Annotated in this window: 52 protein-coding genes and 8 pseudogenes (1 of these 60 only partly in view); 37 read left to right on the top strand and 23 right to left on the bottom strand. The window is 60.4% G+C overall.

The window, feature by feature from the left end; all coding sequences use genetic code 11:
• From NKH43_RS25475 to NKH43_RS25445, 7 genes and pseudogenes are all read right to left on the bottom strand, one after another.
• Positions 1-1,204: the 5' portion of a cytochrome P450 gene (locus NKH43_RS25475; protein ID WP_352860356.1), read on the bottom strand. Its footprint begins 140 nt before the window's first position; only the first 1,204 of its 1,344 coding nucleotides appear in the window; it begins with the start codon at positions 1,202-1,204; the stop codon falls past the left edge of the window.
• A complete protein-coding gene (locus NKH43_RS25470) occupies positions 1,204-2,046 on the bottom strand; it encodes an SDR family oxidoreductase (protein WP_352491518.1) in 843 nt (280 codons plus the stop codon). Before NKH43_RS25470 ends, NKH43_RS25475 begins: the two co-directional genes overlap by 1 nt.
• Before the next feature lie 168 nt (positions 2,047-2,214).
• Positions 2,215-2,340, bottom strand: a pseudogene (locus tag NKH43_RS25465) (ferredoxin); the annotation flags it as partial.
• A 1-nt stretch (position 2,341) separates the two neighbouring features.
• Positions 2,342-3,631 carry a cytochrome P450 gene (locus tag NKH43_RS25460; RefSeq protein ID WP_352860354.1) on the bottom strand — a complete coding sequence of 430 codons (1,290 nt, stop codon included), beginning with the start codon at positions 3,629-3,631 and terminating at the stop codon, positions 2,342-2,344.
• 93 nt (positions 3,632-3,724) lie between these two features.
• Complete coding sequence (locus NKH43_RS25455; RefSeq protein ID WP_352860353.1) at positions 3,725-4,927, bottom strand: cytochrome P450; 1,203 nt, start codon at positions 4,925-4,927, stop codon at positions 3,725-3,727.
• A 153-nt stretch (positions 4,928-5,080) separates the two neighbouring features.
• A pseudogene (gene nifH / locus NKH43_RS25450) lies at positions 5,081-5,300 on the bottom strand (nitrogenase reductase); the annotation flags it as partial.
• Positions 5,301-5,704: 404 nt separating this feature from the next.
• On the bottom strand, positions 5,705-5,869 hold the full coding sequence (locus tag NKH43_RS25445) for a hypothetical protein (protein WP_156937376.1): 165 nt from the start codon (positions 5,867-5,869) through the stop codon (positions 5,705-5,707).
• Between the two features lie 714 nt (positions 5,870-6,583).
• On the opposite strand from NKH43_RS25445, the gene NKH43_RS25440 reads away from it, so the two are divergent.
• The 4 genes from NKH43_RS25440 to NKH43_RS25425 all read left to right on the top strand — a co-directional run bounded on the left by NKH43_RS25440 (position 6,584) and on the right by NKH43_RS25425 (position 10,373).
• On the top strand, positions 6,584-7,117 hold the full coding sequence (locus tag NKH43_RS25440; protein WP_352456996.1) for a peroxiredoxin: 534 nt from the start codon (positions 6,584-6,586) through the stop codon (positions 7,115-7,117).
• A 69-nt stretch (positions 7,118-7,186) separates the two neighbouring features.
• Positions 7,187-8,623, top strand: coding sequence for an RNA polymerase factor sigma-54 (rpoN, locus tag NKH43_RS25435; RefSeq protein ID WP_352860351.1), 1,437 nt, complete (start codon positions 7,187-7,189; stop codon positions 8,621-8,623).
• Between the two features lie 57 nt (positions 8,624-8,680).
• Positions 8,681-9,898: an MFS transporter gene (locus tag NKH43_RS25430; RefSeq protein ID WP_352860350.1), complete on the top strand. Its 1,218-nt coding sequence runs from the start codon at positions 8,681-8,683 to the stop codon at positions 9,896-9,898.
• A gap of 217 nt (positions 9,899-10,115) precedes the next feature.
• The gene (locus tag NKH43_RS25425) at positions 10,116-10,373 is read left to right on the top strand and encodes a hypothetical protein (RefSeq protein WP_352860348.1); all 258 of its coding nucleotides are present in this window, start codon (positions 10,116-10,118) and stop codon (positions 10,371-10,373) included.
• On the opposite strand, the gene NKH43_RS25420 is transcribed toward NKH43_RS25425, so the two are convergent.
• The 3 genes and pseudogenes from NKH43_RS25420 to NKH43_RS25410 all read right to left on the bottom strand — a co-directional run.
• Positions 10,314-10,892, bottom strand: coding sequence for an ABC transporter permease subunit (locus tag NKH43_RS25420; RefSeq protein WP_352860347.1), 579 nt, complete (start codon positions 10,890-10,892; stop codon positions 10,314-10,316). The two genes, NKH43_RS25425 and NKH43_RS25420, sit on opposite strands and share 60 nt — an antisense overlap.
• Before the next feature lie 146 nt (positions 10,893-11,038).
• On the bottom strand, positions 11,039-11,659 hold the full coding sequence (locus tag NKH43_RS25415; protein WP_352637393.1) for a nitrogen fixation protein NifQ: 621 nt from the start codon (positions 11,657-11,659) through the stop codon (positions 11,039-11,041).
• A gap of 370 nt (positions 11,660-12,029) precedes the next feature.
• Positions 12,030-12,363: pseudogene (locus tag NKH43_RS25410) on the bottom strand (hypothetical protein); the annotation flags it as partial.
• 210 nt (positions 12,364-12,573) lie between these two features.
• Between NKH43_RS25410 and NKH43_RS25405 the strand changes: the two are divergent.
• Positions 12,574-12,708, top strand: a complete 135-nt coding sequence (locus NKH43_RS25405) for a hypothetical protein (protein WP_352860345.1) — start codon at positions 12,574-12,576, stop codon at positions 12,706-12,708.
• A 44-nt stretch (positions 12,709-12,752) separates the two neighbouring features.
• Here the strand turns inward: NKH43_RS25405 and NKH43_RS25400 are convergent, their stop codons facing one another.
• From NKH43_RS25400 to hemP, 7 genes and pseudogenes are all read right to left on the bottom strand, one after another.
• Positions 12,753-13,904: a porin gene (locus NKH43_RS25400; RefSeq protein ID WP_352860411.1), complete on the bottom strand. Its 1,152-nt coding sequence runs from the start codon at positions 13,902-13,904 to the stop codon at positions 12,753-12,755.
• A gap of 315 nt (positions 13,905-14,219) precedes the next feature.
• Positions 14,220-14,876 carry an antitoxin Xre/MbcA/ParS-like domain-containing protein gene (locus tag NKH43_RS25395; protein WP_352596149.1) on the bottom strand — a complete coding sequence of 219 codons (657 nt, stop codon included), beginning with the start codon at positions 14,874-14,876 and terminating at the stop codon, positions 14,220-14,222.
• A gap of 1,493 nt (positions 14,877-16,369) precedes the next feature.
• Positions 16,370-17,010, bottom strand: a pseudogene (locus NKH43_RS25390) (nuclear transport factor 2 family protein).
• A 222-nt stretch (positions 17,011-17,232) separates the two neighbouring features.
• The gene (locus NKH43_RS25385; RefSeq protein ID WP_352798048.1) at positions 17,233-17,424 is read right to left on the bottom strand and encodes a ferredoxin; all 192 of its coding nucleotides are present in this window, start codon (positions 17,422-17,424) and stop codon (positions 17,233-17,235) included.
• Positions 17,425-17,464: 40 nt separating this feature from the next.
• A complete protein-coding gene (locus NKH43_RS25380) occupies positions 17,465-18,682 on the bottom strand; it encodes a cytochrome P450 (RefSeq protein ID WP_352860342.1) in 1,218 nt (405 codons plus the stop codon).
• 849 nt (positions 18,683-19,531) lie between these two features.
• Complete coding sequence (locus tag NKH43_RS25375) at positions 19,532-20,599, bottom strand: hemin-degrading factor (protein ID WP_352480502.1); 1,068 nt, start codon at positions 20,597-20,599, stop codon at positions 19,532-19,534.
• A gap of 32 nt (positions 20,600-20,631) precedes the next feature.
• Positions 20,632-20,736, bottom strand: coding sequence for a hemin uptake protein HemP (hemP, locus tag NKH43_RS25370; RefSeq protein WP_023678236.1), 105 nt, complete (start codon positions 20,734-20,736; stop codon positions 20,632-20,634).
• Between the two features lie 588 nt (positions 20,737-21,324).
• Between hemP and NKH43_RS25365 the strand changes: the two genes are divergently transcribed.
• Positions 21,325-21,645: a HesB/IscA family protein gene (locus NKH43_RS25365; protein WP_023678237.1), complete on the top strand. Its 321-nt coding sequence runs from the start codon at positions 21,325-21,327 to the stop codon at positions 21,643-21,645.
• A 69-nt stretch (positions 21,646-21,714) separates the two neighbouring features.
• Here the strand turns inward: NKH43_RS25365 and NKH43_RS25360 are convergent, their stop codons facing one another.
• Positions 21,715-22,092, bottom strand: coding sequence for a hypothetical protein (locus NKH43_RS25360; protein ID WP_352860340.1), 378 nt, complete (start codon positions 22,090-22,092; stop codon positions 21,715-21,717).
• Positions 22,093-22,105: 13 nt separating this feature from the next.
• Here NKH43_RS25360 and nifS point away from each other — a divergent pair, with 13 nt between their 5' ends.
• The 16 genes from nifS to NKH43_RS25280 all read left to right on the top strand — a co-directional run bounded on the left by nifS (position 22,106) and on the right by NKH43_RS25280 (position 38,343).
• On the top strand, positions 22,106-23,323 hold the full coding sequence (gene nifS, locus NKH43_RS25355; protein WP_352860338.1) for a cysteine desulfurase NifS: 1,218 nt from the start codon (positions 22,106-22,108) through the stop codon (positions 23,321-23,323).
• Positions 23,320-24,528: a homocitrate synthase gene (nifV, locus tag NKH43_RS25350; protein WP_352860337.1), complete on the top strand. Its 1,209-nt coding sequence runs from the start codon at positions 23,320-23,322 to the stop codon at positions 24,526-24,528. The genes nifS and nifV overlap by 4 nt, the downstream gene beginning before the upstream one ends.
• Positions 24,525-24,905 carry a nitrogenase stabilizing/protective protein NifW gene (nifW, locus tag NKH43_RS25345; RefSeq protein ID WP_352860336.1) on the top strand — a complete coding sequence of 127 codons (381 nt, stop codon included), beginning with the start codon at positions 24,525-24,527 and terminating at the stop codon, positions 24,903-24,905. Before nifV ends, nifW begins: the two co-directional genes overlap by 4 nt.
• A gap of 187 nt (positions 24,906-25,092) precedes the next feature.
• The gene (locus tag NKH43_RS25340; RefSeq protein WP_352466656.1) at positions 25,093-25,944 is read left to right on the top strand and encodes an electron transfer flavoprotein subunit beta/FixA family protein; all 852 of its coding nucleotides are present in this window, start codon (positions 25,093-25,095) and stop codon (positions 25,942-25,944) included.
• An 18-nt stretch (positions 25,945-25,962) separates the two neighbouring features.
• Entirely contained in the window at positions 25,963-27,072 is a 1,110-nt protein-coding gene (locus tag NKH43_RS25335; RefSeq protein WP_352860335.1) for an electron transfer flavoprotein subunit alpha/FixB family protein, read from the top strand.
• Positions 27,073-27,081: 9 nt separating this feature from the next.
• Positions 27,082-28,389, top strand: a complete 1,308-nt coding sequence (locus tag NKH43_RS25330; protein ID WP_352860409.1) for an FAD-binding protein — start codon at positions 27,082-27,084, stop codon at positions 28,387-28,389.
• 11 nt (positions 28,390-28,400) lie between these two features.
• On the top strand, positions 28,401-28,700 hold the full coding sequence (locus NKH43_RS25325) for a ferredoxin family protein (RefSeq protein WP_352480510.1): 300 nt from the start codon (positions 28,401-28,403) through the stop codon (positions 28,698-28,700).
• Between the two features lie 176 nt (positions 28,701-28,876).
• Positions 28,877-30,640, top strand: a complete 1,764-nt coding sequence (nifA, locus tag NKH43_RS25320; protein ID WP_352860334.1) for a nif-specific transcriptional activator NifA — start codon at positions 28,877-28,879, stop codon at positions 30,638-30,640.
• A 238-nt stretch (positions 30,641-30,878) separates the two neighbouring features.
• Positions 30,879-32,357, top strand: coding sequence for a nitrogenase cofactor biosynthesis protein NifB (gene nifB / locus NKH43_RS25315; RefSeq protein WP_352860333.1), 1,479 nt, complete (start codon positions 30,879-30,881; stop codon positions 32,355-32,357).
• 31 nt (positions 32,358-32,388) lie between these two features.
• The gene (locus NKH43_RS25310; protein WP_352457023.1) at positions 32,389-32,583 is read left to right on the top strand and encodes a 4Fe-4S dicluster domain-containing protein; all 195 of its coding nucleotides are present in this window, start codon (positions 32,389-32,391) and stop codon (positions 32,581-32,583) included.
• Between the two features lie 99 nt (positions 32,584-32,682).
• The gene (locus NKH43_RS25305; protein ID WP_031256099.1) at positions 32,683-33,003 is read left to right on the top strand and encodes a nitrogen fixation protein NifZ; all 321 of its coding nucleotides are present in this window, start codon (positions 32,683-32,685) and stop codon (positions 33,001-33,003) included.
• The gene (nifT, locus tag NKH43_RS25300; protein WP_352623411.1) at positions 33,000-33,212 is read left to right on the top strand and encodes a putative nitrogen fixation protein NifT; all 213 of its coding nucleotides are present in this window, start codon (positions 33,000-33,002) and stop codon (positions 33,210-33,212) included. Before NKH43_RS25305 ends, nifT begins: the two co-directional genes overlap by 4 nt.
• A 36-nt stretch (positions 33,213-33,248) precedes the next feature.
• On the top strand, positions 33,249-34,154 hold the full coding sequence (locus NKH43_RS25295; protein WP_352860332.1) for an SIR2 family NAD-dependent protein deacylase: 906 nt from the start codon (positions 33,249-33,251) through the stop codon (positions 34,152-34,154).
• Positions 34,155-34,227: 73 nt separating this feature from the next.
• Positions 34,228-36,096, top strand: coding sequence for an ABC transporter ATP-binding protein (locus NKH43_RS25290; protein WP_352860330.1), 1,869 nt, complete (start codon positions 34,228-34,230; stop codon positions 36,094-36,096).
• Positions 36,096-37,991, top strand: a complete 1,896-nt coding sequence (locus tag NKH43_RS25285; protein WP_352860328.1) for an ABC transporter ATP-binding protein — start codon at positions 36,096-36,098, stop codon at positions 37,989-37,991. Before NKH43_RS25290 ends, NKH43_RS25285 begins: the two co-directional genes overlap by 1 nt.
• 148 nt (positions 37,992-38,139) lie before the next feature.
• A complete protein-coding gene (locus NKH43_RS25280) occupies positions 38,140-38,343 on the top strand; it encodes a hypothetical protein (RefSeq protein WP_352860326.1) in 204 nt (67 codons plus the stop codon).
• A 245-nt stretch (positions 38,344-38,588) separates the two neighbouring features.
• On the opposite strand, the gene NKH43_RS25275 is transcribed toward NKH43_RS25280, so the two are convergent.
• The 3 genes from NKH43_RS25275 to nifA (NKH43_RS25265) all read right to left on the bottom strand — a co-directional run bounded on the left by NKH43_RS25275 (position 38,589) and on the right by nifA (NKH43_RS25265) (position 42,867).
• The gene (locus tag NKH43_RS25275) at positions 38,589-39,629 is read right to left on the bottom strand and encodes an LLM class flavin-dependent oxidoreductase (protein WP_352860324.1); all 1,041 of its coding nucleotides are present in this window, start codon (positions 39,627-39,629) and stop codon (positions 38,589-38,591) included.
• Between the two features lie 89 nt (positions 39,630-39,718).
• Entirely contained in the window at positions 39,719-40,858 is a 1,140-nt protein-coding gene (hisC, locus tag NKH43_RS25270; RefSeq protein ID WP_352860322.1) for a histidinol-phosphate transaminase, read from the bottom strand.
• 236 nt (positions 40,859-41,094) lie between these two features.
• Complete coding sequence (gene nifA, locus NKH43_RS25265; protein WP_352860321.1) at positions 41,095-42,867, bottom strand: nif-specific transcriptional activator NifA; 1,773 nt, start codon at positions 42,865-42,867, stop codon at positions 41,095-41,097.
• Between the two features lie 734 nt (positions 42,868-43,601).
• Between nifA (NKH43_RS25265) and NKH43_RS25260 the strand changes: the two genes are divergently transcribed.
• The 4 genes and pseudogenes from NKH43_RS25260 to NKH43_RS35365 all read left to right on the top strand — a co-directional run.
• Positions 43,602-43,811 (top strand): hypothetical protein, encoded by a 210-nt coding sequence (locus NKH43_RS25260; RefSeq protein ID WP_352860319.1) that lies wholly within the window; start codon positions 43,602-43,604, stop codon positions 43,809-43,811.
• A gap of 50 nt (positions 43,812-43,861) precedes the next feature.
• Positions 43,862-45,190, top strand: a complete 1,329-nt coding sequence (locus NKH43_RS25255) for a dicarboxylate/amino acid:cation symporter (RefSeq protein WP_023678259.1) — start codon at positions 43,862-43,864, stop codon at positions 45,188-45,190.
• Between the two features lie 302 nt (positions 45,191-45,492).
• Positions 45,493-46,524 carry a LacI family DNA-binding transcriptional regulator gene (locus tag NKH43_RS25250; RefSeq protein WP_352860317.1) on the top strand — a complete coding sequence of 344 codons (1,032 nt, stop codon included), beginning with the start codon at positions 45,493-45,495 and terminating at the stop codon, positions 46,522-46,524.
• A 414-nt stretch (positions 46,525-46,938) separates the two neighbouring features.
• Positions 46,939-47,183, top strand: a pseudogene (locus NKH43_RS35365) (IS1634 family transposase); the annotation flags it as partial.
• Between the two features lie 93 nt (positions 47,184-47,276).
• Here NKH43_RS35365 and NKH43_RS25245 read toward each other — a convergent pair.
• Positions 47,277-48,299, bottom strand: a complete 1,023-nt coding sequence (locus NKH43_RS25245) for a LysR family transcriptional regulator (RefSeq protein ID WP_352639926.1) — start codon at positions 48,297-48,299, stop codon at positions 47,277-47,279.
• A 270-nt stretch (positions 48,300-48,569) separates the two neighbouring features.
• Between NKH43_RS25245 and NKH43_RS25240 the strand changes: the two genes are divergently transcribed.
• The 9 genes and pseudogenes from NKH43_RS25240 to NKH43_RS25200 all read left to right on the top strand — a co-directional run.
• On the top strand, positions 48,570-49,163 hold the full coding sequence (locus NKH43_RS25240; protein ID WP_023678262.1) for a NodA family N-acyltransferase: 594 nt from the start codon (positions 48,570-48,572) through the stop codon (positions 49,161-49,163).
• Positions 49,160-49,819, top strand: a complete 660-nt coding sequence (nodB, locus tag NKH43_RS25235) for a chitooligosaccharide deacetylase NodB (protein ID WP_023678263.1) — start codon at positions 49,160-49,162, stop codon at positions 49,817-49,819. Before NKH43_RS25240 ends, nodB begins: the two co-directional genes overlap by 4 nt.
• Before the next feature lie 14 nt (positions 49,820-49,833).
• Positions 49,834-51,192, top strand: coding sequence for a chitooligosaccharide synthase NodC (nodC, locus tag NKH43_RS25230; protein ID WP_352571047.1), 1,359 nt, complete (start codon positions 49,834-49,836; stop codon positions 51,190-51,192).
• 48 nt (positions 51,193-51,240) lie between these two features.
• Positions 51,241-51,837, top strand: coding sequence for a nodulation methyltransferase NodS (gene nodS, locus NKH43_RS25225; RefSeq protein ID WP_352450799.1), 597 nt, complete (start codon positions 51,241-51,243; stop codon positions 51,835-51,837).
• Between the two features lie 35 nt (positions 51,838-51,872).
• A pseudogene (locus tag NKH43_RS25220) lies at positions 51,873-52,121 on the top strand (carbamoyltransferase N-terminal domain-containing protein); the annotation flags it as partial.
• Positions 52,122-52,159: 38 nt separating this feature from the next.
• Positions 52,160-53,071, top strand: coding sequence for a nodulation factor ABC transporter ATP-binding protein NodI (gene nodI / locus NKH43_RS25215; protein WP_352466668.1), 912 nt, complete (start codon positions 52,160-52,162; stop codon positions 53,069-53,071).
• Positions 53,072-53,074: 3 nt separating this feature from the next.
• The gene (locus tag NKH43_RS25210) at positions 53,075-53,863 is read left to right on the top strand and encodes an ABC transporter permease (RefSeq protein WP_352450738.1); all 789 of its coding nucleotides are present in this window, start codon (positions 53,075-53,077) and stop codon (positions 53,861-53,863) included.
• 67 nt (positions 53,864-53,930) lie between these two features.
• Complete coding sequence (locus NKH43_RS25205) at positions 53,931-54,893, top strand: LysR family transcriptional regulator (protein WP_023678269.1); 963 nt, start codon at positions 53,931-53,933, stop codon at positions 54,891-54,893.
• 21 nt (positions 54,894-54,914) lie between these two features.
• Positions 54,915-55,117: pseudogene (locus NKH43_RS25200) on the top strand (IS21 family transposase); the annotation flags it as partial.
• Positions 55,118-55,146: 29 nt separating this feature from the next.
• On the opposite strand, the pseudogene NKH43_RS25195 reads toward NKH43_RS25200, so the two are convergent.
• A pseudogene (locus NKH43_RS25195) lies at positions 55,147-55,305 on the bottom strand (IS66 family transposase); the annotation flags it as partial.
• Positions 55,306-55,337: 32 nt separating this feature from the next.
• On the opposite strand from NKH43_RS25195, the gene NKH43_RS25190 reads away from it, so the two are divergent.
• Complete coding sequence (locus NKH43_RS25190) at positions 55,338-55,547, top strand: hypothetical protein (RefSeq protein ID WP_023678271.1); 210 nt, start codon at positions 55,338-55,340, stop codon at positions 55,545-55,547.
• 464 nt (positions 55,548-56,011) lie between these two features.
• The coding region (locus NKH43_RS25185) for a calcium-binding protein (protein WP_502906508.1) at positions 56,012-56,493 on the top strand (482 nt) is incomplete at its 3' end.

The raw sequence follows: 56,493 nt of genomic DNA, 5'->3' as shown, positions 1-56,493 counted from the left end.
TTTCCAGCCATACCAGGTGGTAGCCGATGCAGACGTGTGGGCCGGTACCGAACTGCAGCATGTCCACCGGCCGGATCGGCTCCGTGCGTTGCAGCCACCGCGCCAGGCGGAACTGATCAGGCGCCTCGTGCAGCAGCGCCGAGGTCGAGAAATGCAGCAGCGGGATGCACAAATGGGTGCCCGCGGGAATGCGCCGTTGGCCGAGTTGCAATTCCTGCAGGGCGCGACGCGGCAGGAGCGTGGTCGCCGGATGCAGGCGCAGCGTCTCGCGAAACAGCGCCTCGGCGACCGGACACTGCGCCAGGTCCGCGTGCCGGGTCGGCACCGCGCCCACGCGTTGCGCCTCCTCGACCAGGGCGTCCCACAGCACAGGCTGCCGCGCCAGCTCGATCACCATCCAGGCCATCGTCGAGGCAGTGGTGTCGTGACCGGCAAGCAGCAGCAAGCGGATATTGGCGACCAGAACGTCATCGGAGAGCCCATCGTCGCTGCGGTCGAAGACGCTCACCATGTCGTTGATCAACCCGGTGCGCGCAGCATGCGCGCGCGCGTCGCGAACGAACTGGCGCAACTGCGCGTCGATCCAGTCGCGGGCGGCGCGGCCGCGCCGCAAGGGCAGTCCGGGCAGGTCAACCGGGGGCGCGACGATCAACTGCAGCAATTGCCGGTACTTGCGATGCCACCCCGGCAGGTCCTGCGCGGGGATTCCCATGAGGCTGAAGATGAGCTTGAGCATCAGGTCGCCGGTTTCGCGCAGGATGGTTACGTCGCCGCGGTCGCGCCACGCCTGCACCCGCGCCCAGATGACGGGCGCGAACAGGTCGCCGATGCCGGCCTGGGTCAGCCCCTTGGGCAGGAACGCCGCCTTGATCGCATCGCGCGCCTGCCGGTGCACGCCGCCGTCCTGGGCAACCAACGTTCCGCCAAGCAATTCGGGCGCGATCTCTTCGATCAGCGCCGAGGACACGTCCTTGTGCCGGAGCAGTGCGAACGCTTCCGGATCCACGCAGGTCATCAGGTGTCCGGCAGGGCCGAAATCCAGCCAGAAGTGGCTGCCCAGCGTCCGTTCTGCGCGCTGCAGCAGGCGCGGCAGGTCGCAGACAATGGCGGGAAGATGCCCGACCAGGGGGAAAGCGCCAGGCATGACCGGGATGTCGCATCGCAGCCGGTGCCGACGGTTGAGCGGGTTGAGCAGCATGTCCATCAGCAGCGCGCCGCCGCCGCCGATTCGGTGTGGCCGGCAGGGCGCGCGGCGCAGCTGTTGCCACCGTCGGCGTATGTCGGCACATGCGCCAGCATGCCGCCATCGATGCACACGACCTGACCGGTGATGAACGCAGCATCGTCGGAGAGCAGGAACGCCACCAGCGCGGCCACGTCCTCGGGGCGGCCGACGCGCTGCAGGAGCTGGTGACGGCGCAGATGCCGTTGCATGCACTCGTCCAGCTTGGCGAGGAGACGCTCGGTCATGACGAGACCCGGCGCAACGGCGTTGCAGCGGATCTGCGCATGACCGTATTGGGTGGCGAGCGAAGCCGAGAGCATGTTCATCGCCGCCTTCGACGCGGCGTAGGACGTCTGCGCGGTGTCCCCGCTGAGCCCCTGGCACGACGACATGTTGACGATCGCGCCACCGCCGCGGGCGATCATCCGTGGGATGGCCTGCCGGCAGCAGAGCAGCGTGCCGCGCAGATTGGTCGCCATGGTCTGGTCCCAGACTGCCAGGTCCAGGTCGAGGATCGCGCGGTCGCGCGGGGTCAGATGCATGGCGCTCGCATTGTTCACCAGCAGGTCGACCCCACCGAAGTGCCGCTCCGCCGTCTCGAACAGCGCTGCCACCGCCTGCGCATCGGCGATATCCATGGCTATGGGCAGCGCGTGGCCTGCTTCGGCCGCGATCTGCGCGGTGCAGGCGATGGCCGCCGAGCCATCAATGTCGGCCACCACCACTCTGCCGCCCCCGCGCGCGATGGCGAGAGCGCATGCCTTGCCGATGCCGGCGCCGGCGCCGGTCACCACGGCCACCTTGCCTTCAAACCGTCCCATCGTGTCTCCTGAATTGTATTGGTCTTTCGCAGCATGCCGCTCGGCCTCCGCCGGAGAAGGCGCAGGGTCGGCGCTGGCGCGCTCGTCATGGCCAGCGTCGCTTTCGATGACCCGAATGGCGGCGACCGGGCACTGGTTGGCCGCAAGCCGCACGGCGGCGTGCAGCGCCTGCGGGACCGTCGCCACGCACACTTCGGCCACGCCGTCCGGTTCGCGCTGGCGAAAGGTGCCCGGCAGCGTCAGCACGCACTGCCCGGTAGTTCCGCACAGATCCTGATCGACCAGGACGCGCATCTCAGCCCTCCTGCCCATGCAGCCGCACCGGCAGCGCGCGGAACGTCCTAAGGAACGCGGAGGGCTCCCGGGTCGGCCGCTCGGCCAATGCCAGCGTGGGGAACCGCGCCTGGATCCGCGGCAGGCTTTCGGCCAACTGCACCCGGGCCAGTTGCGCACCAAGGCAGAAGTGGATGCCGTGGCCGAAGGTCAGCATGATCTTCCCGTCGATCGACATGCCAGGACTGGTGCCGTAGAACCGCACGGGATCGAAGCGATCGGGATCGGCGAAGGCGTCCGGGTCGCGATTGCCGGCCGCGATCAGCACGCGCACGTCCGCGTTCTTCGGGATCACCACGCCGCCCAGTTCGATGTCGTGCTGGGCGATACGCGGAATGGAGCTGAACATGGCGGGCGGGTCGTAGCGCAGGGCTTCTTCGACGAATGCCTTCACCCCCACGGCATCTCCCTTCAGCCAGTGCCGCTGTTCGGGATACGCCAGCATCGCCAGGACCGCATGGCCTATGGCCGCGGCAGTGGTGGCGAAGCCGCCCAGCAGCATGCCCCAGAGCATGCTGATCAATTCCGCATCCGACAGCGTCTCGGCATCGTCGTCGTGTGCGCCGACCAGCATTGACACGATGTCGTGGCGGCAATCGGTGCGCTTGCGCTGTATGAGGTCGCCGAAGTAGGCCTGCACCCTAGCGCTGGCCGCGTCCCCCGCGGCGAGTTGGGGATCGCTGGCGTGCGGGCTCAGCCCTTCCAGAATGGCGCTGATGCCGGTGACGAGCCCGAGAATGTCGTCCGGGGGCATGCCGAACAGTTCGCCGAAAACCAGCATGGGCAAGGCCAGCGCGAATTCCTGATGCAGGTCCACTGCCTCCCCGCCCTCCAGTGCGGGCGCCATGCCGTCCAGGCGCGCTGCGACAATGCGAGCGATGGTCGGCCTCAGCTTGTCGATCTGGCCGATGGTGAAATCGCGCGAGATCAGCCGGCGCAGACGCGTATGCGCTGGAGGTTCCTTCATCGCTAAAGTGGACGCCAGCAAACTTAGCGACAGGCTGGTCGCCGCACGAGGGAAATAGCGCGCCAGTTCGCCTGGTGCCGGCCCCCGAAAAGCATCGCCCGTGGCCTTGAGCGCCCAGTAGATGTCGGCGTGGCGGCTCAACAGAAAGAGGCCCGACGCCGCGCGATGTACCGGATCGTGCTCGCGCAACCACCGCATGAATGGGTACGGGTCCTGAATGCACGCTGGCGACGCCAGTTCGGCGAAGGCGTCCCGGCATGCTGCCGTGGTTTCTTGCACGTCCATCTTGGTTACCTGTTGGCTGGCTGATCTGACCGGCGCGCGCCAGGCGCGCCGGCAATTGCGGAGAAGATCGCGATTCCCGGCGGCGTCCGCGCATCACCAGAGCACCGGGAACTCCTCGAACCCGCCAGTGATGATCTCCTTGCGCAACTTCAGTTCTTCGGGCGCCACGGCCAGGCGCAGCGAGGGAAAGCGCTGGAAGATCGAACCGAACACCACCTTGAGTTCCAGCCTGGCCAGCGCCGCGCCGATGCAGTAGTGCGGCCCATGGGAGAACGCCAGGTGCGGGTTTTCGTCGCGTCCGATGTCGAAGATTTCCGGGTCGTCGAAATGGCGCGCATCGAACGACGTCGCCGGCAGGCCGACAAGCACCTTGCTCTCCGCAGGAATATCCACGCCCGCGATGGTCACGTCGGTCCTCGGATAGCGCATGATGCCGTCCCAGCCCGCGCCCGGCGGGTACATGCGCAGGATTTCCTCCACCGCCTTGTCCACCAGGGATGGATCGCCGACCAGGCGTTCGCGCTGTTGCGGATGGCGGAACATGGCCAGCAGGCCGAATTCGATCTGCGCGACGGTGCTCTCGTGCCCCGCCACCAGCATGCCCGTCGCCAGGCCGATCGCCTCTTCCTCGGTCGCCTTGCCCTGGTCGACCGCCGCGAGCAGATCCGTCAGCAGGTTGTCGCCAGGATCCTGGCGCTTGTCCCGCATCTTGCCGCGAATGTAGGCGCGCAGTTCTTCCCAGGCCAAGCGCGACGCGCTGCGCGGGCCGCTTTCATGCTGGTGCGTCATCACCTCGTCGGACAGCCCGGCGAAAAAGGCGTGATCCTCGTAGAGCACGCCCATCAGCGCGCTGATGACCATGGCCGGAAGTGGAAAGGAGAGGTGGCGCCGCAGGTCGGCGGGCTGGGGCTGGGCCGCCAGTGTCTCGAACAACTGCGCGGCGATCACCTCGACTTGCTGCGCGAGCAGCTTCACCCTGCGGTTGCTGAAGGCCGGCGCCACGATCGTGCGTAACCGGGCATGCTCGCCCCCCTCGTGCGAGACCAACCACCCCGGCGATCCGAGAATCACCGAATCCGGGGTGAATGCCGCCGGCGGCATTCCCGAGGGCCGGAACGCCGCGTCGGACAGCACCGCCTTGGCTTCATCGTAGCCTGTCACCCACCAGCCTTCGTGCCCGGACGGGAAGCGCACGCGGTGGATCGGACCGTTGGCGCGTTGCGCCAACATCTCGGGCGAGGGCTCGATGTGATCGACGCGCCACATCGGCAGCGTCGGCAAGGGTTGTTCGGACATGGTGGCACTTGATCTCTAAGCGATGGAAGGGCGGGAGGTGACCGGCAGGCGCTGCGGGCAGCGAATGGCTTAGGAAGGCATGTAGACGACGTCCTCCGCAGCGTAGCCCGATTGGATTATCAAGGTCGGCCAACGTGTAACTGCCTAGGCATACCGCGCGGCGAGATGCAGAACGTTATCCTGCGCCTTCGAGTTCAGGATAAGGCGAGTGTGGCGGGCCTTTGAGTCGCAGCCGGCCATCAAGATTTCCTGCGCAAGGGTCGACAAGGGCGGCGAGCCTGTTTGGTAGGGGGCGGTTTCGCCGAGGCCCCTTCCCATAGAAGGCATCTGATGCGGATTTGACATTTTGCTTTTCTTTCTTCGTTCCATCGATCGCGGTGCCATCCACGAAATGAAGGTCGGTCGGTGGCTCCCGGCCCGCAACGAAGGAGCTTCAAAACTCGTGCCAATTTGGCCGGCCCAGCAGAAGAAAAAAATTGTGATTGCTTTTCATTGGGTTAGCCTGAGGCCAGACAAGAGCTCGGCGAAATAGGCCGGTGCCGCGGGCCAACAAAGGCGACAGAACAGTGTCGGATAGTACGCCTCGGCGACCTTTCGGTCGGGCTTGCGACATTCTGGTCCAGTTTCGAACATAAGAGGGTGGCAAATAGACACGATTGGGGAATTCGATCCTCACGGAGTCAGGCGCTTGCCGAAGCGCGCGCTCATGGTTGCTGCGACAGGCGCATGTTCGCGAAAGCCGAGCCTGCGCACGCAAGAACACGTTTGCGGCAGACGCTACGAAATCGCTGCAGTGCCCGCCGGTGTGAGGTAGGGCATCGGCTCGGCTTTCGGTTCGTCTTTGTCCAGCCGGTGCGGAAGCGCCGCATATCCGCACCATACAGCACCCTTGTCGAGCGTGCTGACGAGGCGGTTATAGGGCGCGCCCGGTCTTGAAGACACGGTCCTCCCAAGAAAAAGGATCGCTCCAAAAGCATCTCTATTTGAAATGGCACGCCGCTTGCTGCTCCTGGTCAGAGCCCATCAAAACACGATGAAAGCGACTTGCGCCATGCCCGACACGCGAAGCTCTAGACCGTGGCCTGAGGAGACGGTGCCTGTTCCCGCTGAACATCGGTACATCATCTCCTCCGGAGGTCCCTCCTCGGCAGCCGCTTTGCGCACGGCTGGTCCGATGGCGGCACGCCAACACATGGCGCTCGCGCAATTGCCGTCTACCGGTTCTGATCAGCATGTGAGTGCCCAACAGCCCCATCAAAGAGCCACCGAAGCCAAGGTCGTGTCACTGGCAAACTTCGACAATACGCCGAACCAGCTCAGTAACGCGGGTCTCTTGCGTGAAGTCACATTTCAGGCCCCCACATGCTTGCGATATTGGCTACTTCCGGCCGCTATCCCTTTTCCAAACGCACGATCGCGAGTGACCGATCCCGCTTCCGGCGCCATAGCCGTGGGAACCAAGCGGCTCGACGGTGTCCAGCTCGCTCAGATCGATTGCGTTCGGGTGGCCAAGACCAGCCGCCAAGACGTTCCCATACGTCGGGAGGGAAAAAGGAGGTTGCGAGCCGCGAGGTCCTCATTCCGTGCCGGGCATACGAGTATTGCGCCAGCCTCTGCCAGAATTCAGCGCCAGTTTTCTTCTTTAGGAGCAACTTGATGACAGTTCAAAAGAAAGTTCCCTTCGTCACCTTTCTCACGCGTGTTCACGACAAGTCAGTCCAGGGGCCAAATCCATATCGCTGGCAAGAAAAGACATCGGACGACTACTTTGCCGGCAAGCGGGTCATCCTGTTCTCGCTGCCTGGCGCCTTCACGCCGACCTGCTCGACCTACCAATTGCCCCAGTTCGAAGAGCTCTATGATGAGTTTGAGAAGGAGGGAATTGACGCGATTTACTGCCTCTCAGTCAACGACGCCTTCGTCATGAATGCGTGGGGGAAGTCCTTGGGCCTGAAGCAGGTCGAGCTCATCCCCGATGGCTCAGGCGAGTTCACACGCAAAATGGGCATGCTGGTCGCCAAGGACAATCTCGGCTTCGGGATGCGCTCCTGGCGCTACGCCGCCCTGATCAACAATGGCGTGGTGGAGCACTGGTTCGAGGAGGAAGGTTTCTCCGACAACTGCGAGGCCGACCCCTATGGCGTCTCGTCCCCGCAAAACGTTCTCGAAACGCTGAAAGCCGCCGCATGACCTAGAATACGTCTCAGTGGTGCCATTGCCGGCTCCAAGAGGCTCCTCGACAGGATTTTCGCGCTCACCATGCAATCCTCAGCAAGCCTGCTTCAGCGCCAGAAGCAATCCATGGTCGCATCGCCTCAACTCATTGAGTCGATTCGCCTGCTGCAACTGGCGCATACTGAACTGCATCAGTTCGTGGAGCGGGAAATCGAGAAGAACCCGCTTTTGGAATCTGCATCAAACGATGGCGGGCCTTTTGACGATGTTTCGATTTCGGGAGCGGATCAACCCATCGGCCCTGGCGCAAACGCCGTTGAAGGACCGACCGGGCCAGGGTCGCCTGAACGGCTCGGGCAATGGAAATCACTTCGCAACACGACCAACAACCCGCCGGCCAATGGCCCTTCCCTCGACGAGTTTGCCACCCTCGCCGAAACATTGCACGACCATGTCGCTCGTCAGATCGCCCTCACTGCGTTCACACCACAGGAGCGGCTGATCGCTGGCCAGCTTGCCGCCGATCTGGAAGACACTGGCTATGTTCGGGCAAACCTTTTGGAGCTGGCTGAGAGCCTGAATGTCCGTGAGGCTGTTGTGGAACGGGTTCTCGGAACCTTGCAGCAATTTGATCCACCGGGAGTTTTTGCGCGAAGTCTCAGAGAATGCCTCGAGATCCAGTTGCGCCAGCGTAACCGGCTCGACCCGGCAATGGCAGCTTTGGTTGCCCATCTTGAAATGCTTGCGCGGCGCGATTTTGAGGCACTGAAGCAGCATTGCGGAGTCGATGAAGAAGACCTTCTCGACATGATGCATGAGATTCGGGCGCTCGATCCCAAGCCTGGGAACCGATTCCAATCCGGTGCGTCTGAATCAATTATACCCGACATCTGGGTCACGCCCTCACCGCAAGGGGGGTGGCAGATCGAACTCGATCCCGCCACGCTGCCAAAGCTGCTGATCAACCAAAGCTACTATGCCGAAGTCTCGCGTCAAACTGCCCAAAGTGCGAACGATAAAGCATTTCTCGACGAATGCTTGCAAAACGCGAACTGGCTAATCCGCAGCCTCGATCAGCGCGCCAAGACCATCGTTAAGGTTGCGGCTGAAATCGTGCGTCAGCAGGATGCCTTTTTGGAACATGGCGTCGCCCACCTGCGGCCTCTCAATCTCAGAACCGTCGCTGACGCGATCGGCGTGCACGAGTCGACGGTAAGCCGGGTGACCTCGAACAAGTACATGCTTACCCCGCGCGGCGTCTTTGAACTGAAGTATTTTTTCACCGTCGCAATCGCGTCCTGCCAAGGCGGCGATGCGCACTCCGCCGAAGCTGTCCGCCATCGGATCAAAGCGATGATTGCCGCAGAATCTCACGGTGACGTGCTTTCCGACGAGGACATCGCTGCCCGGCTGAAGGAAACCGGCATCGATGTTGCGCGCCGCACCGTCACAAAATATCGCGAAGCAATGAACATCCCCTCCTCCGTGCAACGCCGCCGGGAAATGCGCTTGTGTTTTTAAATTTGGGTCAAGTCAGCCAACATCAGGTTGCATTGCATCAAAGTGGAGACTTCGTTCATGACCCAATCCGCGGCAGGCGTCGTGGACGCTGTTCTGCACGACCCAGAAAAGCCAGTCCCACCGTCTGGTCCCGCATGGGGTGCGGTCATTTCGCTTTCCTTGGGCACCTTCGGGCTGGTGACCGCAGAGTTTCTGCCTGTTAGCCTGCTCACGCCGCTCGCACATGACCTCGGCATCACCGAGGGAGCGGCTGGACAGGCGATGACGGCGACCGCTATCGTCGGGGCGATCTCGGCGCCGACGGTGGCTATCATCACAAAGCGCCTGGACCGCAGGATCGTCATGTGGGCGATGACGCTGCTGCTGATCCTATCGGACGTTCTGGCGGCCGGCGCGTGGTCGCTGGCGGTTCTCCTGACTGCACGCGTCGTGCTCGGCATAGCGCTCGGAGGCTTCTGGTCGATGTCGGCATCACTGGCGATGCGGCTCGTTCCAAGCCACCTCCTGCCGCGCGCGATGTCGATCATCCTCACCGGCGTTTCCGTCGCTACCGTTTGCGCAGCTCCAATCGGCGCTTATGTCGGCGATATTTGGGGATGGCGAAGCGCCTTCATGCTCGCCGCAGCCTTCGGCGCCGCTACACTGCTGGTGCAACTCATAACCATTCCGAGGCTGCCTCCGGTCGGAGTGGCTAGCTTCCGCAGCCTGCTGGATGTGGCCAAGATTCCGATGGTCAAGGTCGCGCTTTTGGTCGTCCTGCTGGTCGCTTCCGGCCACTTCGCCGGAATCACCTATATCCGCGCCTTCCTCGAGAAGGTTCCCGCGCTGGATGTCGACACGATCTCGCTTGTGTTGCTTGCTTTTGGCATCGGCGGATTCTTCGGCAATTTGGCCGGCGGGCTTCTGGCCGAGTACAGTCTCAAGGCAGCCGCGGCCCTTGCCCCGCTGCTCATAGCGATAGCCGCTGTTTCGCTGCTGACGGCGGGAGCATCGGCCTCGGGCTCGGCGATTGCGGTTGCCGCGTGGGGCTTTGCCTTCGGCGCGGTGCCAGTGGGATTGCAGACGTGGATGGTGCGGCGCGCCGTTCCCGAGCAGGCCGAAAGCGCCGGTGTGCTGATGGTCGTAGCGTTCCAAGTGGCAATCGCAGCCGGCGCGATTTTCGGCGGACTATTGGTGGACAATGCCGGGATTGCCAGTGCCATTGCCTACAGTGCTGTTGCCACGTTCCTCGCCGCCCTGACAGTGTTCCTGCTCGGCCCGAAGCGCGAAACCTAGACCGCCTGACAAAAGAGGCCTCAGCAGCGCAGCGGGACGAGAGATGCAATGGCATGCACGGCGCGGCGCGATCCTCCGCATGATGACTTTGGCGGTTACAGGCTTCGTTTCGCCGAGCGTATAGGCCGACTGGATCGCCGCCGCGGCAGCCTGTTCCGTGTCGGCTCCGATCTCGCATGGACCAGCGTCAGCGCCTCGCCGGCTTCACCTCCGGGCCATGGCGACCTTCGCCGCCAGACAGGCGAACCTCGCCGGCACCGGTTTCCATCTGGCGACGATGAGCGCTGCCAGCGCGATGGAACCCTTGCTGGCGGTCATATCCTTCACGAAGCCGGCATTCTGGGCGAGCGACAGCTACGCGCCGGCCATGCCCGTCAGAACGCCGGTGAAGATGCCGCACGACAGCGCAGCCAAATCACCGAAATACCAAGTAATCAACGGCGGCCGGATTTTCGCCGACCGCGCGAAGCCCTAGGCCGAAGCGGGTGCTAAACAGCACCAACCAGGTAGATGGCACCATCAGGGACGCAACATAGACCAGCAGCGAATGGTCGGATAGACCGGCCCGAGCACCGGCACGCTGCGCACTGCTTCGGCGCTGGGCACAACGATCGAATCGCGAGTCTTCAGAGAGCGCCGGCGCGCGCCCTGCCGGAACCAGGCCTGGACGAGAATGATGGTGGAGCGCGGCAGCGATGAAACTGATGACGCCGAAGACGATCTGGTCGCCGCGATGGGTGATCGAGGCGAAACCGTGCACCAGCGCGAAAAACACGGGGGTGGCTACGGCGGCGCCCAGGCCGAGCCGAGCCGAGCCTGTAACCGCGGCCGCCGACGCGCCGGCAAAGGTGCCGGCCAGCATCTTGCCCTCGAGCCCGGTGTCGAAGACGCCGGCCCGCTCCGAATAGAGCCCGGCCAGGCAGGCGAGCAGCAACGGCACGGAGAACACCAGTTGCTCGGCGGCGATGGTGCGGGTCGGGTCCTGCTCCGCCATGATGACGGCGACCGCCGAAGCGAGCATAGGCGCAACCGGACAGCAGGCACAGCATTCAAATCCTCGAAGGCGAAAGTTCGACATTCGACAAGAGACATATGGTGCGGCGCGAGCCCTGGCGCTTGTACGAGTGACGAAAGCGGCTCTTAATCCAAGGCCATGCCGTTCTTGATCCGTGTGAGGCGGCTTTCGCCTTCCTCCGGGCCGAAGCAGCTTTCGAAATCATTGCATTCCCGGCAACTGGGCGCGCTGCACAGCGAAAAACCTTCGGCCTCGCAGAGCTTGCGGTAAAAGTACTTCTTCCATTTCATATTTTGGGTGTTGCCGGCCGCCAGCGTCGGAAAATGCGAGGCGAGCAGGCGGCCGAGCTCGGTCCGATTAAAAAGGCCGAGGTCCTGCCAGAGATGGTCATTGCGCATGGCACGCCGGGCGATGATCTTTGCGAAGCGGGCGCTCGCCTTGTCGCCCGGCCGGGCATGCTCCAGCAGCAGCCCACGCAGAAGTTCTTCCTCCAGATCCGGCTCGGGCTCGCTCACCTCTTCCAAGGCAAACGCGTTGATTGGAATAGCAGGGAAACTGCGGGCCAGGACATCGCGCAGCTCGGCGCGCGAAAGGCCGGTTGCCTCCGTCGCCGTCGCCTCGCCGGCCTCGATCTCCTCGAGCGCACTTGAAAGCACACAGGCAAGCACATGCTGGTCGAACCTCCTCTCCAGCTCGATCTGCGGCCATTGGCCAGTGCTGAGCCGGGCATAGTGTTGGGCAAACATGTGCCGTTCTCCTGGTTTGTCCTATCAAGTCATGCAGCGACCGGGCGGCCGCAACATGGGTCGGGCAGTTCTTCGGGCAGAAGCGGGCGCCAGGCTCCGCAGCCAATGCAAAGGTCGGCAATGGTCGAGAACCATGATCATGCGATCGAGCTCGCCGTCGAAATCGTATCCTCGCCGCCGCAGACGCTGAGGATTTCACCGAGCGGGCGCAGCCGATCCAGGTCCTGCCATCGATAGCGGTCAGATATTGCGCATCCGTCTGAAGCCCTCACAAGTGACGAAAGGGGGTGTCATCATGAATTCTCCAACGCAAGCGAGCTATTGCAGCTGCTGAGCGCACGCATGCCAGCGCCATGCTGAAGCTGCATCCTCACTGTGCGACAGCAAGGTGAACGCTGCGCTCCGGCCGGAGGCCATCGGAACAGCGATTAAAGCCGGGGCAAGGCATGTCTGATCGAATGTTCGTCTTCGCCTGTCCGGCGACCGTCTTGATCCATCCGAACCGCCTCCTCAATGCGCTTGCGGATGCGCTGGCTGACCGCATAGTCGCTGTGCCGCATCGTGCGACCGTCGATCGCCGAACGGCGCCCCGTTGGTGTTCAGCGCCACGTGCGGCGTCACCTTCATCAAGCGTAACTCGTAAAGTCCTGCGCATCGTAGGCCTTGTCGGTGGCACTGGACGTGGCGCCCACCCTGCTGGCGCGACTCCCCATCAGGTCGTCGGGGTTTCGCTGGCGAAAAAACTTCCCCGTGTCTCTGCGCGATTCATCCCGCTTGCGCGTGCCTAGTCAACCAAAAAACTGACCATCTGCAGGATCAGGATCAGCAAAAAAAAGCCAAAGGCAGACGCCAAAACAGCTGCCTGCAGGACGATGCGTTGTTTCTTACCCACAGTTCCCCCGGGAGAGAGTCTGATGATAACCCTCAAAAAGGGCGCCCGGGAACAGGGCGCCCTTCTCATCGACGAAATGCTCGGACTGGAGGTCCGTGATCAAGCAATTCGCCGAAACCTCTACAAGCCTCACCACAATGGTTCGGCCGCAAATTAGGCTCGCAGTTACCGCTCCGAACGCGGCAACGGGCTCTTCAATCCTCAGAACGAGCGCTGGAAGCGGAGCAGACCGCCGACGCTGTTCTTCTTGTCGGCATTGGTCCAGTTAGAGAAGTCCACATCCCCGAACTTGCCAGCGTGGAGATAGTCGACTTCGGCCGTGATCGTCAGACCAGGAACGATATCGTAGGCGACATTGGCAGCAATGCCGAGGTTCTTCCACTCGTCATACGCCGCCTGAAGGTTGAAAGAGGTCTTCTCGTTGAACTTGTAGGTGCCGCCGCCCCAGACGGCCCAGTTGCCACCCCACTGCTTGTAGAAGCCGCGACCGCCGGCAGGAATAGCGTAGGTCCCATCGGTTAGGTTGTCGTCGGTCCCATAGCCAGCCATAATGAACAGCGACAGTTCGTTGGTGGCGTTCACATCCAAGCGGACCTTGCCGGCTACCTCTTCGTAGTTGCTGTCGTAAGCCACGACGCCGCTGATGGCGCCCCAGCCCTGCGTGTACTTCACGCCGCCGACAAGATGCGGAACGTAGCTGTCGATCGTGCCGACGACGCCAGAACCCTCTTCGAGCGATACCACGGCGGAGAAGCCATTGCCTGCGTCGAAGTAGTACTGCACGACGTTGGTGTCAAAATCGCCGTAGGGAACGAGCGTATCGTTGATGACGTTGCCGGCATAGCCGATAAACGTATCGAAGGCCGATTCGTCCTTACCGACGCGCAGGCCACCAAGCTGGATCCAGGCGAAGTTCAGTGTGATGCCCTTGTTGAAGGCATAGTTCTGGGGACTGTCAGGACCCGAATAGGCGTTGCGGTTACCGAAATTGAATTTGGTCTCGGTGTATGTCTTCAAAGTACCGAGTTCGGTTTCCTGGCCGGTCCAAGTCCTTAGGTCAAAGCGGGCGTTCTTGCGCCAGGTGCCCTGGTCGCTGCCGTCTTGGACGTCGTGGGTCCGCGCCCCGTCGTAGGATCCAACGTCGCCGACGCCGATGTCGTAGCGGACATAGCCGCCGATGCGCAGGCAGGTCTCGGTGCCGGGGATGTAGAAGTAGCCCGAGCCGTACACGTCGCAGATCTTGACGTATTCAGCCGGTTCCGGCTCGGCGACGGTCACCGCGTCGGCGGCGCGGGCGCCGGAAACTGCGATCAGAGCCGCAGCTGAGCCGAGAAGAAGGCTCTTGATGTTCATAATTGATCTCCATTCAATGATTTGAAAAGGGCGAGGACGTCGATGGACGAACCGCTCCCTGTCCCCACGATCGAAAAAGATGCGCATCGCGATGCATCCTTCCCGGCTCGAACGCTATTCGCTGGGCGAATTAGTGCAAGTTCAAATTCCCTCTGCTATCCATATATAGAAGTATCCGTTGCATTATTGCCACTAAATCTATTGTATTACTTGCACAAATTGAACAACTATACATTTGCACAAATCGCACAATTGGTACATCTGCTTGTGCGCACTTACATAATGCGCGGACAGCCATCGGCATCCGGCCAATTGTCAGATAGATTCAATCAGAGAAACAGCCTGGGCGGCGGATGTAACAACTTCTGTGTTCATACCTTCTCTGAGCAATTCGATAGGGACGCGACCCTTGAGAAGAGGCGAGGGGCTGATCAGCCACAGCCAAGCCAGTCTGGGATCGGAGATCGAGGAAAGGACCTGCCTGATTCCGGGCATAGGCCTGCCGTCGATGAACTGAGCTAGGGGAAATACATGCTTACGGGAGCCTCTCCGAAAGGCAACCACATCATTGTGTTGCTGCCACCAATACAAAGTGGACCGAGGTATTCCAAAACGTCTCTCGAGATGCGTCGACCCCGCAACTGGACCGGCCCATTCTGCAATGCGCGCGCCTTCTCTCGGGCAATCTTTCAGAACCGGATGCCCGAGCGGATGATCGGCTGCCCGTGGTCGCGAAGCGATCTCACCCGCCTGGGCGTTTAGCCGTCGCGCTGCTTCGGCCTCGAGCCTACCAAGAAATTCGGCGGCCACGACGGTCAATTCGTTGGAAGGAGAACCAGAAGGCGCAACAGCAGCCTTGTCACCCTGCTTCGCCTCATCGCATTGGGCAAGAATGCGCTGCACCTCCCTCATGACAAAGCTTGAAAGCTCGGTCTGGCGCTTTTCATCCCCAAGATCACTCGACGCGGACATATCTGGCTTTCCCAATAGCATTCCCTCAGCAAGCCTCCGAAAGAGCGTTGAAGACATGAAGTTGGGGGGACGGCGATGTGTTGCGTTTTCGTATGCGCGCAACCTAGCAGCCGTCTTGCGGCTTCAACTTTTGCCTCTCAATAGAAAAGGGAAGAACATCAATTGACGACCGTCTTGCCCCCACGATCGAAACAGACGCACATCGCAGTGCACGCTTCACAGTGGGACGCTATCCGCGATGCTCATTTGTGCAAGTTTAAAGTTTAGCTTGCCAGCTTTATATAATTAGACGTTTCTTTTATGCAACACTTTTCCATTGTTACTTGCACAAATCGAACGTATCGCACATTTCGACGAACTGTACATTCGACAGCGACTTGGATGCTCGAATTTACTGGCGACATACATGCTTCACCGTTGCCGCATCGCATTGGCCAGGTGCACGGCACCTCCTTCATGACAAAGCTTGAAAGCCCGTCCTCGGGACGTTCATTTGCAAGATCACTCGAACCACTCATACGGGCTTCCCGGCAGGCAGAGCAGCTTTTATCCGGTGCCTCAGCGGACTATCTGCAGCCGAAGGACCACGCGCCGCGTCCTCTTCACCACCGACGTGCAGCCCCCCCTGATCACGCCAGTGGTATCGAGATCGAAGGAAGGTGTGGTATTTCGCTCATTGTAGGCACTCGAAGATATCTCCACAGGCCGCATGGGCGTTTGTCCTGCTAGCTGCAAGTATGCGCGACGTGGTGTTCAGTTCGCCAATATAATATTTTGGACGATACCATCGCGTTTGCAGATGGCCTTGTCCAATGGGGAACTGCGGCTGCTTCGACGCTCGCAAGGACGTCCGGAATGAAGCACTCCGCCGCGTCGCGAGTACGACGGACCCGATCGTCTCGCTTTTAACTGGTGGGACTTGATCTGCTTGATCAGATCTGGTGCGCCTCTTCTGGAACGGCCGCGGCCAGGATATCCTCGGTCCCCGACGACATATGCGCCCGCTTCTGGATAGCGCGTACCCCTTCGCTGAAGTCGCAGAATAGTCTAGCTGCGAGGTACCGAGGATCCAGTTGACCGCTGGAGCAGACCAGGAGACTGATCTTCTTGGAAGGCAAACCGCATCGGCGCCTTTACGCAATTGCTATCCTGGCGGCACTGGGCGACGCCTGCACTCCGGTGAGGTCTGTATAGACGTATCAGCAAAGACGAGCACCTGATGCCCCGAGCCGACCCAGTGCGTTGTTCTAGTAACGGCCAGTTGCAGGCCCATATGGGCGTTCGTGGGTTCCGGCAGCGGTCCAACTCTCGATTTGACAGCCGGAGCTGGTGAGGGATCCCCCGAGGACAGGCGCTTGCCCCGATGAGCGGCTCTGCGGAGGTCCCGCAAATCGTGCACACCAGCGTCGTCGGCGGGCTCGGGGCGACAGAGAAGAACGCTGTCACCGTGACGCCGTCGCGGGGAGAAAAGGGCACTCCTATCGGCCGCATCCTCACCGGGCAGGCTTTCGCCGGGATCGCTGTGGCATTGCAAAATTGTTATACTCTGTTGGCCCCACTGCCGATGCGGCCTCCCACTCGAAACCTCTGAAGGCATCAGGGCGAGAAGGAATGCGACGCTTCTTAAGCGTGTAAACCGGATCGTGCGGATGCGGTGCTCCAATAGGCTGTCGCGGGCCGAACCGTTCTGCTTCAATGACCGCTGGTGGGATCTGCTCCTCGAGCCAATCGTAGACCACTGTCCGTTCGGCAATCCGCCACTCCCCCTCCCTCTTGTGAAACAGATCGCAGTATCGGCCGCAGAGGAGCGCCTGGCGTACTTCTCCGTCGTTGTCCGGTCCGCGTTGCAGCGCGGTGAAATAGCTCTCGACCGCGGCCTCTGCCCGCCGATGAATTCGATCAGGACGTTTGTGATCTTATGGATGTTGCGGGGTCCGCTCTTGAAGACGCCGAGCGCAAACCGGATGAAGCCCTCTGCCGAGCCGCAATTTGCCCGGTGATTGTCATGCGCATCGGGCCAATACGCGCTGCGGAGCGCCGCTTCATCCGCGCGGTCTATTCCGCGGCAGTACCGATAGAGGCAGTCGCGGATCGCCTCGCGGTCGAGTAGTTCGGTAATTTTCGTCTGGTCCATCGGCTCTGTCGCAAATTCTGTGATTGGAAGAGGTGTTTCGCGAACCCCCGCCCTGCCGTTTGCGCCTCATGGGGAACACCTCGGCGCCGGGAATGCCCCCGCGGAGTTGGACGTGGACCGTGCTGGGACAGAGGTCGCGTGCCGTCCTTTCCAGTGCGGCCACATGGTCGACCCCATTCAAGCCCGCCAGACTCTTGGTTGAATGACGTCTGATTCAAAGCGTCAGCGGGTGAGTTCCAGCGCACGTTCAGGACAGGATCGCGCGCCTCGCGATGCACGCAGTTCCTCCCCTTCCGCAACTTCAACGTCACCAGGCAGGATGTAACCCTCGTCATCAAGCTTGAAGATGTCCGGCGCTTGCGCCGCGCATCGCGCGTGACCCTGGCATTTGGCCTTTTGGACGATGATGCGCATGGCGCTGCCTCCATTGTCTGTGCCCCGGCTCGGGGCGGGCCTAGGACCAGTCCAGGATCAAATTTTCGATCCCGAACACATGGCCGCCAGAGGTTATGGGTGCCGTACCCTGCTTGATCCTGAAAGCCGGGATGCGCGCCAGCCACTCCTCCAGGCCAATGACAATCTCCCGCCGGGCAAGGTGTGAGCCAAGGCAACGGTGGGGACCATAGCCAAACGCTGCGTGGCGGTTGTCCTCGCGCTCCAAATCGATCGTGTTGGGGCATTCGAATTCCGCCGGGTCACGATTGGCAATCATCGTGGCGCAGGAAACATAGTCCCCCTTCCGGATCGGCGCGCCTTCGAAGTCGATATCTTTCGTAGCCACGCGGATCAACTGAATGGGCGGATAGGCCCGCAGCAATTCTTCGGTTGCGAGCGGGATGCGGTCCGGTTCGCTCCGCAGCAATTGCTGATCTTTGAGGTTGCGCGCGAGGTACGCCAAGTCAAAGCCTATAGCTGCTGCGACCGTGTCGAGCCCAGCGACGAAGACAAGCACGCCGATGCCGCGGACTTGGGTGTCCGTCAGCCGGCGGCCCTCGACCTGTGCCTGCACGATAAAGGTCATGAAATCGTCAACCGCCTCCTGGCGGCGCATGGCTGCAAGTTCGTCGATGAATGCCACGATCGTCCGGGCAGCCACAGGTCGTTCCTTATCGTCGCCGTGGAGCAGATCTTTCCCCCAGCTGACGAATGTATCGAGTCGGTCATCGGGCAACCCCAGAAAGCGAAGAAAGGTGCTCACCGCGAAAGGAAAGGCAAAATCCTTCATTGCGTCGCAGCTTGTGCCCGATGCGACAATTCTATCGATCAGCATGATCGCTTGCTCGCGGACAGCCGGCTCCAACACCCTCACCCGCTTTGGCGAAAGCAGCGGACTGAGCAGTGAGCGAAAGACGCCATGGGCCGGTGGATCGAGCTCAAGCGGGATCGTCGGCCAGTTTTCACCCAGTATGGAGGAGAAGATGCTGCGATGGCTGGAAAAAGTCTCTGCGTCCTGCAGCACCTTCCGCTGGTCCGCGGCACGGGTGATGACCCAGGTACCCCGGCCATCTTGCGTGTTGTAGCGGGAGTAAAAGATCGGAGGCCCGTCATGTACGCAAGCGACAGCTGCGTGTGGATCCCCGTTGGGTGTTGGTGGCATCCCTGGCGATGTAAACAGGCTGAAGTCCCTCACCATTTCGGGCGGGACATGATCTGGAACGGGGTTGGTCGCCATTTTGTTTTCTCTACATTGGCGTTCATGGCTCGATTGAGATTGCACCGCTGTTCATAAAGTCGATTTCCAGCATGGGCACGTCTCTTGTCGGGCCCCTTCTAGATTCTGTCGCCTGATACAGCCCACCTGCACCAGCGCGGATGAGATCGGTTGCGAAGTCGATCAGAAGGGGCATCTCCGCCGCGCTGCGGTCATGAAGCAAAGCCGCCGCTTATCCCCGTTAGGGTTGAGAGGCTGATCAATCACCTCTGAGCTCCGTGACGCACTGCTGATGCCCTGCTGATCAAATTGTCGAAGCAAGTCGCGTGCCGGATAGGCGTACCCATGGCGCTGCACCAAGCAATGCCAGCCTGCACTAGGCCCGCCGCTGATGATCACCTGTCCATCATTCTTAGGACAACGTCCGACAACCGACATCCGTGGTCGGTTTGTCGAGTCCGCGACATCGGGCTGTTCGGCTTGGCTGCTCCTGCACAGCCTTCCGGTCGACGAGCGAGGAGATCGCTCGCACGGCCCGGATTGAGCAACGACGCGATCCAGCGCAAGGTTCGGGTGCGGTCCGACAAGACCCGGCCGCGCTTCCGCTTCGGTTCGGCGCTGATGGCATATGCGTTGTTGTAGCCGCTGCAAGGATTTCCCTCAGACGGCGATGCACTCGTGCGCACCGGTCCGGCGACGACTAGCTTGACCGTATCGATGCCGTCGATTCCGGCGTGCATCATCTGACCGTGCGTATGCGCTACGACGGCAAGCTTTTCCGCACATGGACCTAAATTTCCTCGCGAGCCGCTGTCGGAACGTGGTGCCGAGTCCTATGGCGGCCGGTTCAATCCGAGGGCCTGTCGGGCTCTACACATCCCTGTCGGTCGGACCGGGAACGCGTGGCAGACTCTCGGCCAGAAACCGCCAGTCGCTGCGCTCGCGTTCGCCTTCCTTGCGCGTGCCGAAGAACTGGATGATCATCTTGCCGTCGGCGCCATAGGCTTCAACGGACGTGACGTGACCGTCCCTCGTCGGCTTGCGCACGGCCCAGACCTCGCGGATGTGATGAGTCCTAAGATGCAGATGGAAGGTCTCGTCGAGCACATTGATCCGCGGCCCGATCTGCTTGACCGACTTGATCGGGCCGGAATGGATCTGGATGCAACCACGATTGCCGACAAAGCACATGATCGGCATCTCGTCTTCGGCCGCCTGTTGGAACAGGGCGCCAACGGCATCATTGTCGAGCAGCCAGGCGTAATCCTCGTCGGCCATACGCATCGCCTGGCAGCGGCTGAGCTTCAGTGTCTTCAACATATGGTAGAACTGATGCACGTCGCTCAGCCGGCTCCAGTGCTCGCGTAGGTCGTCGACCGTGGCGGCTTGGTCTGGACTCACTGCGTTATCGCGCGCCCCGCTCGCCTCGACCGATATGATCGGCTCCTGGTCGGAGGATACGAGCTCTGCCGCCAGATTCTGATAGGCGTGCAGGTTCGAGGCGGGCCTGAGATGTACTTTGTGCATCGCCTCGCCGGTGGCATCAAAGAATTGCAGGCTGCGGCGGATCTCGGCTCCCTCGCGCTTCTCGACGGCGAAGCCATACGCCCACGCTTTCGGGAAGATGCGCAGGTCGATCTCGTCGCCGAGCACCATGGCATGCGGGTTGCCGGTGACCACTTTGTCGTACACGCCGATCTTTTGGTGCACGGCACTTTGGTTGCGGGTGACCGCCATCACCTCGCCGACCGCTTCGAGGCCGGTCAGCAGATCATCGACGCGCGGCTCGATGCGCACCGCGCCGTGACCACAATGCGCCGCGACCAATTCGGCTTCCGAAATGCCCAATCGAGCGGCGAGATCATGCTCCCGGATTTTCGGATTGTCTTCGCACGCCCGCCGGATTTCGTCCGGCGACGGTTTCTCGCGCTGGTCCATGTCTTACCCCTGCTTCCACCTACGTGTGAGGATCAGCTGCCCTGCCGGTGAATCTTCAGCCGATAGGGCGCGCCGTAATGCTCGACCCTGATCTGCTGCTGGCCCGTGAACAAAGTGTCGCTGGACAGCGTGCGCACGTCGTCGCACCCGCGCGAAAACCGGGGGTGCTATCGGAGCGGCGACACCCGAGTGACACGAGCAGGCACATGCCGATGGAATCACATCGAGCCGGTCGGTGGCCACCGGGCGGTGGTGAGCGATTGTGGGTGTTGTCGCAATCGGCCAATCGGTCATTCGGATGCCACGGGCGGCGCTGCTTCGCCAAACAAAGCGTGTCTGACCCAGTCCTGACATGTTGCTCCCTTGCTTCGCCCCATCGATCGCGAGGGCACCCACGACACGATTGTGGATCGGCAGTCTCTTGCCGCCTCGCCAGTGGAGCTTCAAAAACCGTGCCAATTGCGCCGAAGCAAGCTCAGAAGAAGTCTTCTGTAATGGTCATTGGTTTAATGTGAGTTCAGCCAACAACTCAGGCCCAACATCCCGCGTGGCGGACCCGACAAACCCGACAGTACGTGTCGGTTGGCCGACACCTTCGCAGCAATGGACTCACAAGAACGACCGCAGTGTCAGAGATGCCGCGCTGTGTTGAAACATTTTTTCGCTTTGGCACGGTGCATGCAACGTGATGCGCAAGCAGGTCCCGGACTGAGGAGAATGGAGCCATGATTACGCTCACCGACAACGCTGTTGCCGCCATCAAGACTGCTCTTTCCCGCGCCAGCGAGCCGGCGGAAGGCTTTCGCATCATGGTCCAGGCCGGCGGCTGCGCCGGCTTCAAATACTTAATGGGCCTGGAGAGCGTGTCGCGCGAGGGCGACGCGATCACCGAGACAGATGGGATCAAGCTGTTCGTGGACGCGGGCTCCCAACCGCATGTCGCCGGCATGACCGTCGACTTCCTCACCGGGCTCGAATCTTCCGGCTTTGTCTTCGATAACCCCAACGCGCGCGAGAAGTGCGGCTGCGGCAAGTCCTTCAGTTGATCGCCCGAAGCGCCTGTGCGGGTCCATGAAGCGATTGCCGTTGACGGACTCATTTGCGGCAGAGGAGGCTTATATGGCCGGCACAACAGATGTCCCTGTCCTCAAGAACAAGGCAAGGTCGAAGCCGATCTTGGGACCGGCAATCGCTTCAGGTAGGATGCAAAGAACGTCGCCTCCCGAAACAGTTCGGTTCCTGGTGGCACCCAAGCTGCTGGCGGCCAAATCGCGCCGCTGCGCCAAATTCGGCTTATCGATAACGTTGTCGTGTTCGGGCGTCCTTACCTGCGGGCTGACGGCGGCGACTGCGGACTTGTCCGTGTCGACGCCGATCCGGTCTAAGTCAAACTCTCGGGCGTCCGCGCCGGCTGCCAGTTCGGGCCCATCATCATCAACGGCATGCGCCAGAGGCTCAATGAGGCGGTCGCACGCTCGCGTCATTCCGGTCAACTGAGGATCGCACATGAAACCTGTCTACCTCGACAACAACGCAACCACACGGGTCGATCCTGAGGTCGTGCAAGCGATGTTGCCGTTCTTTAGGGATCAATTCGGCAACCCTTCGTCGGCGCACGCTCTTGGCGCCTCAGTCAGTGCGGCGGTGAGAAAGGCGCGGACGCAGTTGCAAGCTCTGATCGGCGCGGAGTTCGACGATGAGATCACCTTCACCTCGGGTGGGACAGAAAGCGACAATGCAGCGCTTCTTTCGGCGCTCGAGGCGGCGCCCAACCGAACCGAGATCGTGACGTCCGCGGTCGAGCATCCCGCCGTGCTGACGCTCTGCGCGCATCTTGAGAAGACCCGCCGCGTCAAGGTGCACAGGATCCCGGTGGATTGCGGTGGCCGGCTCGACCTCGACGCCTATATGGCCGCCCTCACCCCACAGGTGGCAATCGTCTCGATAATGTGGGCGAACAATGAGACTGGTGTGATCTTCCCCGTGGCCAGGCTTGCCGAGTTGGCCAAGGAAGTGGGCGCCCTTTTCCATACCGATGCTGTGCAGGCGGTCGGCAAGCTTCCGATGGACCTGAAGTCGACCGCAATCGACATGCTGTCGCTCTCCGGCCACAAGCTGCACGGGCCGAAAGGGATCGGCGCGCTTTTCGTAAAACGTGGCGTCAACTTCCACTCGCTGATCAAGGGAGGCCACCAAGAACACAACCGGCGTGCTGGCACCGAGAATACGCCCGGCATAGTCGGGCTCGGCATGGCGGCCGAACTCGCCTTGAAATTCATGGACGACGAGACCACACGGGTAAAGTCGCTCCGCGACCGTTTAGAGGACGGGATTCTCCAGCGCATCCCAAGCACCTGTGTCACTGGAGATCCCCTGGAACGGTTGCCCAACACCGCAAACATCTCCTTCGAACATGTCGAAAGTGATGGAATTCCACTCCTCCTCAGCCACGTGGGCATCGCGTGTTCCTCCGGCTCTGCCTGCACCTCCGGCTCGCTGGAACCGAGCCATGTCCTGAGCGCGATGAAAACGCCACACGCGGCAGTCCGCTTCTCCTTGGCGCGGGACAACGGCGAAGCGGACGTCGACCGGGTGCTCGAGGTCATGCCGGCAATCGTGGAGAAGCTGCGTGGCTTTCCCAGTTCTGGGCCGGGTAAGCGAAACTCCGAAGACGTTCAATCCGGTCTATGCCTGAGCGGCAGCAGAACAGGCTACCGTTCATGACCCGTCATGTCTTTCTCAACGATACGACCTTGCGCGATGGCGAGCAGGCGCCCGGCGTCGCCTTTACCACGACGGAAAAGCTGGAGATCGCCGAGTCTCTTGCGGCGGCCGGCGTCACAGAGATCGAGATCGGCACGCCGGTCATGGGCGCCGACGAGATCGAAACAATTCGCGCCGCGGTCGCGCGACGTCTCCCGGTTCGGCTCATGGCCTGGTGCCGGATGACGTCGCTGGATCTCGATGCAGCGATCGAGAGCGGCGTCCACGCCATCAATCTATCGCTGCCTGCGTCGGACATCCAACTTGCCGCCAAGCTCGGCCTCGATAAGGCGGGAGCGCTCCAGGTCATCGAACGTATGGTCAGGCGCGCAGCCGCCGCCGGCTTCTTCGTCGCGGTGGGCTGCGAGGACGCCTCGCGGGCCAATCGGGATCATCTCGCCCGCGTCATCGAGACGGCTGCACGCGCCGGCGCAAGCCGCGTCAGGCTAGCCGACACAGTCGGCGTTCTCGACCCGTTTTCGACCTTCGAACTTGTCGCCCAGCTCGTGCCGCAGTCTCCAATCGACCTTGAATTTCATGCGCACAACGATCTCGGACTTGCTGCCGCCAACACGCTGGCCGCGATCCGCGCAGGCGCGCGCCATGCGTCCGTCACCGTCCTGGGGCTCGGCGAGCGTGCGGGCAATGCCGCGCTGGAAGAGGTGGCCGCCGCGATGGCGGTCCTCGACGGCGCGGATACCGGCATCGAGCTGACCGCATTGCCCGACCTCGCCGCCCAGGTGGCTTGGGCCGCCCGCCGGCAGACCGCGGCCATTAAACCGGTCGTCGGCGCCGATGTTTTCACGCACGAATCCGGCATTCACGTCGCAGGGCTGCTGAAGGACTCGCGTACTTATCAGGGGCTCGATCCGGCTCTCGTGGGCCGCTGCCGGCGTATCGTCATCGGCAAGCATTCCGGCGCCACTGCGATTGCCCATGTGCTGAGCGAAAGCGGCCGCGATCTCGACCCGGATCTGGCAGCCGCGATGGTGGCCCGCGTCCGGCGCGAGGCGGCCGAGACCAAATCGACCCTCACTGCAACTCAACTGGTCGAGCTCTACGATGGAATGTGCAGCGAGGCATCCCTCGCGGAGCTGTGCGGGTCCAGGTCAGCCGTGCGCGAGCGCACCGACACCACAGTTTTCCGACCAGGGAGAATGCAATGAATTGTTCCGCTGACAGCCGCCCTATCGATGTCACCGACATCCTCGCACGACTGAAGCGCCTGTCGGCTGCGGAGGAGTTCTTCGCAGTCCTTGGCGTCTCCTATGACCCGAAGGTGCTGAATGTCTCGCGGCTCCATATCATGAAGCGCGTGGGCCAATACCTTGCCGAAGAAGATTTCTCCGGTCTGCCCGACCAGGTGATTGCCCTGCGGGTGCGCGCGACGCTCGAACGCGCTTACGAGGATTTCGCGATTTCCTCGCCGCTCATGCATCGGGTCTTCAAGGTGCTCAAAGACCACGATCCGAACAAACCTGCCACGCCGGGCCGCACCTTTGTCCCGTTCGACTCCGTACTGAAGCGGTTCGGACAGGAATGACAGCGACACGAGTTGCGACGCGACAATGTCGAGAGGCCGACAAATCCGGTCATCACCACGGCGCCCTCAGAAGCAACCAACGAAGTTCTAGGAATAGGGGGCAGCGCAAAACAGTTGGCACGAATGATGCACACCAAGGAGATAACCGCCAAGCCCGCATCCGGACAGGAGCCTAGAGAAACCGCCAATGCACATCGTAATCTGTATCAAGCAGGTGCCGGACTCGGCACAGATACGGGTCCATCCGGTGACGAACACGATCATGCGCCAGGGTGTTCCGACCATCATCAACCCTTACGACCTGTTCGCCCTCGAAGAAGCCCTCAGACTGCGCGACGCCTATGGTGGCGAAGTCACCGTGCTCACTATGGGTCCGCCCATGGCAGAGGACGCGCTGCGCAAGGCGCTCGGTTACGGCGCCGACCGAGCGGTGCTCTTGACCGACCGCTATTTTGCCGGCTCCGACACGCTGGCGACCTCGTTCGCCCTTTCCCAGGCAATCGCGAAGGTTGGCGAGACGTTCGGCACGCCAGACCTCGTCTTCACCGGCAAGCAGACGATCGATGGCGACACCGCCCAGGTCGGGCCCGGCATCGCCAAGCGCCTCGGACTCCTGCAACTGACCTATGTCGCGAAGATCGCCTCTATTGACCTTGCTGCGCGCGAGATCAAGGTCGAGCGCCGCTCCGAAGGCGGCACACAGATGCTGAAGAGCAGGCTCCCTTGCCTGATCACCATGCTGGAAGGCACAAACGAGATCCGCCGGGGCTCGATCCAGGACGCCCTGTGCGCCGCGCGCAGCCAGGTCTTGAAATGGAGTGCGGCCGACGCCGGCATTGAGGATCTCACCAAATGCGGCCTGCGCGGTTCACCGACGGTGGTCAAGCGCGTTTTCGCGCCTCCTGCGCGAGCGGAAAAGGCGGCAAAAATCGACACCGCCGAGATGGCCTTGCGCGATGTCGCTGACGAACTCATCACGGCAATTTTCACCCGCCAGCCGGCATTGGAACATGAGCTCGCCTTCAACGGCGGCGCGTGAGAGGGCAAGGAGCAGACGATGTCGACCGCGAACCGAGAAACCCCTCGCCCTGCCGCCGGCCGTGCCGGCATAAAGAAGGAGCTGCCCGCGCATTTCAAGGACTACCGGCACGTTTGGGTTTTCATCGAGCTCGAACGCGGCCAGGTCCATCCCGTATCATTCGAACTGCTCGGCGAAGGCCGCAAGTTAGCAGACAAGCTTCAGGTCCAGCTTGCGGGCGTCGTGCTTGGACCGCCGGGAGAGGCCATCGGGAACGCCGTTGCCGAAGCGTTCGCTTATGGCGCCGACCTTGTCTACATCGTCGAGGCGCCGCTGCTCGCCGACTATCGGAACGAGCCATTCACCAAGGCGATGACGGATCTGGTCGATACCCACAAACCCGAGATCCTTCTTCTCGGTGCCACCACACTCGGCAGGGATCTTGCCGGCTCCGTGGCGACGACCTTGCAGACAGGGCTCACGGCCGACTGCACCGAACTCGATGTGGATACCGACGGTTCGCTCGCCGCCACCCGTCCGACTTTCGGCGGTTCCTTGTTGTGCACGATCTATACGCTCAATTTCCGCCCCCAGATGGCGACAGTGCGACCGAGGGTCATGCCCATGCCGCAGCGGGCGGATAAACCGGTCGGGCGTGTCATCCGGCACAAGCTCTCGGTAGCCGAGGACGAGATCGTTACCAAAGTCCTGGGCTTCCTGCCGGATAGTCAGTCGGCAAAGGCAAATCTTGCCTATGCCGACGTCGTGGTTGCGGGAGGCCTCGGTCTAGGCGCGGCGGAGAACCTGCAGCTTGTGAAGAATCTCGCGCGAGCAATCGGCGCCGAGCACGGCTGTTCGCGCCCGTTGGTCCAGAAGGGCTGGATGCCAGCTGATCGGCAGATCGGCCAAACTGGCAAGACCATCCGGCCGAAGCTTTACATAGCGGCCGGGATTTCCGGCGCCGTCCAGCATCGGGTTGGCGTCGAGGGGGCGGATCTCATCGTGGCCATCAACACCGACCCGAACGCGCCGATTTTCGATTTCGCTCACCTCGGGATCGTCACCGACGCGATCCGCTTCCTGCCCGCACTGACGGAAGCCTTCACCCGGCGGCTGTCGCCCCACAGTCGCGACAAGCTTGCGAGCTAAGGGATGGACATGATTGAGGAACAATTCGACGCCATTGTTATTGGGGCCGGCATGTCCGGAAACGCAGCTGCTTACACCATGGCCAGCCACGGCCTGAAGGTGCTGCAGTTGGAGCGGGGTGAATATCCGGGGTCCAAGAATGTCCAGGGTGCCATCATGTACGCGAACATGCTGGAGAAGATCATCCCGGATTTCCGGGACGATGCGCCTCTTGAGCGGCATTTGGTTGAACAGCGGCTTTGGGTGATGGACGACACGTCCCACACCGGGATTCACTATCGGTCGGACGACTTCAATGAGGCGAAGCCCAACCGCTACACGATCATCCGTGCCCAGTTCGATAAATGGTTTTCGCGTAAGGTGCGCGAGGCCGGCGCGACGGTTCTGTGCGAGACCACCGTGACGGAACTCATCCGTGACGCCAAGGACAGGGTGATCGGCGTCCGCACAGACCGGGCCGGCGGAGCCATCTACGCGGACGTGGTCGTCCTCGCAGAAGGTGTCTGCGGACTGCTTGGCACCCGGGCCGGCCTGCGCGAGATGCCGAAGCCGCAAACCGTGGCGCTCGCCGTCAAGGAAATGCATTTCCTGCCCGAAGAGGTCATTGAGCAGCGGTTCGGCGTCAAGGGCGATGAAGGCTGCGTGATCGAGGCGGTGGGCACGACCTCCCGCAGCATGGCCGGGCTCGGCTTCCTCTACACCAACAAGGAGTCGATCTCACTGGGCATTGGCTGCCTCGTCTCCGATTTCGCCGCGATGGTCGAGAGCCCTTACGTCCTCCTCGACGCCTTAAAAAGCCATCCTTCGATCCGGCCGCTGATCGCCGGCTCGGAAGTGAAAGAATATTCCGCGCATCTCATTCCCGAAGGCGGCTACAAGGCTATTCCGCAGCTCTTTGGCGACGGTTGGGTCGTGGTCGGCGATGCCGCGCAACTGAACAACGCCATTCACCGCGAGGGTTCGAACCTCGCCATGACCTCCGGCCGCATCGCGGCTGAGGCAATCATCGAGGTCAGGAGCCGCAACGGTCCTATGACCAAACGGAATCTCGCCCTTTACAAAGCCATGCTGGATAAGTCCTTCGTGGTCAAGGACCTAAGGAAATACAAAGACATGCCGGCCTTGCTCCACACCAATTCCTGCAATTACTTCACGACTTATCCGCGGTTGATGTCGCAAGCCGCGCAGAACTTCATGCGTGTCGACGGCACGCCGAAGATCGACAAGGAAAAGGCGACCACGGCGGCCTTCATCAAGGCGCGCTCGCGCTGGGGGCTGGTCAGCGACGCGGTCCGCCTTGCATTGGCGTGGCGCTGAGGGGAGACGAAATGACGATCGCAGTGACGAAGTCACGTGTCGAGGACAAGCTTTACCAGAACCGCTACTTGGTGGATTCCGGCCGTCCGCATATCAAAGTGCTACCGCACGAGAGGCCAAGCGCGAACTTGCTCGCGCTGACCCACGTCTGCCCGGCGAAATGTTATGAGTTGAACGACAAAGGTCAAGTGGAGATCACTGCCGACGGCTGCATGGAGTGCGGCACCTGCCGGATTTTGTGCGAGACCAGTGGCGAGATCGAGTGGAACTATCCACGCGGCGGCTTCGGAGTCCTCTTCAAATTCGGATGACCGAGGCACGCACCGTATCAACAGGGTCAATCTTGGTACACATGAGGTCGCGACCAACGCCAAGTCTATCTTTGCTGGAATCGCCTCGCAACGAAGAGAAGCTCGTGAATACTGTGCTTTCAGAATTCAGATACAAAAGGAGGAGCACTCTGGACGACAACCCCTGAGGTGTTTCCATGGCTCACGTACCCCAAGATCGGGTCGACGAGGTAGCACCTCGGGATACCCGCCCTGAACCGCCCATCAAAAGCATGCCCCAAGCAGATATCGCGCTCAGGGGACTCTACGAGATATCGAAGGTGCTGACCGCCCCCAGCGAGCTGGAGATTACGCTCGCCAATGTCATAAACGTCCTGCCTTCGTTTCTGCAGATGCGTCACGGAGCAATCGTCGTCCTGGACGCTGAAGGAGAGCCGGAGATTGCCGCAAGTGCCGGCAATACCCAAGCACCTCAAACAGGCACTCGCCGCGTCATACCACAGGCCGTAACAGATCAAATCGTCGCTACGGGGACGCCGCTCGTCATACCGGACGTGCACAAGTCCCAACTATTTCAGGCTGACCTTCAAACGTCTTCGAGCGGCGGAACGATCCCAATTGCCTTTATCGGTATCCCGTTAAAGGCTGATCATAAGATCCTTGGGACATTGTCGATCGACCGCGCCGGAGACGGCGCCACCGACTTTCGCGACGACGAGGACACATACTTCCTGACGATGGTCGCCAACCTTGTCGGCCGGACCATCCGTCTCCATCGCATCCTGCGTACAGATCGTCAGCTGTCTGTCCATGAGCAATTCAGACCGGAGAAATCGCCCAACGAGGCGAGGACCTACGACCCTGCCCGGCATGCGGATGTCAAAATCGACGGGATCATCGGGGAAAGCCCCGCACTCAAGCAGGTGCTCGAAACCGTCTCGGTCGTAGCAGGGACAAATTCCACCGTACTTCTGCGGGGTGAAAGCGGCACCGGCAAGGAATTCTTTGCGCAAGCCATCCATAAGCTCTCACGTCGGAGGAAGAAGTCTTTCGTCAAATTGAACTGCGCCGCACTGTCTGAAAGCGTTCTGGAGTCAGAACTGTTTGGGCATGAAAAGGGCGCTTTCACGGGTGCTATCTCCCAGCGCGCCGGTCGTTTTGAATTGGCAAATGAGGGAACGCTGCTACTTGATGAAATCGGCGAGATTTCCCCGGCCTTTCAAGCCAAGCTGTTGCGTGTCTTGCAGGAAGGCGAGTTGGAGCGAGTCGGCGGCACCAAAACGCTACAGGTCGACGTGCGCCTCATATGCGCCACCAACAAGGACCTCGAGACGGCCGTCATAAAAGGGGAGTTCAGGGCCGACCTTTATTACCGCATCAATGTGGTGCCAATTATCCTGCCTCCGCTCAGAGAGCGACCCGGCGATATTCCACGCCTTGCGAACGCCTTCCTCAACCGATTCAACAAGGAGAACGATCGCGCACTCGCCTTCGCGCCGTCGGCGCTTGACCTGATCTCGCAATGCTACTTCCCTGGTAACGTCCGCGAGCTGGAGAACTGCGTCCAAAGGACGGCCACACTTGCGCGTTCAAGGACGATCACTCAATCCGATTTCGCCTGTAAGAAGAGCCAGTGCCTTTCCTGGCTCCTCTGGAAGCGAGCCGACCGCTCGAATGGCGGCAATGCCATCGACGATCTCGCACGGGTCAACGCAGTGCCGGTCGGATTGCGGCTGCCGGCCAGTCGCATCGGTGTCTCCGCAGGCAAGGTATCTCCCCTTACGGCCGGCGATCCGAACGATCCCGCTTGTCCACCGCGTCTGACGGAACGCGACCGGCTGATCGACGCGATGGACAAAGCCGGGTGGGTTCAGGCCAGGGCGGCTCGTATCCTCGGCCTCACGCCGCGGCAAATCGGCTACGCCCTGCGCCGGCATGGCATCGAGGTGAAGAAATTCTAGACGTTGTGATGACGTCAAACGTAAGCCCGGAGTAGTCTCCCTCACACTCTGCGCGCCCAAGGCTGGTAGCCTTCGCGACCCGATTTGCTTGTCCACTGTCGGAAGCCCGACAAAGGTGTGTCGGAGCAATCCGACGGAATCCGACACGAAAGCCAATTCGTGAACCAAAACCGCTCTTTGAGCTGGCATAGCTCTTGCGGTTTGAACTGCGACATTCACCCAGCAACGGAGCCGTTCGATGTCCGCACCGGCAATTTCGCTTGAGAGCCTCAGCACGACATTCGATGACCAGTTGCTTGCCACCGTGAAAGCCGGTGGCTGCGCGTCTTCGTCCTGCGGCTCGTCGATAAAGCCGGACGACACGGATCCGGCTGTCTGGGAGAAGATCAAGGATCACCCCTGCTTTTCAGAAGAGGCGCATCACTATTTCGCGCGCATGCACGTCGCGGTCGCGCCCGGCTGCAATATCCAGTGCAACTACTGCAATCGCAAATATAACTGCGCCAACGAAAGCCGGCCTGGGGTGGTCTCCGAAAAGCTGACGCCCGACCAGGCGCTACGCAAGGTGGTCGCGGTCGCCAACGAGGTGCCGCAACTCTCCGTGCTCGGCATCGCCGGACCGGGCGATGCCTGTTACGACTGGAAGAAGACGAAGGCAACGTTCGAACGAGTCGCCAGGGAAATCCCAGACATCAAGTTTTGCATCTCCACGAATGGGCTCGCGCTGCCGGACCATGTCGATGAGCTTGCCGACATGAATGTCGATCACGTGACGATCACCATCAACATGGTCGACCCTGAGGTCGGTGCAAAGATCTATCCTTGGATCTTTTACGACCATCGCCGCTACGTCGGCATCGAAGCCGCCCGGATCCTGCACGAGCGGCAGATGTTGGGCCTGGAGATGCTGACCGCGCGCGGCATCCTCACCAAAATCAATTCGGTGATGATCCCCGGCGTGAACGATGAGCATCTGATCGAGGTGAATAGATGGGTCAAGGAGCGAGGCGCGTTCCTGCACAACCTCATGCCGCTGATTTCGGACCCGGCGCACGGCACGCACTACGGACTGAGCGGGCAACGCGGCCCAAACGCAATGGAGATGAAGGCTCTTCAGGATCGTGTCGAAGGCGGCGCCCAGTTGATGCGCCACTGCCGGCAGTGCCGGGCAGATGCCGTCGGCCTGCTCGGTGAGGATCGTGGCCAGGAATTCACACTCGACCGGATTCCCGGCGAGGTCACCTACGATGCCAGGAATCGCAAGGCCTATCGGGAGCTGGTCGCGGAGGAGCGCCGTGATCACGTGGCGGCTAGGAGAGAAGCGATCGGATTGGTCAAGGCAGCGAGCCCCGGCAAGTCCCTTCTCTTCGCGGTGGCGACCAAGGGCGGCGGCCGCGTCAATCAACATTTCGGCCATGCGAAGGAATTCCAGGTTTATCAAGCCTCGCCGAGAGGGATCAGTTTTGTCGGGCATCGGAAGGTGGAGCGGTATTGCCTCGGCGGCTGGGGCGGAGAAGCCGCCCTCGATGGCGTCATCGCAGCGCTTGAAGGCATAGATATCGTGCTGTGTGCCAAGATCGGAAATTGCCCGCAGGATCAGCTTGCGGACGCTGGAATCCGAGCCACCGACGCTTATGCCCATGACTATATCGAGACCGCAATCAGCTCGATTTACGCCGCCACGTGTGGGACCCCCGCACTCGCGGCGACGGCCTGAGTTGTCTCATCCATTCGGACCAGGAGTTAAAATGGCTTTCAAGATCATCGCATCCCAATGCACCCAATGCGGCGCCTGCGAATTCGAATGTCCCTCCGGCGCGATCAAGTTCAAAGGCGAGAGCTACGTGATCGAGCCGCACAAGTGCACCGAGTGCGAGGGGGTATTCGATGCGCAGCAATGTGCCTCGGTATGCCCGGTGCCGAAGACCTGCGTTCCTGCGTGACGGACATTGGGCTGCCGACATGGTCGGGGCTGCCTCCGCAGGACGCCTGGAACGCCTTTGTTCACAATCTGCAGCCTCAAGAGAAATCAGGGAACGGACATGTCGCTCGGACGCGAAGAGGAGGTCGAAATCCGCAGGCCTCCACGATTCATGCCGGGAGAGCGGGTACGTGCCACTCGCCACATAAAGAATGACGGCACCTATCCTGGCAGGGAGATCGGCGAAAATCTCGTGCGGAAGGGCGACGAGGGATATGTGCGCGACATTGGCACCTTTCTCCAGCAGTTCTTCATCTATGCGGTCGAATGGATCGACCGTGGCACAGTCGTCGGCATGCGAGCGCGTGAACTGATGAGCCTCGACAAAGCCGAGGCGCCCTGCAGTGCTGAAAGCAATACCAATGAAGGGACGGCCAGATGAAAGTCATGATCCGCAGGACCGATGCTGGCTTGTCGGCGTATGTCCCGAAGAAGGACCTCGAAGAGCCGATCATCAAGTTCGAGAAGGAAGAGTTGTGGGGCGGAACTGTGACGCTCAGGAACGGGTGGCGGCTCCTCCTACCCGATCTTCCACGGGATACGCGTCTGCCGATCACCGTCGAGGCAAGGAAAATTTCCGAAGAGGACTGATGCTGCCCCTTGATAGGTGCGTCGCGAGGAACGAGCATGAACACGATCCTGACATCGGGCCACCTCGTCATCGTGCGGGACAGTTTTGCCGAAAAGCTGCTTGACCTGGCGAAGGAAGCGCTCGCCGCCGATGAGGTGATCCCCTATCTCGGTCCGGGTCTTCTTGGGTTCAACTGTGCGGAACCGCCTGTGCCGCATACGCCGGAGCTCGTTGCCGCGGCACTCAATGCGCGGGCGCCAGCCCCTTCCAGGATCCGCACCAATATGTGGTCGGTTGCGCAGTTCATCGAACAGCGCCGGCATCGCCGGACGCTTCAAGCTTGGATGACCGACATATTCGCAGCGCCGGTGGCGCCGACCCTCCTCCACGCCTGGCTCGCAAGGCTGCCGCTCTCCCTCATCGTCGACAGCTGGTACGACGGCGCGATGCGCACGGCTCTCGTAGAGACCGGCCGAACGGACGTCGTTGAGATACAAGGCGTCACGCGGGCGAACGAAATCGGTAACATTTGGACGAAAACCTACGATTTGTCCGGGAGGGAACTCGACCCCCGATCGGGGGCAAAGACGGTTCTCTATACACCTCACGGGAGTATTAGGCCGGCGCAAAACTTTCTCGTCGCAGATTCGGACTATGTCGAAGTCCTGACCGAAATCGATATCCAGACACCGATCCCAGACGTGGCGAAGGAACGGCGCATCACCCGTGGATTTTTCTTCGTTGGCTGCCGCTTCAACGATCAGATGCTGCGCACCTACGCCAGGCAGATCATGAAGCGCTCCCGAGGTCCACATTGCGCGGTAATGGACGCGGAAACGCTGACCAGAAACGAAGCGCGTTTCCTTGCGGCAAGCGGAATCACGGTGATCGACATGCCAGTAAGTGAAGCCGCGGCTCGGCTTATAGAAACGCGCACTGCTGCAGGTGGTGGACAGGATTAACAATGGCGGGCCCCTTTGATGATTGGTCCTTCGGCTTGCCTCGAAGGCGCAAAATGCAGTCGGGAATACACCCGTGAGCAGTGATGCTATCGGCAGCGCAACGAACGCTCTGAATTCGTTGACCCATGTGGAAGCGGCGCGCTGGGGCCGGGATTTGAGTACGCTGTTGCGCATCACCCGTATGAATTTGCGGCATCCCTGGCAGGTCGCCTTCGCTATGGGCTCGACGATCATGGCGGCAATCCTCCAGTTGCTCATTCCCCAGCTTCTCGGCCGGGCTGTCGACCAGACGCAGACAGCCATCGGGGGCGGTGTCGCGGGGACCGCGGCAGGACAAGCGCTCTGGACCCCGGCTCTCCTGCTGCTCGCCGTCAGCGCGCTACGCGGCCTTTTCACGATGGCGCAAAACTATTTTGCCGAAGCCGTCGGGCATCATGTCGCGTACGAACTGCGGCTCGCCTACTACGACAAGATCCAGCGTCTCAGCTTTTCCTTTCACGACCGGGTCCATTCAGGCGATCTGATCACCATCGGAATGCTCGATCTCCAAGGCGTGCGGATGTATTTTTCCACCGCGCTCGTTCGCGTGCTCCTGCTCACCATGCTGATCGGGATCGGCGCCTACATGATGATCTCGACCGATCCCATGCTCGGCCTGGTCGCGCTGAGCTTCGTGCCTTTTGTCGCCTGGCGCTCATCGGCCACACAGCTTAGGCTGCGCGCCACCTGGCTCGACCTGCATGAGCGGCTTTCAGTACTAAGCCGCGTGATGGAGGAAAATCTCGCAGGCATCCGCGTGGTCCGCGCTTTTGCGGCTCAAGCCTATGAGATGCTGAAGTTCGACGGCGCTTCCAAGAACGCGCTCGACCTCGCCCACGACCGAGTTGACATCTACGTGCCCAGCACGTCGGCGATGACCTTGTCCTTCTTTTTCGCAATGGGATTGGTGCTCTGGATCGGTGGCAGCAAGCTCGTCGCTGGCGAGATAAGCGTCGGAACGGTGGCGACCTTCCTGACCTTCATGACAATCCTGCAAATGCCAGTCCGCCAGATCGGCCTCATGGTCAATGCCTTTGCCCGCGCTTCTAGCTGCGGTTCGCGGCTTTTCGGTCTCCTCGACCAGGAGATCACAATCAGGGATGCTCTCGAGGCCAGACCGCTCGAGATAAGCGACGGCACTCTGCGCTTCCACAATGTCTCGTTTGCGTACCCCAGCGCCGAAAACCGCGCCATTCTGAAGAACGTCAGCTTTGAGGCCCGTAGAGGCGAGACGATCGCGATCGTCGGTCCGCCGGGTTCGGGCAAATCGACGATAGCTCATCTGGTCCCCCGCTTTTATGATGTGACCGGTGGCGCCATCACGCTGGACGGCCAGGACATACGCAATGTCACCCTCGCGACGCTTCGCAAGGCGGTCGCCGTCGTACAGCAGGATGCATTCCTATTCACCACTACGATCGAGAACAACATCGCTTATGGCGATCCCTGGGCGAAGAGACAGCGAATCGAACGCGCTGGCGAATTCGCCCAGCTCCACAACTACATCCTCGGGCTCCCAGCGGGCTACGAGACGGTCGTGGGCGAACGCGGCGTCTCTCTCTCTGGCGGCCAGCGCCAGCGTCTCACGATTGCTCGCACCATGATGCTGCGCCCCTCCGTCGTCGTTTTCGACGACTCAACGGCCGCGATCGATGCCGGCACCGAGCAGCGCATCCGCGCGGCGATGCGGCGCTTCGCCAAGGATCGGGTGACGATCATCATCGCGCACCGGCTGAGTGCGCTTGTGCATGCCGATCAGATCCTTTTTGTCGATAACGGCGAAATCGTAGAACGCGGCACGCATCAAGAGCTTTTGGCGAAGAGGGGACGCTACAGGGCCCTTTACGATCTCCAGACGCGCCCGGGTAATGACAATATGACCCAGTATGGGGGCGCCCGCTGATGGCGCAGGGCCGCGCCGGCGAAGTCGAAGCCGAACGTGACGACGGTAGACGCCCTCCGCGCGCGGTTGTCGGCTCGCACCGCATCGAGGAGGAGATGTTCGGCCGGGCTTTCGACAAGAGCATCCTCCGGCGCATCTGGGCTTTCGTCCGTCCCTATCGGGCCAGGGTAGTCATCACGATTGCAGCAATGCTGATCTTCACCGGGACGCAGCTTCTCATCCCGTTGATCATCCGCTACGCGCTCGACCAGGGCATGAACCCGGCAAGGACCGATCGCTCAGCCCAGCTCGCGGCCGTCGGCGCGTTCGTTTTGGCGATTTTGGTCAATTTCGCTGCCGGCTACATGCAGGAAACCGTGGTTGGGAAAGTGGCCGAAACTGTCCTGTTCGACATCCGCCGCGCCATGTTTGGCCATCTGCAGAAGGTTTCGCTCTCCTTCATGGACAAGACCGAGGTCGGACGCCTCATGTCGCGCCTGCAAGGCGACGTCAACTCCATACAGGAATTCCTCGAAACCTCGGTATATTCCGTAGGCGATGTTGCGCTTCTCTTCGGCATCGTTTTCGTAATGCTGTGGCTCGACTTCCGCCTCGGCCTCCTGACGCTCTCGGTTCTGCCGGTCCTGGTGATCGTCCGCGTTGTCTGGCTGCCGCGTGCCCGCGACGCCTTCATGGCCGCACACGAGACTAATTCCGTCGTCAACGGCGCGCTGGCCGAAGCCATTCACGGCGTGCGCACCGTCCAGTCAATGGACCGCCAGCAGGTGAATTTCATCCTTTTTGACGACAAGGCCCATGCCAACCTCAGGACCCACCTGATCGCTGCCAAATATGCACTGGTCATGGTGCCTATCGTCGATGGCCTCACCGGCCTCGCCATGGCCGGCGTTATTGTGGTCGGCGGCTCGATGGTCATGAATGGCCGCATAGATGTGGGCGTATTGGTTGCCTACCTATTTTACATCCAGCGCTTCTTTGACCCGATCCGCTCACTCACCCTGCAATATTCGGTCATGCAGCGCGCCATGGCCTCAGGCAAGCGCCTGACCGATGTGCTCGACGTCAAGATCGATGTTCAGGACAAACCCAATGCCGAGGTGCTTTCGCCCGAAATGGACGGCTCGGTCGAGTTCAGGGACGTCACCTTCGGCTACAATCCGAACCGTTCGGTGCTGAAAAATGTCTCCTTCCGGGTCAATCCCGGCGAGACGGTCGCACTGGTCGGGCCGAGCGGTTCTGGCAAATCGAGCGCGATGGCCCTGGTCCACCGCTTCTATGATGTTCAGCAGGGCCAAGTGCTGGTCGGCGGACATGATGTGCGCGATCTCACCCAGGAATCGCTCGGCCGCCAAGTCGCCATGGTGCTGCAGGAGCCGTTCCTGTTCACCGGGACGGTCTTCGAGAACATTCGATACCACAAGACGGAAGCCACGCGCGACAAGGTGATCGAGGCCGCCAAGGCGGTCGGCGCCCACGACTTCATAATGAGCCTCGCCGACGGGTATGAGACCCAACTTGGCGAACGCGGCGACAACTTATCTCTCGGCCAGCGCCAGCTTATCAGTTTCGCCCGCGCCCTCGTCGCCGACGCCAAGATCCTCGTGCTCGACGAAGCTACCGCCAACATCGACAGCTACACGGAAATGCAGATTCAGAAGGCTCTGATAAAGCTGCTTGAAGGGCGCACTGGCCTCGTCATCGCCCACCGTCTTGCCACGATCCGGGGTGCCGACCGCATCATCGTGCTTCAGAATGGCCAAGGTATTGCGACTGGCAACCACGATCAGCTAATAGCCATGGGGGGCCTGTATTCCAAACTCTACAATCTCAACTACGCCTCCTTTGACGATATTCCAGAACACGATACGACCGTACAAGCCGGCTCCCAGACCTGACGTCTTGGAGGCCTTGTGGTACTGACATTGACTTCGGGCGTGCCGGCGAACCGCAGACGAGGAAGCAGGCAGCATTCATGCAAAGCACTCGCGCGGATCGTGAAGACCGGCTGCGAACGATTTCCTCCAGCGTCGTTATCCGACCGCGGTGCACGCCGCGACATCGGGCGAACTCGCTCCAGGTGGTGTCGCTCGGCGTAGCAAAGCCGCTCGCGAGCGCGCCCTCAACAGCGCCGTAGCGAGTGACGGCTTTGCTACCGCCGAGCCGCTGATGAAGCTGGATGCGGGAGCCGCCACCGGCGCCGGCCCGGTCGAGAAGAACCTCTTGCGGCGGGCTATGGGCAACGACTAGCGCGAGCGCGACGAGCAGATGCGTGCCGGCATCGTGACGCGCTCGGCCATCATCTCCTTAGGATCGTGCAGTCTCACACCGTGCCCAGATGCCGGCCAACGCACAAACCTGGTAATCTGTGCCGCCGGCTCGTCGTCAGTTTGGCCTCCCTACGATTTCCCAATCCCCACCACGTGCACGCTCGAGCAATGTGAGGGAGCGCTGTTACAACGATTTACCTTCGGATCAGACCGCGAATTTCATGGTCAGCCAAGCCGAGCCATGATTTCGGATTGAATGGTCGTCGCGGTGTATAGGGAAGCATCTAGCGGCAGATTCCCAAATGCCAGTTGACAAAGAAGGTAGTTAGCACCTGCCTCTTCCAACTGACTGAGCAGAGCTTCTCGCACAGACGCTGCTGATCCTACCACGCACAATTCACTCTCGACTGCCGCATCGAAGGTCAGCGGCAGGTTGGGTGGAGTGGGGATAGCGTTAAGCTCGTAAAGGAATTGGAAGCTCTTGAGCCATCGTTCGTAAGCAGGTGCCGCGAGCGAATAGGCATGTGTGTCACAACGCCCAACCACGACCATGCGGAGCAATCCAATAAATGGCGCTCGATCGCCCGCGCCAGCGTTGTCCTCTTGATAGGCGCGGAACGCATCAGTAGTTTTGCGAACAGAAGAGGAAGGTCCTACACACGCGATATTTGCTCCATTCGCAGCGGCCCAGGCTGCGGACTCGGGTCGATTGGCGGCGACCCATGTCGGCGGATGTGGACGCTGATGAGGTCTTAGCGTCAAAGGAACGTCATTGAGCTCAAAATGGCGGCCTTGATAGCACAGCGTGCCAACCTTCATGGCATTAACAAGTATTTCAACAAGAATTTCGCTGGCTTCCGCATAGCGGCCCGGCACCGCGTGCGCACCAATCCCGAAGTAACCCAATTCGATCGGGAGAGCACCGCGCCCTATGCCCAGTTCGAGCCTGCCACCGCTCAACTGGTCCAGCATACAGATCTCTTCGAACGCACGCAGTGGATGATAAAGCGCAAGCAGCATCACCAAGGGTCCGAGACGCAGGCGCCGGGTGCGCTGGGCGACGCTCGATAAGAACAGATTCGGCGATGGACCTCTCCCATGGGGGGTACAGTGGTGCTCGGCGAGATGATAGGCATAGAACCCTAGCTGATCGCACGCCTCTGCTAATATCAGGCGATCTTCGTACTGCCGGGCGATATCGAGGCCGTCCTCGTCCAGATGATCGAAGATGCCGAAGGCTAGGTTTGAAGGAAAGACGTTTGTCACTCGATTGTCCCCGATTTTAAAGAAAAATGTTGTCGTGCTTGGGTGACCAAGCAAGTCTAAAGATAGCAATGTGTGATATCGGATTAGCGTCAGCGTACCGAACGAGCAGAGCCTGACGCTCCCCTGCCCGTGGTGCTTGGTATGTTTAAGCTTCCAACTATATCGCGAGCGGCAGCAAGAAATGCATCCAATTGCTCTTTTGTGCCGATGCTGACGCGGATGCAATGTTCCAAACCATTGTCCGGAAAGTAGGCAACGAGTATCTTTTGCCTTTCCAAGGCTGCTTGCCACCATGAGCCGTCCTGTCCCGCTGGCACACGGGCTAGCAAGAAATTTGCGTGGGAGGGCGTTACGGAAAATCCAAGTTGCGACAGTGCGGCTGTCACTCGCTGTCGTTCATGTCTGATGTGCTTGTGGTTCTCTGCGTAGGCGCCGCGATGCGCAAGCACGCTGATACCAACCGCATGCCCGATCACGTTCATGTTGAAGACGTTCTGGATGTTGCGCAGCCTGCCAATAATCTCAGGGTGACCGAAACCGAAACCGACGCGAATGCCGGCGGCGGCATAGCTCTTCGAAAATGTTCTCAAGATCAGAAGGTTCGAATAACGGTTGATGAGGCGCAGCCCGTGATCGGGTGCAAAGTCGACGTAGGCCTCATCAAGGACGACCAGGCGATCCGATTGTGCCACGAGGCGTTCGATATTGCTTATCGAGAGGAATGTTCCGGTCGGATTGTTTGGATTGGCCACCAGAATGAACTTGGCGTCTTTTGCCGGACCGGAAAGCAATTGCTCCATTGGCAGCGAATGAGTTTGACATCCGATCTCGAGAAACTCAGCACCATGCAACATGGCAAGTTTGCGGTTGAACGAAAACCCTGGCGATATCATCGCCACCTTGTCGCCAGGGGCGAGGAAAGCTCTGTAGATGAGTCCGAGCAGTTCAGACGACCCGTTGCCTGCGATGACCTGATCCGTGGATACGCCATAGGTACTGGACGCTGCTTCCCTCAAGCTGATGTTATCGTCGTCCGGATACAGGTACTGGCGATTGAGGGCCGCCACTGCACTTTGCATTATGATTGGCGGCAACGGAAACGGGTTCTCATTCGTATTCAGCTTGACAAAACTTTTGTCCGGCGCTGGTCCGTTGGACGGCAGAGCATCTAACTGTCGCGTCCCTTGCGGAAGAGACGAAAGCACAGCTTGCAGTTTTGCATCGGACATATTTTATCTCCGTTTCAGTCGCATAGGGGCATCCGCATGAGCTCGCAACGAGAGCAACATGGCGGACGGATTGACGATGGCAGCGTCGCCTTTCACAAGATGGTCGCAACGCCGGCTGCCACGGGAATTCGGCCAGGCTGTCCTCGGTCGGATCGACTTGACGCGGACGCGGGATCTGCATCCCTGCGCGGGCCAAGCCGCTAAGCGGTCTTAGCTAATCCGCCTGAGTCATGCTTTCACAGACGCTTGATCTCGATGCCGTATTTCCTCAGCACGTAGCCAATCTGGCGCGGGGTCAGTCCAAGCAGGCGCGCCGCCTTTGCCTGCACCCAGCCACAACTTTCCATGGCAGCAATGACGCGCTCGGCGTCGGTGGTCCTCGCGCCCAATGAGTGGGTTGCGCCGGCAGGCGGGACTGTGGTGGCGGCCGAACGAGCGGCCGCATCCGGCGGCGTGGCCGGATTCACTGCCTCTGGCAGGATTGGCGCTGGTTGCAGCGCGGCCTTGCCCGATCTGCTCTTCCGCAGCGCCTCGGCAAAGCATTGGTCGTGGGAGCACGCAAAGTCGTTTCTCCCGATTGATAGTCCCTCCGCCAGGATCGCGGTCCGGTGCACGCAATTTTCAAGCTCGCGAATGTTGCCGGGAAATTCACATTTCATCAGTACTTCAATCGCACGCGGGTCGAAGGTCAGCGTACGGCCGTTCTCATCGTTGAAATTCTTGAGAAACTCAGCTGCGAGGAGCGGAATATCGCTGCGCCTTTGGCGTAACGCCGGCACCAGCAAGGGAACCACGTTGATGCGATAATATAGGTCGGCGCGGAACTCATTCCTTGCAACGGCCTCTTCAAGGTTCCTGTTCGTGGCGGCAATCACGCGAACGTCGACCTTGATGGTCTGGTTGCTGCCGACGCGCTCAAACTCCTGCTCCTGCAGCACGCGCAGTAGCTTTGCCTGGAAGGAGGCCGAGATCTCGCCGATCTCATCCAGAAACAACGTCCCCTTGTCGGCGAGCTCAAAGCGACCCTTGCGGGAATTGAACGCGCTTGTGAAGGCACCCTTCTCATGACCGAACAATTCGGATTCCAGGACTGTCTCTGGCAGCGCTGCACAATTGAGTTTGATGAAGGGCCGCTTGGCGCGCGGCGACAACTCGTGAATTGCCTTGGCGACCAGCTCCTTCCCGGTACCGGATTCGCCTCGCAACAGAACCGTGGTCTTTGCCTTAGCTACAACTGCGATCTTCTCGAGCAGCGCGCTTAGCGCCGGACTATCGCCAATCATTCCCTTGACGTGAACCTTCTTGCGCTGCGGTGCAGGGTGCTTGACATCAGAGAATTGCGTTTGCAGCCCATCTTCCACCTCCGTCGGTCGTTCGCGGTTGCCCGCGGAGAAGCGGTGCAACTTGACTGTCTGTCCCACCATGTTGGCTATCATGGTGAGCAGCCGGACATCATAATCGAGCCGATACGTTGACCTGCTGTCCAAGGCGCGGTCGATAGTCAGTGTGCCTACGGCGTTCCCATCAACACGAATGGGAACGCCGATGAAGGACACGGTGTCGGAGGCCCCAAGCACCTCTATGTCAGCGGCAGTGAAGGCCGAATGCACCGCTATGTTCTCGGCGACGAGCGGCGTGTCCGTCGTCACAATCAGATCGATTGCCTTGCGCGGCAGGCGCATCCGGGAGCGCTCGTCGCTGTTCTCGTCGCAGCCGGTGACTACGGTGATGTCCAGTACGCCGTCAGCGTCGAAGAGAGCGATGATGCCGTGCCGCATCTGCACAAACGAGGGCAGGAGATCGACGACCTTGGCCAACGTGACTTCGAGCCGGGCGGGGTCGGTGAGTACTTTCGATATTTCGAAGATGCCGGTAAGCGCGTGCTCGTGCGATGGCACAAAAGGGACCGCGGTGTTCATCTCGGACTTTGGGTAAGCCCTTTTCGCATCCGGAAGCGAAATGCGGCACTCGCTGGCATTTTGTTCTGATTTGGGAATGTTGTGGTGCATATGATCCTCGATCTCGCGCCATGAAATCATGCCGGCGGCATGTGCGCCCGCGACGTCGCGGGCAAGCGCGAAAATGCTCTGACGTGAACTCGTGCCACCGCCGTGTGGTCGAGTGCAAAGCGGGTCGACCTCTGACGCATCGCTTGGCTCTCCCTCCACGAAGCTTGGCCACGTTCTCGGCTTGCACGGGGGCAACCACACGTTGATTTTCAAAAGACTGGAGCGAGGCGGGATAGTCAATCGAGCTTTCTTTCATTCGTGAAAGGAAACCTCGCGGCCTATGATAGAATTCATCAGTTCTAATTTTTGTCGGCGATGTTGACCGACAGAAATACGGCGCCGGCGATGCGGTGCCCGAGCGGCTGACCGCGCCGAGTTGCCGGGCCGTGCCAGTCACCAGCGCCTGCGAACCAGGGGCGGGAGCGATAATCACTGCCGACGACACTGGTCGGTCGCGGCAACCGCCATTTCCTCGATATTGATGACGCAGATAAGGCGGCGGCGTCGCGTGTGAAGGCGCGAAGATGGCGGTCGAGCGCGGCTTTCTCGGCGGTGCTCGGAACTTCTGAACCGCATCGTCGCGGTCAGCACCAGCGGCGTCAATCCCTACGTCTCGACGTCGCTTTCAAGCTGTCGCTGCAGCGGGAGCGCGGCAAAGAACACGGCAATTCTGCGCCCTCGTGCCAGCGATGCGGCCCTTCCCAAAGTCGGCAAACCGAGGAGCCCGCCACGATGTGCAGCAAAACCGCAAGCCAGAGAGATCGACCGGCAATCTGCCGGAGAACATCAAGCGCGTGCTGGACGGCGGCCTTGTCATTCGCGTCTTGTGCCACCGCATTCATCCCATCATTGGCGAGCCCAACGTCAGTTCAGGTCATGCGGATCCATTTGGCATGGGTATTGCGGCGGCGTTGGTGCAGCGTTCGACCGGAGCGCCGCGATAGGGAGAAGCCCGGGAGAAGTCACGCCACCTCCGGTCAGGGAGAGAGAAACAGTGTCAGCTGCACAAGTCCGCGGCGCGAGTCCCGCGCCCCGCAAACCCTTCTATGCCAAGCTTTACGCGCAGGTGCTTGCCGCCATCGCCCTAGGCGTCGCAATTGGCTATTTCTATCCGGGGACCGGCGAGAGCCTGAAGCCGCTGGGTGATGCCTTCATCAAGCTGGTCAAGATGATCATCGCGCCTGTCATCTTCCTGACAATTGCGACCGGCATTGCCGGCATGAACGATCTTCACAAGGTCGGCCGGGTCGCCGGCAAGGCAATGGTCTATTTCCTCACCTTCTCGACGCTGGCGCTGATCGTCGGCCTCATCGTCGCCAATGTCGTCCAGCCTGGCGCCGGCCTCAACATCGATCCGGCCTCGCTCGATGTCCAGGCCGTGAATACCTATGCCGCAAAGGCCCACGAGCAGTCGGTCACCGGCTTCCTGATGAACATCATCCCGCCAACGATTGTCGGTGCCTTCGCGGAAGGCGACATCCTGCAGGTGCTGTTCTTCTCGGTTCTGTTCGGCATGGCGCTCGCGATGGCCGGAGAGACGGGCAAGCCTGTCGTTTCCTTCCTTCAGGCGCTCATCGCGCCTGTCTTCAAGCTCGTCGGCATTCTGATGAAAGCCGCGCCGATCGGCGCTTTCGGCGCAATGGCCTTCACCATCGGTAGATATGGCATCGGTTCGGTCGTCAACCTCGCGATGCTGGTCGCGACGTTTTATTTCACCGCCTTCCTCTTCGTGTTCGGGGTTCTCGGCGCGGTCTGCCGCTACAACGGCTTTTCGATCTGTTCTCTTATTCGCTACATCAAGGAAGAGCTGCTGCTTGTCCTCGCAACGTCCTCCTCGGAGGCCGCGCTCCCCTCGCTCATGCAGAAGATGGAGAAGGCGGGCGCCAGACGTTCGGTTGTGGGTCTCGTCATCCCGGCCGGATATTCGTTCAATCTGGACGGCACGAATATCTACATGACCCTGGCGGCCCTCTTCATCGCGCAGGCGACGAACACGGATCTGTCAATCGGCGATCAGGTGCTGCTGCTGCTCGTTGCGATGCTTTCCTCCAAGGGCGCTGCAGGTGTGACAGGTGCGGGCTTCATCACCCTGGCTGCTACGCTCGCCGTAGTTCCGAGTGTTCCCGTTGCTGGGATGGCACTGATACTCGGCATCGACCGCTTCATGTCCGAATGCCGGGCGCTGACGAATTGCGTCGGCAACGCAGTGGCATCCCTCGTCGTTGCCCGCTGGGAAGGAGAATTGGACCGAGCGCAGATGAAAGCCGCCTTCTGCGGTCATCAGCTTGCCGAGGCATCAAACCGGCTATCCTCCGCCGAGTAAGGTCGACGCACCGCGACCGGTTTCGCCAAGCTGGTCACATGACCTGAACGATCGACTCGCAGGCTCTAAACGGCGCCTCACGGACCATGTATCAGAAGCGCAATATGTGTGAGTGCAAATCATCGCCGCCCTAAGCGAATGAACCTTCCGTTATACCCGGCCGGTCTACATCTGGAGTAGTCCAATACGCTGTCGATCATTCAGTATGCGGGCGTCTCCACTTTGCCCACCCGAAACCATTGTCGAATCGCGCTAGGTGACAGAGAGCCAGCCTGCGTCAAAAACCAATCAGAATAGGATCCATGACCAAGCGCCCCACAATTGCCGATCTCGCCCGCGAAGCCCGAGTCAGCGTAGCAACGGTCGATCGGGTTCTGAACGCCCGCCATCCGGTGCGCGAGGAGACCGCGCGGCGGGTCCACGACGCCGCCCACGCGATCGGCTATCATGCTGCCGGGCTCATCAAGCAGCGCTTGCGGCGAGACCTACCGTGCTACCGTCTGGGCTTCATCTTGAGAAAACCGGCCCAGCATTTCTACCAAGACTTTGCGCGCGAGGTCGAAGCGTCGGTCAATTTGGCCCAGTCCTTCCACGGCATTCCGCTCATCCAATTCGCCCCGTCACATATGCCGAGCGACCTAATCGCACCGCTCAAGGATTTGGGCGCACGCTGCCATGCGATCGCGATGGTGGCACCGGACCACCCGAAAATTACAGCAGCGGTTGAGGACCTCAAGGCCAAAGGCATTCCGGTTTTCTCGCTGCTTTCCGACTTCGCCGCCGGCGTGCGACAGGGCTATATCGGCCTCAACAACCGCAAGGTGGGGCGCACGGCCGCTTGGATGGTGTCCAAGGTCGCAAAACGGCCCGGCAAGGTGGCGGTGTTTGTCGGCAGCCATCGTTTCCAGGGGCACGAGCTCCGTGACGTCGGCTTTCGCTCCTATTGCCGTGAGAACGCGCCGACGTTCGAGGTGCTCGATCCGCTTGTGAACCTGGAGAAACGGCAGGTCACCTACGAGGCAACGCTTGATCTCATGCAGCGGGAACCCGAGCTCGTCGGCTTCTATGTCGCCGGCGGCGGCATGGAGGGCGCCATCTCCGCGGTCCGGGAAGAGGGTAAAAGTCGCGATCTCGTCGCGATCGTGAATGAAATCACGCCGGAATCTCGGGCGGCACTCGCAGATAACATCATCACGATGGCGGTCGCCACGCCAATGCGCCGGCTTTCCCTGGAGCTGATAACGCTGATGACGCGGGCTATCGAGACCGGCACTGCTGAAACACCAGGACAGACATTTCTGCCGTTCGACATCCATCTGCCGGAAAATATATGAAGCTGATGGATTCTATCGTAAGCGGGGAGTTTCCTTTCATAAATGAGAGAAAGTTGATTGATGATCCGATCCACGCGGGGTAGCCGCACCCCACAGGCCTCAGCCGCGGCCCAGGATGAAAGCGCCGATTGAGTGAACGGATCGGCCGCGCGTTCAGGCGGAAGCGCGAGGTAAATTCCCTGCATCCGCAGCGTCGACCTCGACCGGCTTCATTGCCAACATCTCGACGTTGTCGGTGCAGGGCGGTGTCGTCAAGGATGCCTCACGCCAGTAGCCGAGCGAGGCCGGCACAGTCCATGGGGATCGACCTCGTCGACCGCCATCTCCTCGCCTGGCCGCGCGTGAAAAGCCGCGGCAAGGCCGGCAAAGTTGGCATTTGAGTGGGGCTAAACATCTTCTGGGACTTCGCACGCGAAATCGGAGGCGGCAGTCAACTCAGCACCAACCGGGCATGTGTTCTGCTCGTTCCTGGCCCTCGTACTCAGCAAGGAACTGCGCCGCTCTGCCCCGAATGGCAACCGCTCCTCCGCGACCGCCTCCAGGAGCCACCATCGAAAAGGATGGTCGCGTCGTCACCACCACGTCACGGCAAAAGTGGGCAACGTCTTGAAGGCAGCTGGCATCGCTCTGCGACACACCTCGACAAACAACTCGCCTGAGATCACCCCCAAAAAGGTAGTGGTAACACGCGCCGGCGCGCGCCTAACATGCTGATTAATGACATTATTCTTACAGCCGGTGTTTAAGTGGGGCTAAATCTCTTCTGGGACTTCGCACGCGAAATCGGAGGCGGCAGTCAATTCGGTACCAACAACGGCAAGGTCGGATCCGGCGTGCCCGAGACGCTCAATAGTTTCAAGCAAAGGCGCCAGGCGAGATGCCTCCTGCAACATCATTTCCCGCATCCACAGGCTTGCCGGATCAGTATTGTGAAGCGCAGGCCATTGGACGGCCTCCGTGAATGCGGGATGAGGAAGTGGCGGCGGAAGTCCGACAATCCGCAGGGGTGTTGTTTTTGCGAAATGCTGCGCCAGCCGTAAGGGCATGGTCCCGATGCGGTTGGTGCCTGATACAACGGGCGGGATCATGCTAAAGCCCTGTACGACGACCTCGATACGTCTCTCGAAACCGTGCTCGAGCAAATACCATTCCTCCATGGTGGGCTGCCGGGTGTGCCTGAATCTGAGCACAACATGCCCCATGGACAAGTATCGCTCGAATGTAAGTGGCTCTGACAGCTGCTTGTTCGTGCCGCAGCCTACGCATACGAGCATATCTTCGAACAGGGCTGCGCGAGGATGTTTCGACATGAACACTTCCGGCATAATCAGAAAATGAACGTCGCCGCGCCGGAGAAGCTCCTCGGGGTCGTCGGAAATAGGCAGACATTCGAAGCGGACGGCGGGAGCTTCCCGCGCAGCACGCTCTACGATCTTCTTAAAAAATACGAGCGTGAGGTAATCGGAAAGCATGATTCGGAAGAGACGATCCGATTGGGCTGGGTTAAAGGCGTCCCAGGAAATAATCGATAGCTGGATGTGCAGCAATGCGTCCCGGACTGCTGGGGCGAGCCCCTCCGCGCGCGGTGTCAAAATGAGCTCGCGGCCGTTCATCGCAAATAGCTCATCGCTGAAATAGGCGCGTAACCGAGCGACGGCGGCGCTCATGGCCGGCTGGCTCAGGTTAATACTCCGGGCCGCCGCGGTGACTTTACGTTCCCTGATCAGAGCGTCCAGCACAACGAGGAGATTTAGATCCAGCCCCTTAAAACGCATGTCCTGATCTATCCAGCGTGTGGATGGGTATCATCTAAACAATCAATTTTACGAATTTACGAACCATGCATTAGAGGAACGTAAATGACCGACGTCAAGCTCAAATCGACGGCGCCGCAACACGGGCGGGAACATCGAGAGAGCTCATTTGCGAGCCCGACCGGCTGGCTCACCTTCGCTAACGACAACGGTTGAGTGCAGTCAAACAACGCCGCCGCTTTGGCCGGGTAATGCGGCCCGCAAGAAACCAATAAGAAAGAGAGATCCTGAATGCGCTCGCAGGTGCAGTGGAAGTTGTGCTGGGAAAATGAGTTGCAGCTCTCCGACCATGTCGAGCTCGCCAAGTTCTTTCGAAATACCTATGGGCCGACTGGGGCGTGCAACGCAGAACCGTTCGAAGGTAGTCGAAGCTGGGCCGGAGCCAGGCCTGAACTCCGCGTAATCGCCTATGATTCGAGCGGTGTAGCGGCCCACATGGGCATACTGCGCCGTTTCGTCAAGGTTGACGCGGTCGATCTATTGGTGGCTGAGCTGGGCCTGTACGGGGTACGTCCGGATCTTGAGGGCCTCGGAATCGCCCATTCAATCCATGTCATGCTTCCAACACTGCAGGAGCTTGGCGTTCCATTCGCTTTCGGAACCGTCCGGGACGCGCTGCGGAATCATGTTGAGAGGTTCGGGCGGCGATACAGCCCTTTGGCTGTTTTGTCGGGAATTCGTGTGCGCTCCACCCGACCAGAGGCGCGCCTCGACCTGCCGCCCACACGCATCGATGACGCACTCGTCATTGTTCTGCCAGTTGGACGACCGATCAGCGAATGGCCCACCGGCGCGATGATCGATCGGAACGGACCAGAGCTATGAGCCGTCCCGATTGCTTATACGAAGTGCGCCGTGAGTGCTCTGACGGCACCGGCCGTCGCAGCGTTTATCTGACGTTCGACGACGGTCCCAATCCACTTTTCACACCGGAGATTCTGGATGTGTTGGCAGAGCAGCGGGTGCCGGCGACTTTCTTCGTCATCGGCGCCTACGCCTTAGAGCACCCGGATCTAATCCAACGAATGTTTGCAGAAGGGCACGAGCTAGGCAACCACACGATGACTCATCCGGATCCGTACAAATGCGGCTTCGGCGAAGTGCAACGTGAGATCTTTGAAGCGAACGGCGCCATCATGAGGGCGTGCCCTCAGGCCTCGGTGCGCTATATTCGCGCGCCCTACGGCGCCTGGAGCGAAGAAGTCTTCACAGCGTCACAGATCGCCGGGCTGACGGCCCTCCATTGGTCCGTCGACCCTCGAGATTGGTCTCGCCCTGGGGTCGACGCGATTATCGATACCGTGCTCGCCTCTGTCCGGCCGGGCGCAATCGTACTCTTGCACGACGGATGCCCTCCCGGCGAGTTGAGCCAGGGCGCTCACGCCGGTCTGCGCGACCAGACGGTCACGGCGCTGTCCCGTCTGATTCCAGCACTTCATGAGCGCGGATTTGTAATCCGCTCACTTCCTCAACATCACTGAACAAACGAGATCCCATGACTCTTCTTGGTACAACCAGCACTGTGGCCATTTCGCTTTATGCACTGCTCTCGACTACTTATAAGAGCATGCAGGGGATTTATGCTCTGCCGACAAACGACTCATCGGCGTTGGAGGATCTCGTCGGCTCCGATCAACTGCCCAGCGTGGATGTCATCGTCCCCTGCTTCAACGAGGATCCGCGCACGCTTTCAGAGTGCCTGGCTTCCATTGCAGACCAAGAATACGCCGGAAGACTTCGGGTCTATGTGGTTGATGACGGTTCTGGAAATCGCGAAGCCGTAGGAACTGTCCACGAAACCTACGCGCGCGACCCTAGGTTCGACATCATTTTGCTTCCCGAGAATGTTGGAAAGCGCAAGGCACAGATCGCCGCGATACGCCGCTCATCCGGGGATTTGGTGCTTAACGTTGATTCAGACACGATACTCGCGTCCGACGTCATTACCAAGCTTGTACCGAAGATGCGAGATCCAGCGGTCGGCGCAGTCATGGGTCAGTTGACGGCCAGTAACCGGAGCGAGAGCTGGCTGACCAGGCTGATAGACATGGAGTACTGGCTGGCTTGCAACGAGGAGCGCGCGGCACAGGCTCGCTTCGGTGCCGTTATGTGCTGTTGCGGCCCATGTGCCATGTACCGCCGGTCTGCGCTCCTTTTGTTACTGGACCAGTACGAGTCGCAATTTTTTCGGGGCAAGCCAAGCGACTTCGGTGAGGATCGCCATCTCACTATCCTCATGCTGAAAGCAGGCTTTCGAACCGAGTACGTTCCGAGCGCCATCGCGGCCACAGTCGTTCCGAACAGACTCGGACCGTATCTGCGCCAACAACTCCGTTGGGCACGAAGCACATTCCGGGACACGCTGCTTGGGCTGCGCTTGCTGCCCGGCCTCAATAGCTATCTCACGTTGGACGTGGTCGGACAGAATCTCGGGGCGCTACTCCTCGCCCTATCGGTACTAACGGGCCTCGCACATTTCGCACTGACAGGCACTGTGCCTTGGTGGACGGGCCTGATGATTGTGTCCATGACCATAGTCCGATGCAGCGTGGTAGCATTTCGTGCTCGACAGTTTCGATTTCTGGGCTTTTCCCTGCACACGTTCATCAACATCTTTCTCTTACTTCCCTTAAAGGCCTACGCGCTGTGTACATTGAGCAATAGCGATTGGCTGTCGCGAAGCTCTGCTGTCGCTACATCGAACACTGGGGGAAAACAGGCCCCCACCCAAACTCCGATCACTGGATCAAGCAGGGCAGAATTCTCACCGCATGCAGCTCCGCTTCGCAGGCTCAATCTTGGGCGGGATTCTTCGGGATTAGCGCTTTCGGGCAACATTTGCGGCGACGAGTGATCGCTAATTACCTAGGTGGACGAGAGGTGGACGAGTTTGACCCAGAACATGAATCATCAGTTGCTCGATCGGGAATTGGCCGCAGACGATCCGTGGCGCCTCGACGGCAATCCGTTCGAGCGGGAGCGCCACACGCAAATGCTCCAGCTGGCGCTTGCCCAAGGCTCCATTACAAATGCCCTCGAAGTCGGGTGCGCTGCCGGCGCATTCACGGAAAAACTAGCCCCCTACTGCCAAGGGCTCACCGTCATCGATGTCGTGGCGCAAGCGATTGCTCGAGCACGTCAACGGATAAAGGAGCCGTCGCGCATCAACTGGATAGTCTCCGATGTTCAACAGTTTTCGACCGACGAGTTGTTTGACCTGATCGTTGTGGCGGAGGTCCTATACTACCTCGAAGACATAGCCGAGATGCGCGCGGCCGTCAAAAACCTGGTGCGGGTGCTTGCGCCAGGCGGGCATCTGATCTTCGGATCGGCAAGGGATGCTAATTGCCGTCGCTGGGGTCACGCCGCTGGTGCTGAGCCGGTCATCGCCATGCTGAACGAAACGTTGATCGAGGTAGAGCGTCTTGAGTGTCGGGGCGAGTCGGTCAACGAAGACTGCTTGCTCGTCCGTTTCCGGAACCCGCTTTCCGCTTCCTGATGAATCGAATCTATCGCCGTTAACGTGGAGACACTATGCGCATCTGTGGTACCAAGCTGACCCATGATGGGGCGATCGCCCTTGTCGAGGATGGACGGCTCGTCTTCTGCGTAGAGCAGGAAAAGCGGCACAACAATCCGCGTTACCAAACCATCGATAATCTCGACGCAATTGTCGCCGCTTTGGCGGAACAGGGGCTAAATCCTTGTGATGTCGATCAGTTCGTTATCGACGGCTGGGATGGCGAAGACGAGTCACAGTTTCAGGTCCGGCAGGCAACAGCAACCGCCAGTCGTGGCGACGCTCTCGGTAAAATGAACCCATGTCCACGGTAACGATCGATCTTACTGACGTAAGCAAAACTTATGACAAGCTCGTTGTCGACAGACTGTCGTTCCGCGTTACGGCGGGGGAATGCTTCGGGCTCTTGGGACCGAACGGCGCGGGCAAAAGCACGATTGCGCGTATGGTCCTCGGCATGACATCGCCTGATGCGGGGAAGATTACTGTGCTCGGCGCTCCAGTGCCGGCGCGCGCGCGTTTGGCACGTATGCGCATCGGCGTGGTCCCGCAGTTCGACAATCTTGATACCGCGTTCACTGTACGCGAGAACCTGTTGGTGTTCGGGCGCTACTTCCGGATGAGCAGACGCCAGATCGAAGCGGTCATACCGTCGCTGCTTGAGTTCGCCCGCCTCGAGAACAAAGCGGATGCGCGCGTCGCCGAACTGTCCGGCGGCATGAAGCGGCGCCTGACGCTCGCGCGTGCGCTGATCAATGACCCGCACTTGCTGGTGATGGACGAGCCGACCACCGGCCTCGATCCGCAGGCCCGCCACCTGATCTGGGAACGGCTGCGATCGCTGCTGGCGCGGGGCAAGACTATTCTTTTGACTACCCATTTCATGGAAGAGGCCGAGCGGCTGTGCGATCGGCTGTGCGTTATGGAGGAGGGGCGCAAGATCGCCGAAGGCCGCCCGTCCGCACTCATTGACGAGCAGATCGGCTGTGACGTGGTCGAGGTCTACGGCGGCAATCCGCATGAACTGGGTGCGCTGATCCGGCCGTACGCACAGCGCATCGAGGTGAGCGGTGAGACGCTTTTTTGCTATGCACCCGATCCGGAGCAGGTGCTGGTGCAGCTACGCGGGCGCGCGGGTCTGCGCCTTCTGCAGCGTCCCCCCAATCTCGAGGATGTGTTCTTGCGGCTAACCGGGCGCGAGATGGAGGACTGAACAATGGGCGAACGTTATGCGGCGGCCATGCCCGCCAATGCGTGGAATTGGGTCGCGGTTTGGCGCCGCAACTATCTTGGATGGAAGAAAATCGGGCTTGCATCGGTTCTCGGCAACCTCGCCGATCCGATGATCTATCTGTTCGGTCTCGGCTTTGGCATCGGAACAATGATAGGTCCTGTTGAGGGCACTTCGTACATTGCGTTTCTCGCGGCTGGCATGGTTGCCACAAGCGCGATGGCATCGGCGACTGCTGAAACGGTTTACGGGAGTTTCGGCCGCATGGACAACCAGCGCACCTGGGAAGGAATGCTATGCACTCAGCTGACGCTCGGCGATATCTTACTCGGCGAATTGGCGTGGGCAGCCACCAAGGCCCTGATGGCGGGCACAGCAATCACTATTGTTGCCACCACGCTCGGCTACACATCGTGGCCATCCATCCTCTGCTTGCTGCCAGTCATCGCTCTCAGTGGCCTCGCCTTCGCGAGTCTAGCGATGGTCGTCACGGCGCTTGCGCCCAGTTATGAATATTTCATATTCTATAATACGCTTGTTATAACACCCATGCTGTTCCTTTGCGGCGCGATGTTTCCGGTCAACCAATTGCCCGGCGCTTTTCAGGACGTCGCCTCCTTGTTGCCGCTCGCACATGCAATTGACCTCATTCGTCCGGCGATGCTTGGCCGTCCGGCCGGCAGCATGGGCCTGCATATCGGCGCGCTTTGCATATACACGGTTTTGCCGTTCTTCCTATCGGTTGCTCTATTTCGTCGTCGGCTGATGCGTTGACGCTACTCACCATTCGTAAAATTGATTCTTTGGGCGATACCCATCCACGCGTCGGATAGGTCAATACATGCGTTTTAAGGGACTCGATCTAAATCTCCTCGTTGTGCTGGACGCTTTGATCAGGGAGCGTAAAGTCACCGCCGCGGCCCGCAGTATTAACCTGAGTCAGCCGGCCATGAGCGCCGCCGTCGGTCGGTTACGCGCCTATTTCAGCGATGAGCTATTTACGATGAACGGCCGCGAACTCATTTTGACACCGCGCGCGGAGGGGCTCGCCACAGCAGTCCGGGAGGCATTGCTGCACATCCAGCTGTCGATTATTTCCTGGGACGCCTTTAACCCGGCCCGATCGGATCGTCGCTTCCGCATCATCCTTTCCGATTACCTCACACTCGTATTTTTTAAGAAGATCGTAAAGCGTGCTGCGCGGGAAGCTCCCGCCGTCCGCTTCGAATGTCTGCTTATTTCCGACGACCCCGAGGAGCTTCTCCGGCGCGGCGACGTTGATTTTCTGATTATGCCGGAAGTGTTCATGTCGAAACATCCTCGCGCAGCCCTGTTCGAAGATATACTCGTATGCGTAGGCTGCGGCACGAACAAGCAGCTGTCAGAGCCACTTACATTCGACCGATACTTATCGATGGGGCAGGTTGTGCTTAAATTCGGGGACACCCGGCAGCCCTCCATCGAGGAATGGTATTTGCTCGAGAACGGTTTCGAGAGACGTATCGAGGTCGTCGTACAGGGCTTTAGCATGATCCCGCCCCTTCTATCAGGCACCAACCGCATCGGGACAATGCCCTTACGGCTGGCGCAGCATTTCGCAAAATTAACACCCCTGCGGATTGTCGAACTTCCGCCGCCACTTCCTGCCGCATTCACGGAGGCCGTCCAATGGCCTGCGCTTCACAATAATGATCCGGCAAGCCTATGGATGCGGGAAATGATGTTGCAGGAGGCATCTCGTATGATTACCCCGCCTAAGAGCACCGGACGTCTCAGTTGTCGGCCGACGACCCCTCGGTTATGAGAGGAGGCAAAGGGAGAGCAGATCCTTCAGCCTGAAGAGGTGGCAGCGATGCTGCCGCTGCATGAGCTTGGCTGGGGAACCGACGGGCGAACGAATTCGGGTGCGCTCGCAACACGGTGCCTCGGTATCTAAGCGAGGGCGGGACTGTTCCGTTTCGCAAGCCTGTGCGGCCGACCGCGTTTGACGGACTGGACGATTGGCTGCGGGAGCGCTTCTTCCCCCATGGCTCGGGCTGGATGACGATCTCGACCCGCTCCAGATGCGCCGGGAACGCCTTGCGCGGTCGCGCAGCACGTCGCGGCTCGCCTGTCGGTCTTGCGGCCTCGAGCTCGGACTCAATCGCGCCGAGCCCGGTCTGGATTTCGAAGGCGAAGGCCTGCTGGGCACGTTCGAGCTTCTCGGAGCTGCGACCGAAGCGGCGCGCTCCAGCTGCTTGACGATCCCATGAAGGTCGGCGATCCTCTCCTGGGCACGCTCGTTGAGTGTCGCCATCCGGACGATCTCGGCCTTGAGTGTTTCGCTCCGGAGTTGTTGCAGTTCGGCCTTCTCCGCCGCCATGGCGACGAACATCGCCTTGAGCGGATCGATTTCGTGGGGACGGGCCGAAGCGCTTCTCGTCATGACGCCGACAGGAGCTTGTTTTACACGGCCTGAAGCCCGCCTTTTGCGCCTGAGTCACTTCGCCACCGCCTTCCGGCCGGACGCCGTCGCCGTTCGGCTCGAACGCGCGTCCAGTCCATGCCTTCGACGAGCGCCATCAGTTTCGGCGCGGCAAGCCGATCACGCCGTTCTCCGCCAGCGGAACTTGTCCTCGTCCAGCGCTCACGGTGCGGGTATGCCGGCGTCGAGCAAACAGAGAGAAGTTTGGGGCCCAACCAGGACGGCCCCGTTACGAAGTTCGTCCTAGTCTAGTCCCGGTTTGAGTGTCGAATCTTCATCGATTGCATCGGCGACCAGCGTCCCCGCCGCCTGCGAGCCCGCAACTGCTCAGCAGAAGGAAGTGAACGTGAGTGCATCCATTTCGTAAATGTGTGTCTATCCAAGCAATCGATTTCTCTAATTATCCGATGAGGAATATGAAACGCGTCAGGCAGGGTGCATCATTAGGAGTATTTTCGATGGCAAACATTATCGAGGGTGGCCCGGGTTCCGAAACACTCCTCGGCACCAAGCTTGAAGATTGGATGGAGGGTTTCGGGGGCAATGACTGGATTGACGGTCGTGGCGGCAACGACGAGATCTCGGCTGGCGCGGGCAGTGACCGAGCCCTCGGCGGCGAGGGTAACGACCGCATCTTCGGCGGAGATGGCTGGGACGATCTCTCCGGCGACAACGGCCGCTTCAACGCGCGCATCTCCGGTGAGGACAATGACAGGCTCAGCGGCGGTCCCGGCCAGGATGTCGTCTACGTGGGTGACGGCCAGGACACGTTGACCGGGGGCACCGACAGTGACACGTTCGTGTTCCAGTTCCACAATCCGGTGCCTGGGGTCGTCCCGAGTGTCGGGTCGAAGCCGGACATTTCCACTATCACCGATTTCAACCCGGCGGAGGACAAGTTCGCCTTCGATGCGGTGGGCCTCTACAACGACGGTTTTGG

This window comes from Mesorhizobium sp. M1163 (genome assembly GCF_040318415.1).
Lineage (GTDB): Bacteria > Pseudomonadota > Alphaproteobacteria > Rhizobiales > Rhizobiaceae > Mesorhizobium.
Note: the sequence above shows the minus strand (reverse complement) of the source record. Positions and strands in the feature narration are given on the sequence as shown.

Bases quoted from the DNA above. Each gene is read 5' to 3' on its own strand.
- NKH43_RS25400 (WP_352860411.1), bottom strand. From the start codon at position 13,904: ATGAACATCAAGAGCCTTCTTCTCGGCTCAGCTGCGGCTCTGATCGCA.
- nifB (WP_352860333.1), top strand. From the start codon at position 30,879: ATGTCCGCACCGGCAATTTCGCTTGAGAGCCTCAGCACGACATTCGAT.
- NKH43_RS25240 (WP_023678262.1), top strand. From the start codon at position 48,570: ATGCGCTCGCAGGTGCAGTGGAAGTTGTGCTGGGAAAATGAGTTGCAG.
- NKH43_RS25310 (WP_352457023.1), top strand. From the start codon at position 32,389: ATGGCTTTCAAGATCATCGCATCCCAATGCACCCAATGCGGCGCCTGC.
- NKH43_RS25330 (WP_352860409.1), top strand. From the start codon at position 27,082: ATGATTGAGGAACAATTCGACGCCATTGTTATTGGGGCCGGCATGTCC.
- NKH43_RS25430 (WP_352860350.1), top strand. From the start codon at position 8,681: ATGACCCAATCCGCGGCAGGCGTCGTGGACGCTGTTCTGCACGACCCA.
- NKH43_RS25295 (WP_352860332.1), top strand. From the start codon at position 33,249: ATGAACACGATCCTGACATCGGGCCACCTCGTCATCGTGCGGGACAGT.
- nifA (WP_352860334.1), top strand. From the start codon at position 28,877: ATGGCTCACGTACCCCAAGATCGGGTCGACGAGGTAGCACCTCGGGAT.
- NKH43_RS25425 (WP_352860348.1), top strand. From the start codon at position 10,116: ATGGCGACCTTCGCCGCCAGACAGGCGAACCTCGCCGGCACCGGTTTC.
- NKH43_RS25440 (WP_352456996.1), top strand. From the start codon at position 6,584: ATGACAGTTCAAAAGAAAGTTCCCTTCGTCACCTTTCTCACGCGTGTT.
- nifT (WP_352623411.1), top strand. From the start codon at position 33,000: ATGAAAGTCATGATCCGCAGGACCGATGCTGGCTTGTCGGCGTATGTC.
- nodI (WP_352466668.1), top strand. From the start codon at position 52,160: ATGTCCACGGTAACGATCGATCTTACTGACGTAAGCAAAACTTATGAC.
- NKH43_RS25460 (WP_352860354.1), bottom strand. From the start codon at position 3,631: ATGGACGTGCAAGAAACCACGGCAGCATGCCGGGACGCCTTCGCCGAA.
- NKH43_RS25245 (WP_352639926.1), bottom strand. From the start codon at position 48,299: ATGCGTTTTAAGGGGCTGGATCTAAATCTCCTCGTTGTGCTGGACGCT.
- nifV (WP_352860337.1), top strand. From the start codon at position 23,320: ATGACCCGTCATGTCTTTCTCAACGATACGACCTTGCGCGATGGCGAG.
- NKH43_RS25325 (WP_352480510.1), top strand. From the start codon at position 28,401: ATGACGATCGCAGTGACGAAGTCACGTGTCGAGGACAAGCTTTACCAG.
- nifW (WP_352860336.1), top strand. From the start codon at position 24,525: ATGAATTGTTCCGCTGACAGCCGCCCTATCGATGTCACCGACATCCTC.
- nifA (WP_352860321.1), bottom strand. From the start codon at position 42,867: ATGCACCACAACATTCCCAAATCAGAACAAAATGCCAGCGAGTGCCGC.
- NKH43_RS25470 (WP_352491518.1), bottom strand. From the start codon at position 2,046: ATGGGACGGTTTGAAGGCAAGGTGGCCGTGGTGACCGGCGCCGGCGCC.
- NKH43_RS25190 (WP_023678271.1), top strand. From the start codon at position 55,338: ATGAAGGTCGGCGATCCTCTCCTGGGCACGCTCGTTGAGTGTCGCCAT.
- NKH43_RS25375 (WP_352480502.1), bottom strand. From the start codon at position 20,599: ATGGACCAGCGCGAGAAACCGTCGCCGGACGAAATCCGGCGGGCGTGC.
- NKH43_RS25210 (WP_352450738.1), top strand. From the start codon at position 53,075: ATGGGCGAACGTTATGCGGCGGCCATGCCCGCCAATGCGTGGAATTGG.
- NKH43_RS25335 (WP_352860335.1), top strand. From the start codon at position 25,963: ATGTCGACCGCGAACCGAGAAACCCCTCGCCCTGCCGCCGGCCGTGCC.
- NKH43_RS25420 (WP_352860347.1), bottom strand. From the start codon at position 10,892: ATGGCGGAGCAGGACCCGACCCGCACCATCGCCGCCGAGCAACTGGTG.
- NKH43_RS25380 (WP_352860342.1), bottom strand. From the start codon at position 18,682: ATGGCGACCAACCCCGTTCCAGATCATGTCCCGCCCGAAATGGTGAGG.
- NKH43_RS25250 (WP_352860317.1), top strand. From the start codon at position 45,493: ATGACCAAGCGCCCCACAATTGCCGATCTCGCCCGCGAAGCCCGAGTC.
- nifS (WP_352860338.1), top strand. From the start codon at position 22,106: ATGAAACCTGTCTACCTCGACAACAACGCAACCACACGGGTCGATCCT.
- NKH43_RS25395 (WP_352596149.1), bottom strand. From the start codon at position 14,876: ATGTCCGCGTCGAGTGATCTTGGGGATGAAAAGCGCCAGACCGAGCTT.
- NKH43_RS25285 (WP_352860328.1), top strand. From the start codon at position 36,096: ATGGCGCAGGGCCGCGCCGGCGAAGTCGAAGCCGAACGTGACGACGGT.
- nodS (WP_352450799.1), top strand. From the start codon at position 51,241: ATGAATCATCAGTTGCTCGATCGGGAATTGGCCGCAGACGATCCGTGG.
- NKH43_RS25340 (WP_352466656.1), top strand. From the start codon at position 25,093: ATGCACATCGTAATCTGTATCAAGCAGGTGCCGGACTCGGCACAGATA.
- hisC (WP_352860322.1), bottom strand. From the start codon at position 40,858: ATGTCCGATGCAAAACTGCAAGCTGTGCTTTCGTCTCTTCCGCAAGGG.
- NKH43_RS25385 (WP_352798048.1), bottom strand. From the start codon at position 17,424: ATGCGCATCATCGTCCAAAAGGCCAAATGCCAGGGTCACGCGCGATGC.
- NKH43_RS25415 (WP_352637393.1), bottom strand. From the start codon at position 11,659: ATGTTTGCCCAACACTATGCCCGGCTCAGCACTGGCCAATGGCCGCAG.
- NKH43_RS25305 (WP_031256099.1), top strand. From the start codon at position 32,683: ATGTCGCTCGGACGCGAAGAGGAGGTCGAAATCCGCAGGCCTCCACGA.
- nodB (WP_023678263.1), top strand. From the start codon at position 49,160: ATGAGCCGTCCCGATTGCTTATACGAAGTGCGCCGTGAGTGCTCTGAC.
- NKH43_RS25205 (WP_023678269.1), top strand. From the start codon at position 53,931: ATGCGTTTTAAGGGACTCGATCTAAATCTCCTCGTTGTGCTGGACGCT.
- nodC (WP_352571047.1), top strand. From the start codon at position 49,834: ATGACTCTTCTTGGTACAACCAGCACTGTGGCCATTTCGCTTTATGCA.
- NKH43_RS25405 (WP_352860345.1), top strand. From the start codon at position 12,574: ATGATAACCCTCAAAAAGGGCGCCCGGGAACAGGGCGCCCTTCTCATC.
- NKH43_RS25455 (WP_352860353.1), bottom strand. From the start codon at position 4,927: ATGTCCGAACAACCCTTGCCGACGCTGCCGATGTGGCGCGTCGATCAC.
- rpoN (WP_352860351.1), top strand. From the start codon at position 7,187: ATGCAATCCTCAGCAAGCCTGCTTCAGCGCCAGAAGCAATCCATGGTC.
- NKH43_RS25365 (WP_023678237.1), top strand. From the start codon at position 21,325: ATGATTACGCTCACCGACAACGCTGTTGCCGCCATCAAGACTGCTCTT.